26 protein-coding genes, 1 tRNA gene, 1 pseudogene and 1 CRISPR repeat array are annotated in these 40931 nt (G+C 63.8%); of the genes and pseudogenes, 11 read left to right on the forward strand and 17 right to left on the reverse strand.

Annotated features, from left to right (window positions below; translation table 11 throughout):
* Positions 1-122: 122 nt before the first annotated feature.
* Both MUU56_RS31115 and MUU56_RS32980 read right to left on the reverse strand, forming a co-directional pair.
* Entirely contained in the window at positions 123-722 is a 600-nt protein-coding gene (locus tag MUU56_RS31115; protein ID WP_245082617.1) for a DeoR/GlpR family DNA-binding transcription regulator, read from the reverse strand.
* 21 nt (positions 723-743) lie between these two features.
* Positions 744-911, reverse strand: a pseudogene (locus MUU56_RS32980) (DeoR family transcriptional regulator); the annotation flags it as partial.
* A 162-nt stretch (positions 912-1073) separates the two neighbouring features.
* Here MUU56_RS32980 and MUU56_RS31120 point away from each other — a divergent pair.
* The 4 genes from MUU56_RS31120 to MUU56_RS31135 all read left to right on the forward strand — a co-directional run bounded on the left by MUU56_RS31120 (position 1074) and on the right by MUU56_RS31135 (position 5720).
* Complete coding sequence (locus MUU56_RS31120) at positions 1074-1883, forward strand: inositol monophosphatase family protein (RefSeq protein WP_245082620.1); 810 nt, start codon at positions 1074-1076, stop codon at positions 1881-1883.
* Positions 1884-1909: 26 nt separating this feature from the next.
* A complete protein-coding gene (locus tag MUU56_RS31125) occupies positions 1910-2977 on the forward strand; it encodes an ABC transporter ATP-binding protein (RefSeq protein ID WP_245082623.1) in 1068 nt (355 codons plus the stop codon).
* Positions 2974-4617: an ABC transporter permease gene (locus MUU56_RS31130; RefSeq protein WP_245082626.1), complete on the forward strand. Its 1644-nt coding sequence runs from the start codon at positions 2974-2976 to the stop codon at positions 4615-4617. Before MUU56_RS31125 ends, MUU56_RS31130 begins: the two co-directional genes overlap by 4 nt.
* Before the next feature lie 101 nt (positions 4618-4718).
* Positions 4719-5720 carry an ABC transporter substrate-binding protein gene (locus MUU56_RS31135; protein WP_245082630.1) on the forward strand — a complete coding sequence of 334 codons (1002 nt, stop codon included), beginning with the start codon at positions 4719-4721 and terminating at the stop codon, positions 5718-5720.
* A 127-nt stretch (positions 5721-5847) separates the two neighbouring features.
* Here the strand turns inward: MUU56_RS31135 and MUU56_RS31140 are convergent, their stop codons facing one another.
* The 5 genes from MUU56_RS31140 to MUU56_RS31160 form a co-directional block, all read right to left on the reverse strand.
* The gene (locus tag MUU56_RS31140; RefSeq protein ID WP_245082633.1) at positions 5848-6855 is read right to left on the reverse strand and encodes a GlxA family transcriptional regulator; all 1008 of its coding nucleotides are present in this window, start codon (positions 6853-6855) and stop codon (positions 5848-5850) included.
* 27 nt (positions 6856-6882) lie between these two features.
* Positions 6883-8229, reverse strand: coding sequence for an NAD(P)/FAD-dependent oxidoreductase (locus MUU56_RS31145; RefSeq protein ID WP_245082636.1), 1347 nt, complete (start codon positions 8227-8229; stop codon positions 6883-6885).
* Complete coding sequence (locus tag MUU56_RS31150) at positions 8226-9725, reverse strand: aldehyde dehydrogenase (RefSeq protein WP_245082639.1); 1500 nt, start codon at positions 9723-9725, stop codon at positions 8226-8228. The genes MUU56_RS31145 and MUU56_RS31150 overlap by 4 nt, the downstream gene beginning before the upstream one ends.
* Before the next feature lie 2 nt (positions 9726-9727).
* Positions 9728-10633: a dihydrodipicolinate synthase family protein gene (locus MUU56_RS31155; protein WP_245082642.1), complete on the reverse strand. Its 906-nt coding sequence runs from the start codon at positions 10631-10633 to the stop codon at positions 9728-9730.
* Between the two features lie 198 nt (positions 10634-10831).
* Positions 10832-11857, reverse strand: a complete 1026-nt coding sequence (locus MUU56_RS31160) for a GlxA family transcriptional regulator (protein ID WP_245082647.1) — start codon at positions 11855-11857, stop codon at positions 10832-10834.
* 171 nt (positions 11858-12028) lie between these two features.
* Here MUU56_RS31160 and MUU56_RS31165 point away from each other — a divergent pair, with 171 nt between their 5' ends.
* Positions 12029-13024, forward strand: coding sequence for an ABC transporter substrate-binding protein (locus MUU56_RS31165; RefSeq protein ID WP_245082649.1), 996 nt, complete (start codon positions 12029-12031; stop codon positions 13022-13024).
* Between the two features lie 70 nt (positions 13025-13094).
* A complete protein-coding gene (locus MUU56_RS31170; protein ID WP_245082651.1) occupies positions 13095-15119 on the forward strand; it encodes an oxidoreductase in 2025 nt (674 codons plus the stop codon).
* Positions 15120-15165: 46 nt separating this feature from the next.
* On the opposite strand, the gene MUU56_RS31175 is transcribed toward MUU56_RS31170, so the two are convergent.
* The 5 genes from MUU56_RS31175 to MUU56_RS31195 form a co-directional block, all read right to left on the reverse strand.
* Positions 15166-16203, reverse strand: coding sequence for a quaternary amine ABC transporter ATP-binding protein (locus MUU56_RS31175; RefSeq protein WP_245082654.1), 1038 nt, complete (start codon positions 16201-16203; stop codon positions 15166-15168).
* Positions 16196-17083: an ABC transporter permease gene (locus MUU56_RS31180; protein ID WP_245082656.1), complete on the reverse strand. Its 888-nt coding sequence runs from the start codon at positions 17081-17083 to the stop codon at positions 16196-16198. The genes MUU56_RS31175 and MUU56_RS31180 overlap by 8 nt, the downstream gene beginning before the upstream one ends.
* Before the next feature lie 132 nt (positions 17084-17215).
* Complete coding sequence (locus MUU56_RS31185) at positions 17216-18217, reverse strand: ABC transporter substrate-binding protein (RefSeq protein ID WP_245082659.1); 1002 nt, start codon at positions 18215-18217, stop codon at positions 17216-17218.
* A gap of 110 nt (positions 18218-18327) precedes the next feature.
* Entirely contained in the window at positions 18328-19677 is a 1350-nt protein-coding gene (locus MUU56_RS31190; RefSeq protein ID WP_245082662.1) for an NAD(P)/FAD-dependent oxidoreductase, read from the reverse strand.
* Between the two features lie 3 nt (positions 19678-19680).
* On the reverse strand, positions 19681-20565 hold the full coding sequence (locus tag MUU56_RS31195; protein WP_245082667.1) for a dihydrodipicolinate synthase family protein: 885 nt from the start codon (positions 20563-20565) through the stop codon (positions 19681-19683).
* Positions 20566-20835: 270 nt separating this feature from the next.
* Here MUU56_RS31195 and MUU56_RS31200 point away from each other — a divergent pair, with 270 nt between their 5' ends.
* A complete protein-coding gene (locus MUU56_RS31200; protein WP_245082670.1) occupies positions 20836-21549 on the forward strand; it encodes a GntR family transcriptional regulator in 714 nt (237 codons plus the stop codon).
* Positions 21550-21781: 232 nt separating this feature from the next.
* On the opposite strand, the gene MUU56_RS31205 is transcribed toward MUU56_RS31200, so the two are convergent.
* Positions 21782-27772, reverse strand: coding sequence for a DUF3320 domain-containing protein (locus MUU56_RS31205; protein ID WP_245082673.1), 5991 nt, complete (start codon positions 27770-27772; stop codon positions 21782-21784).
* A gap of 315 nt (positions 27773-28087) precedes the next feature.
* Here MUU56_RS31205 and cas9 point away from each other — a divergent pair, with 315 nt between their 5' ends.
* From cas9 to cas2, 3 genes are read left to right on the forward strand one after another with little or no spacing between them, the layout of a single operon-like run.
* Positions 28088-31405, forward strand: a complete 3318-nt coding sequence (cas9, locus tag MUU56_RS31210) for a type II CRISPR RNA-guided endonuclease Cas9 (RefSeq protein WP_245082678.1) — start codon at positions 28088-28090, stop codon at positions 31403-31405.
* A 53-nt stretch (positions 31406-31458) separates the two neighbouring features.
* The gene (gene cas1, locus MUU56_RS31215) at positions 31459-32385 is read left to right on the forward strand and encodes a type II CRISPR-associated endonuclease Cas1 (protein WP_245082681.1); all 927 of its coding nucleotides are present in this window, start codon (positions 31459-31461) and stop codon (positions 32383-32385) included.
* Positions 32382-32756 carry a CRISPR-associated endonuclease Cas2 gene (gene cas2 / locus MUU56_RS31220; protein ID WP_245082684.1) on the forward strand — a complete coding sequence of 125 codons (375 nt, stop codon included), beginning with the start codon at positions 32382-32384 and terminating at the stop codon, positions 32754-32756. Before cas1 ends, cas2 begins: the two co-directional genes overlap by 4 nt.
* A 72-nt stretch (positions 32757-32828) precedes the next feature.
* Positions 32829-34843: a CRISPR direct-repeat array (repeat unit 36 nt; unit sequence AGCCTAGCAGTTCAGAAATCGCAGGCCAACCGCAAC).
* A 749-nt stretch (positions 34844-35592) separates the two neighbouring features.
* Here the strand turns inward: cas2 and MUU56_RS31225 are convergent.
* The 4 genes from MUU56_RS31225 to xylF all read right to left on the reverse strand — a co-directional run bounded on the left by MUU56_RS31225 (position 35593) and on the right by xylF (position 39207).
* Positions 35593-35669: transfer RNA gene (locus MUU56_RS31225), tRNA-Arg, on the reverse strand.
* 167 nt (positions 35670-35836) lie between these two features.
* Positions 35837-36622, reverse strand: a complete 786-nt coding sequence (locus MUU56_RS31230; RefSeq protein WP_245082686.1) for an ATP-binding cassette domain-containing protein — start codon at positions 36620-36622, stop codon at positions 35837-35839.
* Between the two features lie 14 nt (positions 36623-36636).
* Positions 36637-37950: a sugar ABC transporter permease gene (locus tag MUU56_RS31235; RefSeq protein WP_245082688.1), complete on the reverse strand. Its 1314-nt coding sequence runs from the start codon at positions 37948-37950 to the stop codon at positions 36637-36639.
* A gap of 216 nt (positions 37951-38166) precedes the next feature.
* Complete coding sequence (gene xylF, locus MUU56_RS31240) at positions 38167-39207, reverse strand: D-xylose ABC transporter substrate-binding protein (RefSeq protein WP_245082689.1); 1041 nt, start codon at positions 39205-39207, stop codon at positions 38167-38169.
* Positions 39208-39450: 243 nt separating this feature from the next.
* Here xylF and MUU56_RS31245 point away from each other — a divergent pair, with 243 nt between their 5' ends.
* Positions 39451-40671 (forward strand): ROK family transcriptional regulator, encoded by a 1221-nt coding sequence (locus MUU56_RS31245; RefSeq protein ID WP_245082690.1) that lies wholly within the window; start codon positions 39451-39453, stop codon positions 40669-40671.
* Positions 40672-40931: the final 260 nt, after the last annotated feature.

A 40931-nucleotide genomic window follows, 5' to 3' on the forward strand; every position in this document is an offset into this window, starting at 1 on the left:
CACCGTCTTCCTAACGCCAGACGAAACGCGAATCCATCGCTTCGACCAAAACGGGAACGCCAGCCGATGAAACGGCTGCGCGGCTTGCTCGCTCAGAGGCCGAGGGCGTGGCGCTGCCGTGATCAGCCCTCGGCAACGACGAGTTCGGCGACGGTGCTCTCGAGCGCGGCGAAGCCGGGACGTTCGCGCGCCTTGGAATCGACGACCACGTAGTCGATCTCGCCCGTCGGGCAGACGCATTTCCGGCTGGTCACGCCGATTTTCGCATGATCGGCAAGGATGGTGATCTTGGCCGCCTGGCGCGCCATCGCCTCCGCGATCTCGGCTCCGTGAAGCTGATAGTAGGTCGCGCCGGAGGCGGCGTCGATGCCGAGCGGCGAGAGCAGGGCCATGTCCGCATGATAGCTGTAGATATCGGCAACCGTGGCGCCGCCCCAGGTTTCCAGCGGATCGCGCTTGACCGGTCCGCGCAGGAGCTGCACGCGGATGCCGTTCTCCTGGCTGTTCGGCACCTGTGCAAGTCGCGTGGCCGCCTCAAGGGAGTTGGTGACGACCGTGAGATCCGTGAGGCCGGTCGGGCCCGCCAGGACCTCCGCCATGATCGTCGTCGTCGAGCCGGCGTCCAGGAAGATGGTCTGGTGGCTTTTCAATAGCCGGAGCGCGGCGACGCAGAGCGCGCGCTTTTCATGCAGCCGCTGCGTGATGCGGACGCTGAATTCCATATCCTCGGTATCGACCGGAACCGCGCCGCCGCGGATGCGGCGCAATATTCCAGATTGTTCCATATCGATCAGGTCACGCCGTACAGTTTGACGCGAAACGCCAAAACTCTCCACGATTCGATCGATCGAAACCTGGCCGAACGATGTCAGCATAGCCCGGATCTTCTGGTGTCGTTCCTCTTGCCACATGGTTTTTTCCCGTTGCTGTGCAGACCTGTCGTTTTGTCCATTATCCTCCTTCGCTCATCGCACGCAAATTACAGATTGACGCATTTGCTACATTATGCAACATTCCCCGCTAGAAGAGCGAATGAACGTTCGCGGTTTGGAAAATCGGGAGAAGGAGCCAGGATGTCGACGGGCGGGAATACATTGAACGATGCGGTGCTCGATCGCTTGGCAGCCTTTGCCGGGGTTCTCGCCGACGAAAGCCGGCGGATGCTTCTCGACGTGATGGGGCAGCAGCGCGCCATCGAGATGAAGCCAGACCGCAGCTTCGTGACCGATATGGACCTGGCGATCGAGCGGCGGCTGCGCGAGCTGATCACCGAGGCCTATCCCGACCATGGCGTAATCGGCGAGGAGCAGGGCGGCGCATCGGTCGATTCCGAGTTCGTCTGGGTGCTCGATCCGATCGACGGCACGGCGCCGTTCATCGCCGGCATGCCGGTCTTCGGCACGCTGATCGCGCTGATGCACAATGGCCGTCCCGTCATCGGCATCATCGACCAACCGTCGGGCGGCAATCGCTGGGTCGGCGTCGAAGGGCGGCAGACGCTTTTGAACGGCGCGCCGTGCAGGACGCGCGGCTGCCCCGACCTCGGCAGCGCGATGCTCTCCGTCTGCAACCCGGATTTCTTCCATCTTTCCGAGCACCCGGCGCTCAACGCGCTGCGCGAGGCGACGGCCTGGCGCATCTATGGCGGCGCGTGCCTCAGCTTCGGCCTGCTCGCCTCCGGCCGGACCGACGTGCACATCGACACCCAGTTCAAGATCCACGACCTTGCGCCCTATACGCCGATCATCGCGGGTGCGGGCGGTGTCGTCACCGATTGGGACGGAAAGCCGATCACGCTTGAAAGTGGCCCTCGTATCCTGGCCGCCGGCGATCCGGCCCGCCACCGCGATGCGCTGGCGCTCGTTCAGGCCGCGATGGGCTGACGGACGGAAAAGGGGAGGAGGACGAGATGGGAATCAAGATTGAGAACCTCGGCGTGACCTACGGAAATCACCGGGTCATCGAGGGGCTGTCGCTGGCGATCGAGCCCGGCTCGTTCTTCACGCTGCTCGGCCCGTCCGGCTGCGGCAAGACCACGCTCCTGCGCACCATAGCCGGCTTCATCGACGCTTCCACCGGGAGGATACTGTTCGGCGGGTCGGATGTGACGCGGCTTCCCGCCCATCGTCGCAACATCGGCATGGTCTTCCAGGATTACGCGCTGTTTCCCGACAAGACCGTCAACGACAACGTCGCCTATGGCCTGCGCGCCCGCGGCGAGGAGGGCGCCACGATGCGGCGCAAGATCGGCGAGGCGCTGGAGCGGGTCGGCCTCGGCCATCTTGGCGAGCGCCATCCGGCCGCCCTTTCCGGCGGCCAGCGCCAGCGCGTGGCGCTTGCCCGGGCGCTGGTCATCCAGCCGCAGGTGCTGCTGATGGACGAGCCGCTGTCGAACCTCGATGCCAAGCTGCGCCTGCAGGTGCGCGGCACGATCACCGAACTGCAGCGCGAGGCCGGCATCACCACCGTCTTCGTCACCCACGACCAGGAGGAGGCGCTCGCCATGTCCGACCGGATCGGCGTGATGAAGAGCGGGAAGCTGGAGCAGGTCGGCACGCCGTCGCAGATCTACCGCGAATCCGTCAGTGCCTATGTTGCCGATTTCGTCGGCGCGGCGAACACGATCGAGATCGACGCGCCGGCCGGAACCGCGGGTCAAGGCACCGCCAGCATCCGCCTTGCCGGTCATGCCATGGCGGCGCGCGTTCCCGCACCGCTCACCGGGCCGAAGGCGATGTTCGTCGCGCGGCCGGAGGATATTTCGCTCGCCCCGCGCGGCGAGGGCGGCGGCAACCGCGTGGCGGGCACCGTCACCGGCCGGCAATATCTCGGCGGCAAGACCAGCTATGTGGTCGAGATCGGCGAGGGCATCACTCTTGCCGTCGAGACCCACGGCGACGGCCACGACCGCCACGTGCCGGGCGCGGCCGTCGACCTCGGCTTCGATCCGCAAAAGACCCTGGTGCTGGCATCATGAGCGGCGCGTCCGGAACCCGCGCGGTCTGGTGGTGGCTGTCGCTTGCCATGCTCGTCGTCATGGCCGTCTTCCTGCTCTATCCGCTGCTCAACATCCTGACCGGCAGCTTCGGCAGCGGCGGGCGCAACGGCTGGGCGCAGCTCCTTGCCGACACGACCTATCTGGAGGCGATCGGCAATACGCTCATCCTCGCCACCGCGGTGACGCTGCTGTCGGTCCTCATCGGCGTGCCGCTCGCCTATCTCGCCTCGCGCTACAGCTTTCCGGGCAAATCGGCGCTTGCCCTGCTGCCGCTGATCACGCTGGTCATCCCGGAGGTCATCACGGCGCAGACCTGGCTGATGCTGCTCGGCAACAACGGGGTAATCACCCGCGCGCTGCGCGCCTATGACATCGCGCTGCCGAGCTTCTACGGCTGGAACGGGCTGATCGTCTCGCTGACCTTCACCTACTACGCCTATGTCTATATCAGCACGCTCGCCGCCGTGCGCGGCTTCGACGTGCAGCTCGAGGAGGCCGCGCAAAGCCTCGGCACCTCGCCGGTCAAGTCGCGCCTCAAGGTTCTGGTGCCGGTCATCCTGCCCTCGGTCATGGCCGGCGCGCTCCTGGTCTTCACCATGGTCATGGGCAATTTCGGCACGTCGTCGATCCTCGGCGGGCCGGTCAAGCTGCTCTCGGTCATGACTTACCAGGCGGCCGTCGCCGAAGGCGGCAGCGACCCGGTCATGCAGAGCACGCTGGCGAGCGTCGCCGTCGGCCTCATCGTCATCGTGCTGTTCTGCCAGCGCTGGATCCTGTCACGCGGCCGCTATCAGGTGGTACAGGGCCGCAGCGCCCGGCCGGTTCCGCTCGCCGGCGGGCAGGCCCTGCTGCTCGGCGGGGCGGCGGGGGCGGTGGTCGTCATCTCGCTGATGCCGCTCGTCATGCTGGTCGCCGGCGCCTTCACCCGGGCCCGCGGCCCGGTCATGGCCTGGGGCGAATGGACCTTCGCCAATTTCGAGCGCCTGCTTCTCACCAATCCCGCGCCGATCCTCAACACGCTTCTCTATGCCGGCACGGCAACGGTCATCGGCATGATGGCAAGCACCATCATCAGCTACATGATCGTCAAGAAGCGCAACACCTTCACGCCGCTGCTCGACTATCTCGGCACCTTGCCGCTGGCCCTTTCGGGCACCGCGATCGGCATCGGCCTTGCCATGTCCTTCAACGGCGGCTGGCTGCCGCTGACGGGGACCGGCGCGATCATCGTGCTCGCCTATGTCATCCGCCGCCTGCCGTTCGCCATGCGCAACGCCTCCTCGACGCTCTACAACATCCCCGATTCCATCGAGGAGGCGTCGATCAGCCTCGGCGTGCCGCCGGTGCCGAGCTTCTTCAAGGTGGTGCTGCCGCTGATGCTGCCGGCCATCGCCTCGGCCATGGTGCTGACCTGGGCCGTCACGGTCTCCGAACTCTCGACGTCGATCATCGTCTATTCCGGCGGCCGCGAGACCATGCCGATCCAGATCTACAAGCTGATCGACAGCAACCTGATGGCCTCGGCCTCGGCGATGGGCGTGCTGCTTCTGGCGGTGATCCTGATCCCGATCGTCATCGCGACGAAGGTGTTCAAGGTGGAGCTGTTCTCGTCCGGCTGAGCCGCGGCCCCGCGCCCGCATACCCGAATTCATGCGCCCGTGGATGACTGCCCCGCGGCCGGAACCAAACCTAAAGGCAGCCAGAAAGAGGATGGAACGACATGACCTTCACGATTTCCCGACGCGGCGTGCTTGCCGGCCTTGCAGCGGCGATGCTGCCGAAAATCGCCTTCTCCCAGTCGGCCTCCGGCACGGTCGTCGTCTATACGCCCAATCCGGCGCAGGTGGTGGACGCCGTCACCGAGGGCCTGCGCCAGATCGAGCCGGGCATCTCGCTCAGCACCATCACCGGCGGCAGCGGGCAGCTTCTGCGGCGTATCGAGGCCGAGGCGGCCAGCCCGCAGGCCGACGTGTTCTGGAGCTCGAGCGAGAACACGCTCGGTGCCTTCCGCCAGCTGTTCGAGCCCTACCGCTCGAAGGAACTGTCGGCGATCCCCGAGACGCTGCACCAGAAGGAGGACCTGTGGAGCGCGACGATCACCCATGTCGTGGTCGCCATGGTCAACGGCAATCTCCTCGGCGATATCCCGGCGCCGAAGCGCTGGGAGGATTTCCTCGATCCGAAGTGGAAGGGCAAGGTGGCGATCGCCGATCCGAACAACAGCTCGACCGCCTACACGATCCTCTGGGGCATCGAGCAGCTGATGGGCAAGGAATTCCTGGAGAAACTCGCCGGCAACGTGCTGGTCAACAGCTCCGCCTCGTCGATCCTGCGTGGCGTGGCACAGGGCGAGTTCGTCGCCGGGCTTACCTTCGAGGCGAACGCCTATGCCTATGTCGCCGGCGGCCAGGCCGAGATCGCGCTGGTCTATCCGGAGGAAGGCACCTTCACCTCGCCGGAATTCATGGCCCTCATCAAGGGCGCGCCGAATGCCGATCTCGGCCGCCGCACCATGGACGCCCTGCTTTCCAAGGACATGCAGATCGCGCTGCTCGAAAACACCTTCCGCCGCCCGAGCCGCAACGACATCGTGGTGAGCGACCATGTGGACCTGCCGGCCCTCGACAAGATCAAGATCTTCGCCACCAACGAGGCCGAAGCCGCCGCCGGGCGCAGCGATTTCCTGGCCCGCTGGCAGGGATATGTGCAGGGCGCGAAGTAAAAAGCGAACTGAATTGATCAGAATGTCCGCGTACTAGCCCTACCCGGACGGCCGGGCGAGGTCGGCCTTGGACCGCCTCGCCCGGCTTTTTTGGTGTTTTGGCCGGGGCGGGCGCAAAAGCACAGGCTCAGCCGGCCTGACCCGCCTTCCGCATGCCGTCGAGGCGCCGCGCCTCCGTCGGGCTGATGCCGAAGAGGGCGCGGAAGCGGATGGAGAAGTGCGACGGCCCGGAAAAGCCGGTGGCGAGCGCGATGTCGATCAGCGGTCGCTTCGGGTCCTCGGCCATCATGCGGCGGGCGCTCTCCAGGCGCAGGCGCAGGTAGATGGCGCTGGGCGACGTGCCGAGGCATTCGAGAAAAAGCCGTTCCAGCTGGCGCCGCGAAAGGCCGATGAGCGTCGCAAGCGCGCTGACCGGCAGAATGTCCTCCAGATGCTGCTCCATCAGGCGGAGCACCTGGTGCACGCGGCGGTCGCCGATCTCGATGCCGAGCGGTTTTCGCGCCTGGGCCTCGGTCGCTTCGCGCCGGTGGGAGATCTGCAGGATTTCCGTGGCGTTCCGTTCGGCGCTCTCGCCGACATGGCGCCGCACGAGCGCGGCGGCGAGGTCGGCCGAGGCGCTTCCCCCCGCGCATGTCGCAATCCTGCCGTCCAGATTGAAGATCTGCTCGCTCGTCGCGTTCAAATGCGGGAAGCGCTGCGTGAACGCCTTGTGGTGCAGCCAGCTGACACAGCTGGTGTGGTTCTTCAAGAGCCCGGCTTCGGCCAGGAGGAAGCTCCCCGTGCACAGGCCGACAAGGCCGACGCCGGCCTGTCCGGCCTTGCGGAGATAGGCGATCGCCGCGGCATCAAGCGGCTCCTCGACCTCGAGCAGGCCGCCGACAACGACGATATGGGTGTATTTGCGCGGATCGATCAGCTCGGTGGTAGACGCGACCTGCACCCCGCAGCTCGATGTTGCGAATCCGCGGGCATGCGAGAGCACGTCCCAGCTGCAACGGATCTTGCGCGAGCCGTCCTCGTCGTCGGCCGCCAGGCGCAAGGTATCGACGAAGAGCGCCATGGCCGACAGGGTGAAGCGCCTCGCAAGGATGAAGCCTATCCGCAAGGCCGGCGGGTTCTGGGCGGCTTTGGTCATCGTTGCGTTTCCTTCGCGGCGGCGGTGCTATTCCCGGCGCGCCTGCCATTCCCGCCATTTGAGATAGAGGTTTGCGCCGATCCCGGCGAAGGGCGGGGGGGCGAGCCTGGCCGGCTCTTCTTCGGCAAGGAAATGGGCCGAGATGTCCGAAGGCCTGCCGGCAACGAGGTCGGCCACGGCGATGCCCATCAGCGTGCTGCGGACCGTTCCAAGGCCGTTGCAGCCGCAGGCCGCATAGAGGCCCGGCTCGTGTTCGCCCATCACGGAGACGCCGTTCCACGTCAGGCACAGATGCCCGGCCCAGCTGTATTCCATCGGCACGCCGGCAAGGGCGGGGAACCGGTCGGCGAACTTCTTGCGGTGGACGCGGGCCGTGCGGGCGAGGGCGGCTTCGGACGGGACCATGCCGGGCAGGAATGTGGCGCAGGTGCGCGTGACGATGCGGTTGCCGCCCTGCGCGGTATCGATGCGGCGCGTGGTCGTGCCCATCGGGTCGGAGGGCGTGATGCCCCAGCGCGGCTGGCCGCCGAGCCTGGCCAGCGTGCTGCGGTCGAGATCCGCGGTCATCGAGGCGTAGAGGAAGATATGCATCAGCCGGCCGCGCTTGAAGCCGAAGCTTTCGAGATGGCCGTTGTTGGCAAGGATGACCCTGGCGGCGGAGACCGTGCCGCGGGGCGTCGTCAGCGCCCAGCCTTGCCCGCTTCGGGCGATGCGCGCCACCGGGGACCCCTCGAAAACGCCGACGCCGGCCTTGCGCAGGCCGGCGCCGACGGCGCGGATGTAGCCGGCCGGCTGGATCATGACGGTGCCCGGCGTATAGAGGCCGGAGCGATAGTGCCGGCTGCCGGTCACCTCCAGCATGGCCGTCTCGTCGAGCATCTCGCTCGCTTCGCCGAGGTGCCTGAGATGGGTGGCGTAGCTGGCGTTCAGCGCATGGGCCTTGCTGCTCGCCGCGCCGTTGATCTTGCCGGCCGGATCGAAGAATGCCGGGTCGATGCCGTATTCCTCGACGGCCGAGCGGGCAAAGGCGATGGCCCTGCGGTTGAGCGCGATGGTCTTCTGGTCGGAGCTCATCTCCTTGCCCGAATAGTCCTCCGAGGAGACGTCGTGCGGCAGGTCGATCATGAAGCCGGAATTGCGGCCCGAGGCGCCTTCCGCAAGCCGTCCCGCATCGAGGACGGCGATCCGGATTTTCGGATCGATCTGGCGCAGCCGCCGTGCGGCGGAGAGGCCGGCAAAGCCGCTGCCGACGATGGCGACGTCGACGGCAAGGTCACCCTCGAGCCTTTCCGGTGGCGGCCGGTCGGGAAGGATCGCGCTCCAGGCTGCCGGCCCGCGATGGACCGGCAGCCTTTCGGCCGTAAGGTTGATCAAGACACGGCCTCGTCGACGTCGTCGGTGAGGTCGATCCAGATCGTCTTGATGCGCGTGTACTGGTCATGTGCATGGATGCCGTTGTCGCGGCCGCCGAAGCCGGACGACTTGAAGCCGCCGAACGGCGTCGTGATGTCGCCTTCGCCGAAGCAGTTGACGGTCACCGTGCCGGCGCGGATGGCGCGTGCCCCGCGGATCGCCCGCTTGGCATTGGCGGTGTAGATCGAGGCGGCGAGGCCGTACTCGGTGTCGTTGGCAAGCGCGATCGCCTCGTCATAGCTCTCGACGGTCAGCACCGTCAGGATAGGCCCGAAGATCTCCTCGCGCACAGCCTTCGCCTCGCGGTCGGCGACGTCGATGATCGTCGGCTCGACGAAACCGTCCCTGGCCTTGCCGCCGAGCACAATCTTCTGGCCCTTTTCGAGATAGGAGGCGACCTTCTCGAAATGTGCCTTGGAGACGAGCGCGCCGACGCGGTTTTCCGGGGCGAGCGGATCGCCCATCGGCCATTCCCGGGCGTGCGCCACCATGCGCTTCAGCAGTTCGTCCTTGATGCCGCGCTGGACGATCAGGCGCGAGGAGGCCGAGCAGTTCTCGCCCATGTTCCAGAAGGCGCCGTTGACGAGATGGGCGGCGACACGGTCGAGGTTCTCCGCATCGTCGAGCACCACGGCCGGGTTCTTGCCGCCCATTTCGAGGGTGACTTCCTTGAGGTTGGACTCGGCCGAATAGCGGGGGAAGCGGCGGCCGGTCTCGGTGGAGCCGGTGAAGGACACCATGTCGACGTCCATGTGCCTGCCGAGCGGTTCGCCGACATCGGCGCCGCCGCCGGGCAGCACGTTGAACACGCCGGCGGGGATGCCGGCCTCCATGGCGAGCTCCGCCACCCGCAGCGCCGTCAGCGTCGTTTCCTTGGCCGGCTTGACGATGACGGAGTTGCCCGCCGCCAGCGCCGGGCCGATCTTCCAGGCGAGCATGAGGAGCGGGAAGTTCCAGGGCAGCACGAGGCCGACCACGCCGACCGGCTCGCGCACCACCATGGCGATATGGTTGTCGGAGGCGGGCGAGACCTGGTCGTAGATCTTGTCGATGAGTTCGGCATGCCAGGTCAGGCAATGGATGGTTTCCGGAACGTCGACATTCTCGCAATCATAGATCGTCTTGCCGCTGTCGAGGCTTTCCAGCACCGCAAGCTCGCGGGCATTGCGCTTCAGGAGCCTGGTGAAACGGAGGAGGATTTCCTTGCGCGCCGTCGGATGTAGGCGCGACCAGCGGCCGTCCTCGAAGGCGTCGCGCGCCTTGGCGACGGCGAAGTCGACATCCTCCGGGCCGCAGGACGCGACCCTGGCCAGCACCGCGCCCGTCGCCGGATTGGTCGTTTCGAAGGTCTTTCCCGAGATCGCCGGCCGGAAGCTGCCGTCGATGAAGGCCTGCGTCGGGAAGTCGAGGCCGGCGGCAATCGCCTTGTATTCGTCGTGTGTCAGAAGATCGCCCATGTTCATGCCTCCGCTTCGATCTGTGCAATCGTGCGCTTTACGACGCGCACCACCTGTTCCAGTTGCCGCATGTCATCCTTGTTCAGCGGTTTCAGCGGCGGGCGCGGCGGGCCGGCGGTAAAGCCGTTCATCTCGCAGCCGTATTTGATGCACTGGATGAACTTGCCGCCCTGTTCGAGCACGCGCATCAGCGGCATCAGCGCCGACATGATGCGCCGCCCCTTGGTGAAGTTTCCTTCGACGACGCAGGCCCTGTAGAGCGCGATATGTTCCGCCGGCAGGAAGTTGGAACCGCCGCAGACCCAGCTCCTCGCGCCCCAGGCGAAGAATTCCAGTGCCTGGTCGTCCATGCCGCAGGACATCTGGATATGCGGGTAGTCGCGGGCGATGAGGTGCACGCGATTGATGTCGCCGGAGCTTTCCTTGATGGCACGGAAATTCCGGCTGCGGCCGACGCGGTCGAGGAATTCCTCGCCCATGTCGATGCCCATGCGTCCGGGATAGTTGTAGAGCATGATCGGAAGATCCGCTGCGCGGTCGATGGCGAGCGCGTTCAACGCGTTTTCCCGCTCGGTCGGCACGGAGTAGGGCGGCGAGCCGACGAGGATGGCGGCCGCGCCGATCTTCGCCGCGGTCTCGGCCATCGTTATGGAATCCTCCAGTCGGATGGCGACGGTGCCCACCACGAGCGGCACGCGATCGCCGATCACCTCTTTGGCGAACCTGGCCATCTCCACGCGCTCGTCCATCGACTGGGCGTAATACTCGCCCGTCGAGCCGCCATTGATGAGGCCGTGCACGCCGGATGCGATCAGGTGCTCGATCATGCGGGCAAACGCGTCCCGGTCGATCGACCCATCGTCGCGATGCGGCGTGATCACCGGCGTGTAGATGCCGTCGAAATTCATGAAGTCCTCCTGGGATTGTCGGTTCGATAGCCGAGCCGGAAGTTTCCGTTTTCATCGGCCCCATCGAAGTAGACATACTGTAGCTCAATAGAAGACATAATGTCTACAATAAAAATACTCAGCTTGAGCGCATGCTTCCGGAACCCGCGCGGACGCGTGCGTTCCGGCGCCAAGGCTTTGGATTTTCGGGAAAACCGGTCAGCGCAGGCCGAGTTCGCGATGCGAGCGGCGCAGCTTCGCCGGCGTGATGTGGTAGGTGCGCCGGAACCAGTTCACGAGGTGGGCGCAGTCCGTGAAGCCGCATTCATAGGCGATCTGGGCAATGGAGCGATCGCTGTTCAGCACCATCCATTTCGCCGCCTTCAGCCGCATCTGGCGCCAGTACTGGCTGGGCGCGACCTGCAGATGTTTCCGGAACAGGCGGGACAGTTCGCGCTCCGACGTGCCGACGCTTGCGGCGATCTCGGCGACGGAACAGAGTTCGTACATTTTCTGGCGCATCAGGCCGATGGCGTTGGCCACGCGACGATCCTCGCATTTGAGGCCGATATCCTGCTCCTCGACCGCCGCGTCCTTCTCGAAGCCCTGATCGCCGAGAAGATAATGAAAGGCCTTGTGGGCGCGGGATTCGCCGCAGGCATTGGCGACGAGATACATGGCGAGTCTGATCGAGGCCAGGCCGCCGGGGCAGGTGATGACGCCGCCGTCGACCACGACCGGCCGGTCCGTGACGGGAATGACATCCGGAAAGGTCTGGCGCAGCACGCCCGCCAGCGCGAAATGCACCGCACACCGTTTGCCGGAGAGAAGGCCTGCCTCCGCCAGCACGAAGCTTCCCGAGCAGTTGCCGGCAACGGGAACGCCCGTTCGTGCGGCGGAAAGCACGAAGTCGTAGAGTTCCGGCGGGATCCGGTGGTCGCCATGAAGGATGCCGCCATGCACGACGATGACGTCATAGTCGCGCGGGTCGCCATAGGTCCGGCCGGGCGTCAAGGCCAGTCCGCAGCTCGCGCGCACGGGATCGAGCGTGTGCGACAACAGATGCCAGTCGCAATAGATCCGTCGGCTGTAGTCGCTTTCGTCCCCGGCCAGCCGCAGGAAATCGGTGAAGCAGCCGAGCGGCATCAGCGTGAAGTTCGGGGTGGCGACGATGCCGATCCGGAGCGGCGCCGTGATGTCCGGTGGCGGCTTGCTCGGTCCCAGAGGGGCGTAATCACGCTGCAAGACGGGTCTCCGCGCCATCGAAATTGTCCTAAACGTACAATACGGCGCCGATGAAGGCAAATAGCATTGATTTGCGTTGGTAAGGGAAGGGGAGGTCCAGTGCCGAAGCACCGGAATGGCCGTTCCCGCCCTGCCAAGCAGATCCATCAAAAATGCGAACAGGGGAACAGGATGAACAAGCTTCTCGCACTTTCGACGGTCGTTCTGGCCGTTGGTTTCGCCCACGGCGCCCATGCCGACTGCGGCACGGTCACGGTGGCGAACATGAACTGGCAAAGCGGTGAACTTCTCGCACATGTCGACAAATTCATCCTGGAGCAGGGCTTCGGCTGTCAGGTCGAATTCGTGCCCGGCGACACCGTGCCGACGATCACCTCCATGGTCGAAAAAGGCCAGCCCGACATTGCCGGCGAGTCCTGGGTGGACCTCGTTCCGGAAATCGTCAAGCGTGGCGTCGACGAGCGCAGGATTGTAAATATCGGACCAGCACTTTCGGATGGCGGCATCCAGGGCTGGTACATTCCGAAGTTCATCGTCGATGCCCATCCCGACATCAGGACGGTCGACGACGCCTTCGCCCGCCCCGAGCTTTTCCCGGCGCCGGAGAATGCCGCGCGGGGCGCGGTGTTCAACGGCCCGCAGGGCTCCGGCGGCTCGGTCGTCAGCGCGCAGCTTTTCAAGGCCTATGGCGGCGAGGCGAAGGGCTTCGACCTCGTCGATCCCGGCACGCAGGCCGGTCTCGACGGTGCCATGGCCAAGGCCTACGAGCGCAAGGAGGGCTGGATGGGCTATTACTGGTCGCCGACGGCATTGCTCGGGAAATACGAGATGGTGCGCCTCGATGCCGGCGTGGCCCACGATGCGGCCGAATGGAAGCGCTGCAACACCGTCGCTGATTGTCCCGATCCGAAGAAGAACGAATGGCCGAAGGACAATGTCGTGACACTCGTCTCGCAGCGTCTCGTCGATAGTGGAAATGCCGGCGTGATCGATTATCTTCGCAAGAGGTCGTGGGACAACCAGACTGTCAGCGCGGTGATGTCATGGATGACCGATACGCAGGCGAGCGGCGAGGATGGCGCGGCGCATTTCTTCAAGGAGCACCCGGACCTCTGGAAATCCTGGCTGGGCGCCGACGTCGCGGACAAGATTGCCGCCGCCCTCTGAACTTCCGGCGCGGGTCTTTCGAGGCCCGCGCCACTGCATTGTGCCTCGCAGCAGCTTTCCAGGATCCAAGATGACGCCCTCCTTTCCCAAGACCTTTTCCGAGATCAAGCTCGCCGGCCATACGCTGCGCAACAGGATCGTCTTCGGCGCGCACACGGCCAACATGTCCGTCAACGGACTGCCGAGCGAACAGACGATCGCCTACTATGTCGAGCGGGCGATCGGCGGCGCGGCGATGATCGTCGTCGAGCCGATGCCTGTGCATCCGGCGACCGTGCTGACGCGCGGCAATTTCCGCACCTGCGACGATTCCGTCATACCCGCCTTCAGCAGGCTGACGGAAAGCGTGAAGCGGCATGGCGCGGTCGTGCTCCAGCAGCTCTATCACGTCGGCAGCCATGGTGATTCCGACCTGTCCTTCCATGCGCACTGGTCGCCCTCCGGCGGGCCGAGCTACCACGACAGCGACGGCTCCCATGCGATGACGGAGGCCGAGATCGAAGAGACCATCGAGGCCTTCGTCAGTGCGGCGCGGCGCTGCCAGGCGGCGGGCTTCGACGGCGTGGAGGTCTGGGCGGCCTATGGCGGCCTGCTCGACCAGTTCTGGACGCCGTTCTACAACAGGCGCGAGGACAGATGGGGCGGCAGCCTGGAAAACCGGACGCGGTTCTCGCGCGAGATCCTGAGCCGCATCCGGCGGCTCTGCGGCCCGGATTTCATCGTCGGCCTGACCGTCAGCGACGAGCCGGGCTGTCCCACGGCGCTTACCCGCGACCAGATCACGGAGATCGTCGCCGGTCTGGATGCGGACAGGCTGATTGATTACGTCACCTGCGGGTCCGGCGGCTATTTCGACTATGGCAGCCTGATGCCGACCTTCCTCTATCCCGAACGGCTCGGGATCGAGCTTTCGGCACGCCTGAAGAAGGTCGTCAGCCATGCCCTGGTCACGGCCGAGAGCCATATCCGCACGCCTGACAATGCGGAGATCACGCTGGGCGAGGGATCGGCGGACCTCGTTTCCATCGTGCGCGGCCAGATCGCCGATCCGCATCTCGCCAACAAGGCGCGCAGCGGCACGCCGGAAGATATCCGCGGCTGTCTTTCCTGCAACCAGATGTGCTGGGGGCGGCGGTCGCGGGACTACTGGATCAGCTGTCTCATCAACCCCTCGGTCGGCCGGGAGGCCGAATGGGGCGGCGATCGCTTCGAGCGCGTGGCGGACCCGCAATCCGTGCTGGTCGTCGGCGGCGGGCCGGCGGGGCTGGAGGCCGCGCGGGCCGCGGCGGAAAGGGGCCATCGCGTCGTGCTGGCGGAAGCCGCCGACAGGCTCGGCGGCGCCTTCCGCCTCGCCGGCGAACAGCCGCGGCGCGCGCAGATCCTCGACCTCATCGGCTGGTACGAGACCCGGTTCGCAAAGCTCGGCGTCGAAGTCCGGCTGAACAGCTATCTGGAAGGCGGAGACGTCTCGGCGATCGGCGCCGATGTCGTCATCCTCGCCACCGGCTCCCTGCCGCTTGAGAGCGGCTTCCAGAAAGCCCGGCCGGACCATCCGTCGCTCGCGGGTATCGAGCGCGGCAACGTGTTCTCCGCCGAAAGCGTCATGGCCCGCCAGGCTCGGCTCGGCCGCCGCGTCGTGGTCCTGGACGAGACCGGTGGCTGGAAGGGCTGCGGTACGGCCTGGAAGCTTGCCGAGCAGGGCCACGCGGTGACGTTCGTGACGCCCGATGCGCTGGTCGGCAAGGAACTCCAGCGCACCGCCGCCGACGTTCCCCTGCGGCGCACGCTGAGCCGGCTCGGCGTTCAGTTCCGCACGGAGACGAGCATCGAGAGCTGGCAGGGCAACGCCGCGACACTCGTCTCGCACCTCACCGGAAGGAACGAGACGATCGAGGCCGACAGCCTCGTCTTCTCCACGACGAATGTCGCGGCGAACTGGCTGGCGCTGGAACTGGCGGAACTGGGCATTCCCTTCATCGAGATCGGCGACGGCGTCGCGCCGCGCCAGGCGCCCTACGCCTTCTACGAGGGCCGGCGCGCCGGCATGGCGATCCCCTCTGCCGCATCGGGCGGGCAGGAGGTTCGCGTGGCCTGATCGAACGTATGATGACCGCCCGGCGGGCGGTCATCTCCTTTGCGGTTCAGCGCGCCGCATTCACCATGGCGCCGGCGAGCTGCCGGACGGTCACCACGCCGAGCGTTTCGCCGCTCGAGGAGACGACGACGCCCTCGTCGGCAACCTCGCGGGAGAGGACCCGAAGGGTATCTTCGACCGTCGTTCCGGTCATGACCGTCGGCTTGCCCGATGCCTGTACCGCACCCGGCGTCATCACCGCTTCGACATGCACCACCCGTCCGCGGTTCACTTCCTTGACGAAGTTGGCGACGTAGTCGTCGGCGGGGCGCAGCACGATATCCTGGCTGGTGCCCTGCTGGATGACCTCGCCGTCGCGCAGGATGGCGATCTGGTCGCCGAGGCGCAGCGCCTCGTCGAGGTCGTGCGTGATGAACACGATGGTCTTCCTGATCTCCTTCTGCAGGTCGAGCAACACGGTCTGCATGTCCGTCCGGATCAGCGGATCGAGCGCCGAATAGGCCTCGTCCATCAAAAGGACCGGCGCATCGTTGGCGAGCGCCCGGGCAAGGCCCACGCGCTGCTGCATGCCGCCGGAGAGCTGGTTGGGGTATTTTTCCTCGAACCCCCTGAGGCCGACGCGTTCAAGCCAGCGCATGGCTGTGTCGAGGCTCTTCTGGCGCGGCATGCCCTGGATCTCCAGCCCGAAGATCGTGTTGTCGAGCACGGTGCGGTGGGGCAGCAGCGCGAATTTCTGGAACACCATCGCCGTCTGGTGGCGGCGGAACTCCCTGAGCTCGGCCTCCTGCATCGTCACCACGTCCACGCCGTCGACCAGGACCTCGCCGGCCGTCGGATCGATCAGCCGGTTGATGTGGCGGATCAGCGTCGACTTGCCGGAGCCGGAGAGGCCCATGATGACCTGGATCGAGCCCGAGGGCATTTCGATGTTGATGTCGCTGAGGCCGAGCACATGGCCGTATCTGGCGTTGAGTTCCGCCTTGGTGAGGCCGTTCTTGACGGCCTCGATATGGGCGCCCGCATTGGGGCCGAAGATCTTGTAGAGATTGCGGATCTTGATGCCGCCGAAGGCGTGTTCAGCCATGGACGATCTCCCGGTGCTTCTGCAGGCGCTTGCCATAGGCCTGGCTGACGCGATCGAACATGATGGCGATGCCGACGATGGCGAGGCCGTTGAAGATGCCGAGCGTGAAGTACTGGTTGGCGATGGCCTTCAGCACCGGCTGGCCGAGGCCCTGCACGCCGATCATGGAAGCGATGACCACCATGGCGAGCGCCATCATGATCGTCTGGTTGATGCCGGCCATGATGGTGGGAAGGGCCAATGGCAGTTGCACCTTGAAGAGCTTCTGGCGGTTGTCCGCGCCGAAGGCGTCGGCGGCTTCGAGAACATCCTTGTCGACGAGGCGGATGCCGAGGTCGGTGAGGCGGATCATCGGCGGGATGGCGTAGATGACGACGGCGATCAGCCCCGGCACCTTGCCGATGCCGAGCAGCATGACGACGGGGATGAGATAGACGAAGCTCGGCATGGTCTGCATGACGTCGAGGACCGGGTTGACGACGCGCTGCATCCTGTCGGAGCGTGCCATGAGGATGCCGATCGGGATGCCGATGGCGATCGAAAGAACCGTGCAGACGAAGATCATGGAGATCGTCCGCATCGTATCGTCCCACATGTCGAAATAGCCGATGATCATGAGGGTCGCGAGACAACCGGCGGTGATGCGCAGGCTGCGCGTCGCGGCATAGGCGATGGCGAGGATCAGCAGCGTGATGATAGGCCAGGGCGTCTTCAGCATGAAGCGCTCCGAGGCGATGAGGAAATGCTGAAGGGGCGAGAAGAAGCCCTCAATGATATCGCCATAGCTGCGGGTGAAGCCGCGAAAGCCATCGTCGATGGCCTTTTTCAGGTCCCGCAGCGAATTGTCGTCCATGTGCGGGAATTTGAAAAACCAGTCCATTCCGTTCCCCTTTTCCAAAGAGCCGACCTCGTGTGTTCTTCTTGTTCTGCCGGCAGGATTGGTGCGACGCGCAGGCCCGCATCGCACCGATTTTCGCGGGGGGCGGCTGTTGCTCGCCCCCAAAGGCATGGCCTAGAGCGCAGCCTCGATCTTTTCGGCGGCTTCCGGGGAGACCCAGGCCTTCCACATGTCCTTGTTCTCTTCGAGGAAGTGCTTTGCGCCGTCTTCGCCGCTCGCCTGGTTGTCGGTCATCCAGGCCATCAGCTTGTTGACCGTGTCGTTCGACCAGGAGCGCTTCGCCAGATAGTCCATGACCTCGGGACCGGCCGTTTCGGAGAAGGATTTTGCCACGAGCGTCACGACCTTGTCGGCCGGCCAGTCGTTGGTCTTCGGATCCGGGCAATCGGCGACGGTGTTGCAACGCTTCCACTCGGCCGCGTCATAGGGCACGCCATGGCCGAGCTTCACCATCTCGTATTTGCCAAGGAGGGCGGTCGGCTCCCAGTAATAGCCGGCCCAGCCTTCCTTGCGCTCATAGGCCTTGGCGATCGAGCCGTCGAGGCCGGCGGCCGAGCCGGTGTCGACCAGCGTGAAGTTCGCCGCCTCCGCGTCATAGGCCTTGAAAAGCTGTGCGGTGACGACCGTGCCGCCCCAGCCCTGCGGACCGTTGTAGATCGCGCCCTTGCTGGAATCTTCCGGGTCCGGGAAGAGTTCGGGATGCTTCAGCACATCCTGGATCGTCTTGATGTCGGGATGGGCGTCGGCGAGATATTTCGGAATGAACCAGCCCTGGACGCCGCCGTCGGGAAGCGGCGAGCCGACCTGCACGATGCGGCCTTCATCCGTGCCCTTCTTGACCACGTCGGGCAAGAGGTCGATCCAGGCTTCCGGCGCGATATCCGGCTCGCCTTTCTCTGCCATGGAGGTGATGGTCGGGACCGTGTCGCCGATGGTGATCTCGGCATTGCAGCCGTAGCCTTCGTTGAGGATGATCTTGTCGAGGTTGGAGAGCACTTCGGCGCTCTGCCAGTTCATGCTGGCGATGGTGATGTCGCCGCATTCGGCGGCGCTGGCCAGCGACGCGCCGGCGACGGTGCCCAGGAGCAATGCGGTTGATGCAAGCAGAATTTTCATTTGCGTTCCCTTTGTGTTAGCGGCGAAGCTATGAACCGGAGCGCCGCGACATCCGGCCTGATGGTGAACTTTTTCGACGGATCGCGCCGCGCCCGGCAGGCGCTTCAGGATCACTCCGCGCCGGCCCTCCATTCCTTGAAGGCTAGGTTCGCCTTCGCGCCGATGGTCCTGAACGGCTGCATCGGGAGCGGCCTGGGCGCCTCGAAGCGTGCGAAGATTTCCGTGAGCCGCGATTTCCGGCCGAGCATCAGGTCGGCCGCGGCGATGCCGTTGGCGGTCGCCTTCGTCGCGCCCACGCCGTTGCAGCCGCATGCCGCGAAGATGCCGCGCTCGATCTCGCCGAAGGCGGGCACGGCGTTCCATGTGAGCGCCATCGCCCCGCCCCAGCGATATTCCATCGGGACGTCTGCAAGCGTGGGAAAGCGTGCGTTGTACTTCTGGTCGTGCTTCGCGCCGGCACGTCGAAGCGTCCCGTTTCCGGCCTCGATGCCCGCGTGATAGCTGTAGCGGGAGCGCACGAGGATGCGGTCGCCGCGCTCTCCCGCGATACGGCGGACCGTCGTTCCCATCGGCAGCGCCGGCGTGGCCGCCCAGTTCCTCTGTCCGCGAAGGTGGCCGGGATCGAACGCGCGCGTCATCGATGCCCACGTGAACACGTGGAGAAGGCGGCTTTCGAAGAAGCCGAAGCTTTCCGCATGGCCGTTGTTTGCCAGGATGATCCTGCCCGTGCTGACGGCGCCGTGCGGCGTCGTCACGGTCCATTCGCCGCCGCCGTCGCCTTCGATCCGCACCGCGGGCGAATTCTCATAGACCGTGACCGGATCACGCAGGCTGTCGGCCAGTCCGCGAATATAGGCAGCGGGCTGGACCATCACCGTTCCCGGCATGAAGAGGCCGGACGTATAGGTCTCGACACCCGTTATATCGGCGATCCCGCGCGCATCGAGCAGCTGATGCCTTTCTCCGAGCGCCGCCAGGCCTTCCGCGTATTTGACCAGGTGCCGATCGCCCTCGTCGCTGATGGCGACGCTGTAGCGTCCGCATGGATCGAAGATCGTGCGTCCCCAGCGCTGTTCCTCGGCGACGGCACTTGCCAGCGCAATCGCGGTGCGACTGATCTCGATGGCCTCGCGGTTCTTGGCGATCGTGTCGCCACCATAGTCCTCGGAAGAGACGTCGTGCGGCAGGTCGATGATGAAGCCGGAGTTGCGACCGGCGGCCGCGTCCCCGATGACGCCGGCCTCGAGCACCGCGACCCGCAGGGCCCGATCGATATCCCCTATCCTGCGCGCGGCGGAGAGGCCGGCGAAGCCGCCGCCGATGATCACCACATCGGCGGTGGAGCGGCCCGCGAGCCGGGGCTTCGCCTGGCGGGGAGGGAGCATCGCCACCCATCCGGAGACGCCCGTGTTCGTCGGGAGCCTCGATGCGGCAAAGACCTTTTTCGCGGGACGGTTCACGGCTCAGGCTTCGCGTTCGACGAGGGTGCCGAGCGCCGTGCGGAGAATGTCGATCCGCTCGGGCGACAGGGCCCTGAGCGGCTTGCGCGGCGCGCCCGCGCCATAGCCGGTGAGTTCGGCGGCGGCGTAGACGGACTGCACGTAGTCGCCTTCCCAGATCAGGGACATGGCAGGCTCGAGGACCGTCCAGATCGCGCGTGCCTTCGACCAGTCGCCGGCCATTGCGGCTGTGACGAGGGCAAGTGCGGTGCGCGGCGCGAAGTTCGCACCACCCCAGATCAGGCCGCTCGCGCCGGACCAGAGCGCGAAGGGCACGAGATTGTCGGCGCCGTTCATGACGGGCAGGCCGGTGCGGATGAGGGATGCCTGCCTGCCGAGGTCGCCGCTGCTGTCCTTGACGGCGCAGAAGTTCGGGATCGCGCACAAGTCCGCAAGCAGCGACGGCGTGACCGTGACGCCCACAGCATGGGGAACGTTGTAGCCGATGACCGGCAGTCCGGCGGCTGCGACCTCCGTGTAGAAATCGATAATGCCCTGGTCGTCGGTCGGCCCTTCGAAGAAGGGCGGAAGCACCATGACGCCGTCAGCGCCGCAATCGGCCGCATGCTTCGTCCGGGCGACGACGTCGTCCGTCAGAAGGGCGGAGGTCTGGACGATGAGCTTTGCACGTCCGTTGATGATCTTCGATCCGCGCCGCACGAGTTCGTCCGACTCTTCCCGCGAAAGATAGACATGCATGCCGGTGCCGGAGCTGAGGACGAAGCCAGGCACGCCCAGCGCCAGGTAGCGTTCGAGGTTCTGTTCCAGCCGCGCATGGTCGATGCGGCCCCCGGCGTCGAAGGGCGTGGCAATGGCAAGGTTCAGGCCCGCAAAGGGGAAGTCGGTCATGGCAGCAGGTCCGCGGTTCGACGGGATCGGATGAGGCCATCGGTGCATTACGCACCGATGGCTCCGGGTGTCATGCAGGGCTATCTTTGAAAGACAATAAGTAGACAATTGATAGACTGTCAATAGGCATGATGCTAGCATGCCCGCGCAATTCGCTTCGAATGGCTTGTGGAGGAGGCCGTAGCGCCGGCTTGCGCCCGGCGAAAACCGCGGTGCCCGCATTGACCCGCCTATCGATTGTAGACAGATTGCCGCTCAAAGGAGTTCGACATGGCCACAGAGCAAATCCCGACCGAGGCAGGCGCCGGGGTCGACCGCAAGACCGCCCTCAGTTCGAGCCTGCGCCACCGCATCCTGACGATGCAGATCGCGCCGGGCTCGGTTCTGGACGAGATCGCGCTCAGCGAGGAATTCGGCCTTTCACGGCCGCCGGTTCGCGAAGCCATGCGGCAGCTTGCCGGCGAGGGCTTCATCGAGCTTGAGGCCAATCGTCCCGCGCGCGTGACCTCCATGAGCTATCAGTCGCTGCGCGACTTCTTCCTGGTGGCGCCGCTCATCTATGCCGCGACCACGCGGCTTGCCGCGGAAACCGCGACGAAAGCGGATATTGCGGGTCTTCGGGAAATCCAGGCCAGTTTCCGCCAGTCCGTCGAAGGTGACGATATCGATGGCCGCGTCTTCTACAACGACCAGTTCCATCTGCGCATCGGCGAGGTCGCGAACAATCCCTACCTGCTGCCGAGCCTGCGCCGGCTGCTGATCGATCACGCGCGGATCGGAAAGATCTTCTACCGTCCCGCCAATGCGCAGATGCAGGACAATCTGGAAGAGGCCTGCCGCCAGCACGACGACATTATCGACGCCATCGCCCATCACGATGCCGACCGCGCCGAGGCGCTGGTGCGCGCGCATCTCGATCTGTCGCGCAAGAACATGGCGATGTATGCCGCCCCGGAAGGCATGCAAGTCGCCATCGGCGTCTAGACAACCGAGCGTCCTTCGCCGTGTCTGTGCATCAGGCAGAGATGGCGCACCCGGCATGGCGAAGATGAAAACTAGAGCATTGGCACCACTTCGTGAGTGCGGCAGGCTCAAATTGTAATGCGCAAGCTGCACAGACAGAAAAGTTATGAAAACAACTGCGTGGTGGAGATGCCGTATATTGGCAGGCGCCTGCCGGCGCGAAGGTGAGTGCTTCGGTTTCACGGAACATGGCTTATCCGGACAGTTGAATGTTCACGATATGCTTGCGGGCCCGTGCGATCGCTTCGTCGAGACGGGCGCGAGACACGGCTGCGAGGCGTTCGACGCCCAGGAGACGTGCCAGGTCGCGCGCGGGGTCGGGCTCGTCCAGCAGGTCGGGATTATCGAGCACGACGGCAGTGAGCTCGGCGAGCGGGATGTCTCCGATCGGCCTGCGCGCCTCCTCGCTTGCAGGCTGCCGATACGGAAGGATATCCGACACGGCCCCCTTCTTCCAGATGAACTCGCCGCTCGATTCCACGGTCCTGTCCAGATCGCGCAAGTGAAGGCCTATCCTTTCACGGATTCGTCCCCCTGTCCGCAGCCAGCCGTGGGCGCGGGCCAGCCGCTGGGCAAGGATGTCGGTGCGCAAGGGACTTTCGGTCTCGATGATGGCTTCGATCATCCTCCGCAAGATATCCCGATAGCCGAATTCGAAGAACTGTTCGGGATCGGCCGGAAAACCGGAAAGATCGGTGACATGATATCGTTGCTTCCCAGCGACCTCGGCCAGGGTTGCCGACGCAGCCGCCTGCATTGCTGCTCCTTCGATAGCGCGAGAAACCATTGGTGCGTCCGCCGAGACGAGTTCCGCCTCAATGGTCGCTGACGGCGGCGCGGGTTCCTCGGCGGGAGCAGCCCCGTCGTCGCGAATCTCCTCGACCGCCTCCACCTCATGTCCCATATCCCAATGAGTGGCAACGTCCTCGTTTTCGGCGGCCCTGCGCGCCCTGCTTTCCTCCAGCAGACTTTCCAGCCCGGCGTGGAGCCTCTCGACGCAGCCTGCGGCATCGAACCACCAGTCCGTCGACCAGACACGGAGGATGTTCCAGCCCAGCCCCTTCAGGACCTGCTCGCGAACCTTGTCGCGATCCCGTGCGGTGGCCGACCTGTGATAGGTGGCGCCGTCGCATTCCACACCTGCGAGATACGCGCCGGCAAGATCGGGGTGGCGGATGCCGAGGTCGATCCGGAAGCCGGAAATCCCGACCTGTGGCAGGACCGTCCAGCCGCGCCGCTCCAGTTGCAGGGCGACGGCCTCATCGAAGGGGGAGTCGAAGCCACCGACCGATCCGATGTCCTGGGCGGGCAACGCGACCGCGCCGCGCTCGGCATAGTCGAGAAACGTCTTCAGGTGCTGCACCGCCAGCGCCTTCGTCCGCGCCGGATCGATCTGATCGGCCGTGAAGCCGGAGAAAACGACCAGTTCCTGGCGCGCGCGGGTCACAGCGACGTTGAGGCGCCGCTCTCCGCCGTCGCGGTTTAGCGCACCGAAATCCATCGTCAGCTTGCCGGCGGCGTCCTTCCAGAACGTGATCGAGAAAAAGATGACGTCACGTTCATCACCCTGCACGTTCTCCAGATTCTTGACGATCGTCTGTTCGACCCGTTCTTCAGCGAAGAACCATTCAAGCTCGGGGTCGTTCCGGCGCGCCGCGTCGAGCAGATCCAGGATCAGCGACTGCTGCTGGGCGTTGAAGGTGATGACGCCGAGCGTCGGGCGATCCTTTTCCGGCAGCTTCAGCCAGCCCTTCATGCGGCAAACCGCTTCGCGCGTGACGGCTTCCGCTTCGATCCTGTTCGTCCGGCTCTTGCCGCGATCGTAAACACCGTCGGGCACTTTATGGAGGCGCACCGCGCGGTCTTCGACCAGAGGCGACGGGAACGTCACCAGACGATTCTGGTAGTAGTGGTGATTGGAGAAGGCGATCAGCGACTCGCTTCGGCTGCGATAGTGCCACCTCAGATCCCGTACCGGAATGCCGGCCGCTTTCGCCTCGTCCAGAATGCTCTCCAGATCCTTCTCGTGATCGGCGATCTCATCCTCATCCTCGTTGCGGCCGAAGAAGTTCGTCGGCGGCAATTGTTTCGGGTCGCCGACGATGACGGTCTGGCGTGCCCGTGCGATGGCGCCGACAGCATCCCAGGTGGTGATCTGGGACGCCTCGTCGAAAATCACGACATCGAATAGCGCCTGATCCGGCGGGAGGTACTGGGCGATGGAGAGCGGCGACATCAGCATGCAGGGCGCTAGCTTGGGAAAGCTCTGCGGCATCTTGCCGATCATGTCGCGTATCGACTGGCTCGGCCGCTGCAGTTCCATCTGGTGGCGCAGCAGCCCGAGCTCCGAATTGCGCGAAACGCTCTGCACGGCGGGCAGTCCATGCGCAATTGCGCTGATCACGCGGCGAGTGGCGTGCGAGCGCACCAGATCGTCGATCTCACGAAATTCCTTGATAGCGTTTTCGTGCTGGAATCGCCGGAAATCCCGCAGAACAGGATCGCTGTCGAGAACCTTCGGAAGCCACCATCTGGCGTATCCCAGTCGAAACGCCGATCGCGCGTCTTCGGGACGGACCATCCCCTTCTCGATCTGCTCGACAAGAGGGGCAAGGCTGGAGGCTATCGCCCGGCGTCTGATGCGGCACCAGGCCGACCAGTCGCGAAGAAGATGCCGCCCATTCACGAGAGCACCGAGATTCTCGCTCAGTGTCGCGAGGTCGGGTCCGTCCGGTTCTGATGAAATCTCTCGCCCGGAAACCTCGCGGAAGTGCTTACGTACAGCCTGAAAACCTTCGATCGCGGTGAGAAGCCTGTCTCCCGACTGCCGGACCCCGTCATTCTCGGACGTCCCGCGCAGGCATGGGGCAACGAAGCGGAGCATCGATCGTGTCTCTTCCTGGCTGCGCCCCGGAATTGGAACGGTGGCGCGAAACTCCCACGCGAGTTCGAGGATTTCCGCGACGGCGACGACGTCGGTCGCCAGACCCTCGATCGGCAGAGGTTTGCCCGCCAATTGATTCCGATCGATCGCCGACAGGCATTCCTTCATGTGGCGCAACAGCGGGATATCCCGCCCCGGATCTGCTGTTCCTCCATCAGCGTAGCTTTGCAGCAACTTCTGGACCTTGCGCTTGCCGAGCGCAGACGTGGGCCAGAACGACGCGTTCGCCTCCCGCCACTTACGGTCCAGCGCATCGGGATCGAGGTCGCGCACTGCGGTCACGGCATAGGCGGCGGAAAGTCCGCGCTCTGCCTCGCGGTAGCTCTTGATGGAATTCGCGAGCGTCTCCAGTGCGCCGGCGCATTGCGGAAGCTCTCGATCGAAGACGATGGTGATATCGCGGCCCCGGCATTTCCGCATCACCCTCGCGAGGTTGGCCAGCCCTTGGATTTCGGCTTGTGAAGATCGGCCTTGCGACCCGAGGCCAAGGCTTGCGAGATAGGCCTCGACAGCGATCCTCACCGCCTCGATCGCATCTTTTAGGGATTGCGCCGCCGCAAGCAGGCTTTCCTGCCAGCCGGAGCTCCAGTCACCGACATCGACAAGATCCAGCGCCGGCTGCCGCTCGACGGAAGCGAAAACGAGGCCGAGCTGGCCGGCAAGCTCTTCCAGATCGTGGAGCGTTTGTGCGTCATGGGCATCCCGCTCCGGCCACGCAAGGCCTGGTGCCGGGCTGTCCGTAGCCTTGAGGGCGATTCCGAGCGCCAGATAGGGCGTCCATCCATTCGGGTAGCGCCTGTGCAAAGCCTCGACATAGGCATTCAGCTCGTCGCGACGCAGCCGTAGGCGCTCGTTGACCGCCACCCATTCGGATACATCGATCCCGCCGCCCTGTTCCCAGGCCGCCTTGAGCTGCCCTAGGAAATGGCGGCGGTCGGCCTTGTTCGAATGCAGCTCGATGCAGTGATTGCCGAGGCCGTGCTCGCGCAATCGGCGATAGACGACATCGAGCGCGGCCGTCTTCTCGGCGACGAACAGGACCGTCTTTCCCACAGCCAGGCAGCTTGCGATCATGTTGGCGATGGTTTGGCTCTTGCCGGTGCCTGGTGGGCCGACGATGACGAAGTCCCGCCCTTCGGCGGCGGCAAGGCTCGCCGCCATCTGCGATGAATCCGATGGAAGAAGGCAGATGAGGTCGGACGGCGCATAGGCGCGATCGAGCTCGCGTTCCTCGCGAAACGGTGGCTGCCCGTCGCCCGCCTGGAACGCTTGCTCAGGCGTGTCGATCAGGTGGCGGACAACCTTGTTCGCGCGGAGCGCCTCTGTACGCTCCACCAGATCCTTCCACATGAGAAACTTTGCGAAGGAAAAGGTCGACAATGCGGTTTCATCGACGACCTCCATCCCCGGAACGTCGCGGATCGCCTGGCGCATCATGGCAAGAAGGCGTGGAACGTCGATGCCGTTGTCGTCGAGCGGAAGGTCTCCCGAAAATTGCGGAAGCTTCAGATCGAAATCGCGCTCCAGGAACTGCAGGAGCGTGGCGTTGAAGCGCGGCTCGTCCTCGTGGAAACGGACCGTGAAACGCGAGCTGGCGCTGCGGCGCTCAAGCTTCACGGGGACCAGCAGAAGGGGAGCCCGGTAGCTGCGATCATCCTCCGGCTTCTTCTTCCAGCGCAGAAACCCGACGGCGAGGAACAGGGTGTTCGCGCCGCCCTCGGCAAAGTCGTTTCGGACCTGCCGGTGAAGGTCGATCAGCCGTGCCTCAAGCTCGGATGCACCGAGCGTCGAGGAGAGTTCATCCCTGAGCAGCGCTTCGGCCGCGAAGCCGCGTTGCAGGTCTCTGCCGTGAACGTCGCGATATAGCGCGGCATCGCGCTCGCCGAGCGGATTTTGCTCGGGAAGAGATATGATCCGGATTGCACCACCGCCCGCCAGCCGATCCTCGAGGTAGGCGACGTCCGTGCAGAGAAACGGGATGGTCTTCCTCGAATCCGGAAAATTGAGGAGCCGGTTGCGAAGGGTGAGGTCGAGCAGTTTCTTCTGCCACCGGTCGATGCGGCCGGCAGCGGTGGTCGGCTTCACTTCGATGGTTTCGGCCGGCAATTCGCCGAAGGATGGCGCCACGGGCAGAGGCAGGTCCGCAACGGGCGTAACCTCTTCATCGAGAACGGTGCGGCGAATCGGCTCGTGCGAGGCAAGCGGCATGATCCCGCCGCTCCGTGACCGCCGGACATCGATTGCCGCCACGAAGGCATGGGCTTCGGTCTCGCCGAGACGATGATCGAGAACCTGTTGTGCGCTCTCCATCGTCATGGCGGGGCGATGCGTTACGCCGGTCGTTTCGAAGACGATCAACTCGCGGGATGCGAGCGCCTTGCGGACCTCCATCTGGTCCGTCTCGATCGCGTTGGCGAAGGTTCTCTTGGCCAGCCATGCACCGGCTGCCGCATGCCCTTGGAACATCAGAAGGACAGGATACAATCCGGCAGCTTCCAGGGCCGCGGCGAAAAGAAGTGTGGTGTCGAGGCAAGTCGCCAGCCGCTCCTCGGAAATCGTGCTCGGGCGCCTGATCTTCTGGCCGCGGCTTTCGAAACTGGCGGGCGGTTCCGCGTAATGCAGCGCCATGCCGGCAATCGCCGAGTAGATGGCGGCGGCGAGCAGGTAGGCCCGCTGCGGGCTCCCGGACTGGTAGCCGTCCAGGCCGCTTTGATGTCCATGTGCGGCCAGCCGCTCTGCCGCATTGCGCAGAATGGATGCCACGCTCGGATCGTTCGGCATGACGAAGGCCGGAAGCAGTTGCGCCATGTCGGCGACGCCGCCCCATTCGTCCCGGGCGAGCAGCCTTACGGGAAGGCGCCGTTCGTCAAGGACGTCTCCCGCCGATGACAGACGAAGCGTGATCTCGCCGCGCTCCGCCTCGTTGAGGCCGGCGAGATAGCCGGCGTCGAGCTCCACTTTCCTGTCGTTCAGCGCAAGTCTGTCGCCCGGCACGAGCCGGTCGACCGTCCATGTTTTCGGCCTCAGGAACGAGGGGGAAGAGGTCAATTCCAGCTTGCAGTTGGCAAAGTGCCTGTCGCTGCTGTTCTCGATCAGAATGGAGCGAATAACCGGTATGGCATTCTGATAGGATGCGTAAGTGAAGCTCGCGGCGATATCGGCAACGATCACCGGTCCTTCGTGGGTGTTACTGATATCCGGATCGAATTCTTCCGAATTACTTTCGCTTTCAGTCTGCATCGGTGTGCCTCCCCCACTGGGAGACTAGCGTTGTTTTTTACCGTGAAGAAGGCCTTTCACTCGTGAGAGTTGATTTTTCGACGGGAATTCGCTCTCACTGAGCATGGCAGCGCGTGCCACGTCTACTGGCCGGGTGAGGGTCCAACCATGAAGGGAGTTTTTATCCGGGAAAATGAAAAAGCGTCCGCCGGAGCGGACGCCTTATCTGGTGCATATCTCAGCTTGTTAACGGCTGGACTGCGATTTCTGAACGATATGCATATTGCCTAGCTCGCCCCGATTGTCAATGCTGCAAGCATTCGCGGAGAGGTGGCTATGGCTGGATATATCAAGACGCTTGGACTCGATCTCGGCACTAACTCGCTCGGCTGGGCGATCATCGAAACGCGCGGTGAACCGGGCGAAAATGACGAGGGACGCATCGTCGCCAGCGGCGTGCGCATCTTCTCTCAATCCGAAATGGCGGGACGTGATCCGCAATCGAAGGCTTCCTTGGCCGTGGCGCGGCGTCAGGCGCGTGGGTCAAGGCGCCAGCGGGATCGCTATCTGAAGCGGCGGGAGCGCCTGGTCGACCTTCTGGTCGATCTCGGGCTGATGCCCGCCGACAAGGCTGCTCGCGCGGAACTGGTGAAGAACCATGGCGATGGAAAGACGGGCGACCTCTCGTCATCCGTCTATGCATTGCGCGCGCGGGCGCTGGACGAGGCGCTGTCGCCCTATGAGATCGGCCGCGCGATTTTCCACCTCAACCAGCGCCGCGGCTTCAAGAGCAATCGCAAGGCCGACAGCAACGACCCCGAACAGGGCGTGATCTCCGAGGGGATGCGCTCGCTCGATGAGAAGATGGCGGAGGCGGGCGCGCGGACCATCGGCGAATGGCTGCACATGCGCCGGCTGCAAGGCCTGCCGGTCCGTGCCCGTATCGCGCCTGACGGGGAAGGCTATGCCTTCTATCCCTCGCGTGACGCGCTTGAGCGCGAATTCGACCGGATCATGGCCCGCCAGACGCTTTTCCATCCCGACCTGCTCACCGATGCGGTCATCCGGGAACTGCGCGAAGTGATCTTCCACCAGCGTCCGCTGAGACCGGTGAAGCCGGGGAAATGCTCCTACAATCCGCTGGAGGAGCGATTGGCGAAGGCGCATCCGCTGTTCCAGAAATTCCGGCTGCTCAAGGAACTCAACGAACTGGAAATCGTCGGGGAGGACCAGAAGCACATCAAGCTGACGCCGGAGCAGCGCGATGCTTTGGCGCTGCAGCTGCGGACGAGCCTTACCAAACAGGGAAAGGTGCCTTTCTCGAAGTTGCGGGGCACGCTGAAGCTCGGACGGGAGGTGCGCTTCAACAAGGAGACCGACAACCGCAGCGATCTCGAAGGCGACGTGGTCTATTTTCGCATGTCGCGCCCGGAATGCTTCGGCAACCGCTGGGCGGACCTGCCGGTCGAGAGGCAGGCAGCAATCACCGAGAGACTGAGGACCGAGCCTGACTACAACACCCTCATGAACTGGCTGAAAGCGGAGGCGGGGCTGGACGAGGCGCATGCCCGGGCGGTGGCCGACACACCGGTGCCGGACGGTTTCGGCAGGTTGGGCCGATCCGCGCTGACCGCGCTCATCGACGCGCTGGAGAACGAAGTGGGCGAGGGCGGCTTCGTCATCACCGAGGCCGAGGCGGCGAAGCGGGTTTACGGCCGCACCAATTCCGAAGCCGATCCGAACCGTAAGGGCGTGGACCAACTGCCGAAATATCAGGAGGTTCTGGCGCGCCACATTCCTCCGGGAACGGGCGAGCCCGACGATCCCTATGACGATTTCATGGGGCGCATCACCAACCCGACGGTTCATATCGCGCTCAATCAGTTACGCCGCGTGGTCAATGCGCTGATCCGGACATACGGCAAACCGGACCGGATCGCCATCGAGGTCGGCCGCGAACTGAAAATGAACGACCGGGAGCGCGACGAGATCAATCGCCGGATCGCGCGGAACACGAAAGCGGCGATCGAACGAGGCGTCAAGCTGACCGAGACCTTCCGGCAGTTGGACACCGGTTACAACCGCCTTCGATTGGAATTGTGGGAAGACCTGAACCAGAAGCCGGAAAACCGCGTCTGCATCTATTGCGGCAAGGCCATCGCCGGCCACATGCTCTTCAACGGCGAGACGGATATCGATCACATCCTGCCCTATTCGAAGACATTGGATGACAGCAAGGCAAACCGGATCCTGTGCTGCACGTCCTGCAATCGCGAGAAAAAGAACCGGCCTCCGTCGAGCGTGCCGCAGTGGCGCAGTCGCTATGGCGAGATCCTGGCGCGCGTCACGACACTGCCGAAACCCAAGCAATGGCGCTTTGGCGAAGACGCGATGACACGCTTCGGCGAGGAGGAGGGCTTTCTCGCCCGGCAATTGACCGACATGCAGTATATTTCCCGGCTGGCACTGACCTATCTCGCCCATCTCTACGACTACGAGGAAGTGGATCTTGACGGTATCTACAAGCGCCACGCCCGCGTGCGTGCCTTGCCCGGGCGGATGACCGAGATGCTGCGCCGCCAGTGGGGTCTCAACGAATTGCTGCATGACCATAATCTCATCGGAGGCGACGTGGCCAAGCCGAAGAACCGGCTGGATCATCGCCACCACGCGATCGATGCCATTGTCATCGCCTGCACATCGCGTGCGCTCATCCAGCGGCTGGCGACGGCTTCCGCGGCGGCCGAGGAGCGCGGGGCCGAGCGCGTCGTCGAGCGGATCGATCCGCCCTGGTCCAGCTTCCGCGAGGATGTCCGTGCGGCGGTGGGCGCCATCGTCGTCAGCCACAAGCCGGACCACGGAACGGTGAGCCGGGAAGGCTATGCAAGGGGTCGCGGGCAGACGGCGGGCAAGCTGCATAACGATACCGCCTACGGGTACACCGGCGAAAAGGACGCCAGCGGCAACGATATCGTCGTGCGCCGCATTGCCATCACCGATATCAGGAACCCCGCCGATATCATGAAGATCAGGACCAATGCGCATGGCCATTCGGAGCTCAGGGACCGGCTTTACGAGGCGACACGCGGGCTGGAGGGCAAGGCGTTCGAACAGGCGGTGCTGGATTTCGTCAAGGGCGATGTGAAATTCAGGGGCATCCGCCACGTCCGCATCACCGAGGTGGCGAATCCCGTCTGGATCACGCATGGGGGCGGGCGGTACAGGAAGGGCTATCTGCCCGGCGGCAACGATCGCTTCGACGTTTGGGAGCTGGCAGACGGCAAATGGGATGCCGAGGTGGTGACGACCTTCGATGCGCACCGGCCCGGCTTCGTGCCCCGAATGCGGCTCGAAAACCACAATGCCCGCAAGATCATGAGTTTGAAGAAGGGGGATATGGTCGCCTATGACGACCCCGATAGCGGGAAACGTATCATCGCCATCGTCCGCAAGTTCGACCAGCGCAACAAGCAGCTTTATCTCGATCCGCACAACGAGGCGGGCAATCTCGACAGGCGGGAAAAGGAGAAGACCTACAAGCCGCTTCGCCCGATGCCCAACCCATTGAAAAAATACAGGCCGAGGCAGGTTCGTATCGATGAGATCGGTCAGGTGTTCGATCCCGGCCCGTGGTGGGAAAAGCAGGACGGTTAACCAAAGATTAAGATTTGCCGGACGAAGAGGCATGATTGAGTTAGTCTCCCGTCATGCAGCGTGTGGTTGATCTTTCCTCTGATGGCCTGCATGTGGCCGTTCATCGTGGCTTCCTTACCGTGTCGAAGGATCGGGAGGAGATGGGCCGCGTAGCGCTCGATGACATCGGCGGCGTTATCGCCCATGCGCACGGGCTGACATGGTCGAATACGGTCTTCGTTCGCCTTTCGGAGCGGGCGGTGCCGGTTGTGCTGTGCGCGGCGAACCATGCGCCGGTGGCGTGTGTCTGGCCGCTGCAGGGCAATCATCTGCAGGGCAGGCGGCTGAACGCCCAGGTGGACGCCTCGCGGCCCTTGGCCAAGCGCATCTGGCGCGACATCGTGGTCGCGAAGATCCGGATGCAGGGCGCGGTGCTGGCATCGGTCGGGGCGGAGGCCGGTGCATTCGACACGCTCGCCCGCAAGGTCCGCTCCGGCGATCCGGACAATGTGGAAGCGCAGGCGGCGCGGCGCTACTGGCAAGCGTTCATGGGGCCGGATTTCCGGCGCGATCAGGACGGCGAAGGCGTCAATGCGCTCTTGAATTACGGCTACACGGTGCTGCGCGCGATCATCAGCCGCGCCATTTGTGCAGCCGGTCTGCATCCCTCGATCGGGCTTCATCACTCTAACCGCGCCAATGCCTTTGCCCTGGCGGATGACCTGATGGAACCTTATCGACCGATCGTTGACAGGGCCGTCTACAATCTCGTGCAGGATGGCTTGCGAGAGGTTTCGCCCAAAGCGAAAACTGCACTGGTGACATTAACGGCGCTGGATCTGCCGGCACCGCAGGGCATGAGCCCGCTGCATGTACATGCAACGCGACTTGCACAGCAATTGGCGGCGCTTTTTGATAAGGAGGACGTGGGCCTGGATCTGCCTTCGCCACTTGACCCGCTGACGTTATCTGGCCTTGCACGGCAGGGCGAGACGCAATGACAACGCTTCATACGGAAAAACGGGGAGAGCGGACCAAACCATCCTATATGTCCGCTTATCGGATGATGTGGATGCTCGTCACGTTCGATCTGCCGGTGGATACGAAAAGACACCGCGCCGACGCCACGAAATTTCGCCAGTTCCTGCTTGATCAGGGCTTTGAGATGAGCCAGCTTTCGAATTATCTTCGATTGGTGAACGGGCAGGAACAGTTTGAAACCTACACGCGACGAATTGGATCCAACCTCCCGGAGCGGGGCGATGTTTTCATCTTTCAATTTACAGATCGACAGTATGAAAATATCGTCCGATTCAGCGATCAAAGCCGCCGTGCCCGAAAGAAAAATCCCGAACAGATTGCTCTTTTCTAGCGCCCATGGACGCTTTCATAGCGTGATAAAGCCCCAAAACCCCTGTCGAAACAGGGGCTTGGGGCAGTATCGAGCCTAGCAGTTCAGAAATCGCAGGCCAACCGCAACGACAACACTGCGCCAGGCTTCTGCGCGACGAGCCTAGCAGTTCAGAAATCGCAGGCCAACCGCAACAATAGCATGCGTCTGATAAGACTCATCTTCAGCCTAGCAGTTCAGAAATCGCAGGCCAACCGCAACTCGCACAAACGGCTTCAGCGTATCCCCCATAGCCTAGCAGTTCAGAAATCGCAGGCCAACCGCAACACCATCGACGGCGTCGCCCGCACGATCCAAGCCTAGCAGTTCAGAAATCGCAGGCCAACCGCAACGCGTCACGAAAGGCATCTCCAGCACCGCCGAGCCTAGCAGTTCAGAAATCGCAGGCCAACCGCAACGGCCCAAACGGTCTTGAAGTTGCGGAGATGAGCCTAGCAGTTCAGAAATCGCAGGCCAACCGCAACCAGCCTTATAGCGCGGTTAACCTGGGGATAAGCCTAGCAGTTCAGAAATCGCAGGCCAACCGCAACAGAGTGCGTCAGGTGCCCTGCTCCAGCTGGAGCCTAGCAGTTCAGAAATCGCAGGCCAACCGCAACTGCGACTGGTCGTACTACCTGATCAAGGAAGCCTAGCAGTTCAGAAATCGCAGGCCAACCGCAACCTTCGCTGCCTTGGAGAGTGCCTTGTAGACAGCCTAGCAGTTCAGAAATCGCAGGCCAACCGCAACCAAAGCTGCCCGCCCACGCTCATTTCGCCGAGCCTAGCAGTTCAGAAATCGCAGGCCAACCGCAACCATGATCAGCGCCGCATTGCGCGTCCAGGGAGCCTAGCAGTTCAGAAATCGCAGGCCAACCGCAACGCGATCCGGCGGGCATGGTTATGGTGCTGGAGCCTAGCAGTTCAGAAATCGCAGGCCAACCGCAACCTGCGCACGGAAACGGACAGCGTGGAGACGACAGCCTAGCAGTTCAGAAATCGCAGGCCAACCGCAACCGCCGCGCGCGACCATCAGGACGAGCAGCAAGCCTAGCAGTTCAGAAATCGCAGGCCAACCGCAACTTTCTTCTATGTCAAGCACCGCGACTTGGAAGCCTAGCAGTTCAGAAATCGCAGGCCAACCGCAACTCCTCTGTGGTGGTGGTTAGATCGCCCAGAGCCTAGCAGTTCAGAAATCGCAGGCCAACCGCAACTGGGGCAAGAACGGGTCCGTCGCGGTCGACAGCCTAGCAGTTCAGAAATCGCAGGCCAACCGCAACAGGCCGCGACGATGGCTGAGAACTCCGCAAAGCCTAGCAGTTCAGAAATCGCAGGCCAACCGCAACTGGAAACCCGCATGGGACGTGCGGTATGGGAGCCTAGCAGTTCAGAAATCGCAGGCCAACCGCAACACTATGACGCCGACAACGTCATGGCGCGCAAGCCTAGCAGTTCAGAAATCGCAGGCCAACCGCAACCGGCCCTTCCGTACATCACCGACTTTGTCGAGCCTAGCAGTTCAGAAATCGCAGGCCAACCGCAACGGCGCAGATCGCCTTGAGGCTTTTCCCATTAGCCTAGCAGTTCAGAAATCGCAGGCCAACCGCAACGTCGGCGCCTTCCACCCGACGAGAATGCGGAGCCTAGCAGTTCAGAAATCGCAGGCCAACCGCAACAGAGGAAGTGTGTGCCGTTGCTGTTGACGTAGCCTAGCAGTTCAGAAATCGCAGGCCAACCGCAACGGCTCGCCCCTCCCGACCGGCCGCGGGCGAAGCCTAGCAGTTCAGAAATCGCAGGCCAACCGCAACGGCGAAGAGGTCGATGCCGTTGCGCCGCATAGCCTAGCAGTTCAGAAATCGCAGGCCAACCGCAACTACGAAGGGTGCGATGCCGCGGCCGCAGACAGCCTAGCAGTTCAGAAATCGCAGGCCAACCGCAACTTGTCGAGATCAAGCATCATCTCCGAGAAGAACCTAGCAGTTCAGAAATCGCAGGCCAACCGCAACTTTGCCGGGTTGCTGTAGACGTGCTTGCATAGCCTAGCAGTTCAGAAATCGCAGGCCACCGCAACCAGTTCTTGGGGGGGCCTGCTAAGTGTACCGAAAGGCTAGTGTGTGGTCTCGGAATGAGGTAGTATAGGTTGATTTTGAAGACTTATGGGTCCTTTTTCCAAGTATCGCAGATTGCCTGATAGAGCGTTCGCTTTCGTAATTCCTTGAGTTGTTTGGCGAATCTGTAAGTAATGGCGAAGTTTAGGAGGGGGCTTTGAGGCTTCCAGGTTGTCGTAGTGGCAGACTTTGACAGTGGCGTCCTGTGCGGATTTGCCCAATCTCTCGTTGAGCGACTCGCGAATCCTGTCGGCCTAACCTCGAGTCCTTCTCGCAGACCCATCTGGCGATCATGCTTCGTAAGACCAGAATTGTATTAATTTTATAGTTATATGTATTAATTCAATGTAAGTTTTCAAAAAATACTTAAAGTTTTCACCGCGATCCCTTTCTAATTGAGCGGCCGAAAAGGCCGAAAATCTGTAATTCTGCAACACAAGTTACTTAGATATCGATCCGACAAATCGCCTCGAATCCTTCCGCGGTACGGCCGCCACTAGGCGTTCCACGCGGCAGGCTTTGACGCGGGTGAGATGACGAGAAGATAGGAAGCCAATACTGAGATCGCTTCTGCGGCGTAAAATCGCAATAACGCTATACAAGGCCTTCTGGCTTCTACAAATGCTTTGAAAGCCGCCAAGAACCCGCTCTTGTGAGCGCTAGCGTTCGATTAAACGGAACAAAGCCGCTCATATATGTCGCTCTAAAAAGATTGGCGCACCCGACAGGATTCGAACCTGTGACCTTTGGAATCGGAATCCAACACTCTATCCAGCTGAGCTACGGGTGCTTGCCTAGGCGATGACTCGCCTGTCCGATGAGAGGGTTCTTAGCCTAGCTGGGGGCGGGCTTCAATCGGGAAAATGCAGAAAGGGCAATCTGTTCCGGCGGGCTGTGTGCTTTGGGCTGCCTGGGATAGGAAGCCGCCGGGTGGCCGGCGGCTTTCGGTCGTCCTTGTCAGGCGGTCTGCATGGCGCCGGGGCCGGGGATGGCCTTTTCCGGGACCTTGCCGAGGATGATCATGCCGAGCACCTCGTCCTTCGTCACGTCCTCGGTGCGGGCGTGGCCGACGACCTGGCCGTTCTTCATCACCGAGACGCGGTCGGCGAGGTCGAAGACGTCGTGGATGTCGTGGCTGATCAGGAAGATGCCTATGCCTTCCTTCTTCAACTGCTTGATCAGTTCGCCGACCTGCGCCGTCTCCTGGGGGCCTAGGGCGGCGGTGGGTTCGTCCATGATCAGGATGCGGGCGTTGAAGAGGATCGCTCTTGCGATGGCCACCGACTGGCGCTGGCCGCCGGAAAGCGCCTTCACCGGCTCCTTGAAGCGCTGGAAATTGGGATTGAGGCGGCCCATCACCTCGCGGGTCTTCGCCTCCATCGCCACGTCGTCGAGCGTGCCCCAGGGGGTCCTGAGCTCGCGGCCGAGATAGAGGTTGGCGGCGGCGTCGACATTGTCGGCGACGGCGAGCGTCTGGTAGATCGTCTCGATGCCGTATTTCTTGGCGTCGCGCGGATTGTTGATGTCGGCGGGCTCGCCGTTGATCAGGATCTCGCCGCCATCGCGCTTGTAGGCGCCGGAGAGGATTTTGATCAGCGTCGACTTGCCGGCGCCGTTGTGGCCGAGCAGGGCGACGACCTCGCCGGGATAGAGATCGACCGAGGCATTGTCGACGGCGTGGATGCCGCCGAAGGAGATGGAGATGTTCTTCATCTCCACGAGGGGCGTACGGGTGTCCGTCATTTTATGGGCTCCTCTTACTTGGCGCGGGCGCGGTAGACCGTGTCGAGCCAGACGGCGACGACAAGGACCATGCCGACCACGATGCGCTGGAACGGGGTGTCGATGCCGACCAGCACCATGCCCGATTGCAGCGATTGCATGACGAGGGCGCCGAGCATGGCGCCTGCGATTGTGCCCATGCCGCCGGCAAGCGAGGTGCCGCCGATGACGGCCGCGGCGATGGTGTAGAGTTCGTCGAGCTCGCCCTGCGCGTTGGTCGCGGCGTTGAGGCGGGCGGTGGAGATCGCCGCGGCAATGGCGCAGAGCATGCCCATCAGCGCGAAGATCTTGACCGTCACCCAGCGGGTCTTGATGCCGGCGAGTTCCGCCGCCTCCGGGTTGCCGCCGAGCGCGAAGACGTAGCGGCCAAAGCGCAGGCGCGTCGAGATGAAGGTCATGACGATGCCGACCACGATGGCGATCAGCACGGGAATGGCGATGCCATGCGGGATGAAAAGGCCGCCTTCCGGCCAGGCGATGCCGTTGGCGTCGGCATATCTGCGGGCGATGGCGACGGGCCAGGGATAGCTGTTGACGACCGCGATGGCGCCGAGCACGAGGGCGCAGCCGACGGTGGTCAGGAAATATTCGGCCCACATGGGGCGCAGCGGAAAGCCGAAGCGCTTGCGCTGCTTGCGGGAGTTGGCGATCGTCGCGACGATGGCGATGCAGGCGATGACGCCGACGATCCAGCTGGCGGTGGCGCCGATCGAGCCTTCCGTGCCGCCGCCCATCAGGCGGAAGGTCGCGTCCATCGGGGCGACCGTGCGGCCGCTCGTCACGAACCAGGTGGCGCCGCGCCAGACGAGCAGGCCGCCGAGCGTGACGATGAAGGAGGGCACGCTGAGGAAGGCGATGATCGCGCCGTGCAGGGCGCCGATGCCCGCGCCGAGCAGGAGGCCGGCGAGGAGGGTGATCATCCAGGTGGCGGGGTGGTTGAAGCCGAGAAGCTGCGGCAGCAGCTCGGCCTGCAGCACGCCCATGATCATGCCGACGAAGCCGAGGATCGAGCCGACGGAGAGGTCGATGTTGCGCGTGACGATGACGAGCACCATGCCGGTCGCCATCACGGCGACGGAGGCGGTCTGGACCGAGAGGTTCCACAGGTTGCGCGGCGTCAGGAACAGGCCGCCCGACAGGATGTTGAAGCCGATCCAGATGATCAGCATGGCGCCGACCATGCCGAGCAGGCGCGTGTCGATCTCGGTGGCGCGGAAGAAGCGCTTCACCGGATTCTCGCTCGCCGATCGCGCGCGATTGGCATGCGTGGTATTCGTGATGTCGGCCATGGCTTTGCCGTCCCCCCACTTTTGTTGAGCGTGTCGTTCGGGCGTGGTTTGAGGTTCCAGCGGGATGGAACGGAAAACCGTTTCCCACCGCTCCTCATTCCGCTTCGAGGATTTTCGCCGCCTCATCCTCCGCCCGCTGTCCATCTTGCGCAAGCGCCGCAACGGAAGCCGTTGCGGCGCCTGGTGATGGTCAGGTCAGTACCGGATCATTGCCCGTCAGTTGCAGGCCGCGACCGAGCCGGCGGCAACGCCCTGGCAGGCCGTTTCCTTCGGGATCCAGCCGGCCTCGATGACGACGTTCAGGTTGTCCTTGGTGATCGGCACCGGCGCGAGGAAGACCGACTTCATCTCGACGCCCTTCGGGCCGCCGTTGAAGGTGGTGACGCCCTCGATCTCGTCCATGGTCTTGCCGGAGGCGAGTTCAGCCGCGATTTCCGCGGCGCGCTTGCCGAGGTCGCGCGAGTCCTTCCAGACCGAGACGGTCTGCGTGCCGAGCGCGACGCGGTTGAGCGCGGCGTGGTCGGCGTCCTGGCCGGAGACCGGGACGGAGCCGGCAAGGCCCTGCGCGGCGAGCGCGGCGATCGCGCCGCCCGCCGTGCCGTCGTTCGAGGCGACGACCGCATCGACCTTGTTGTCGTTCGCCGTCAGGAACTGCTCCATGTTCTTCTGGGCATTTTCCGGCTTCCAGCCGTCGGTATAGGCTTCGCCGACATTCTTGATCTTGCCGGCGTCGACGGCTTCCTTCAGCACTTCCTGCTGGCCTGCGAAGAGGAAGTCAGCGTTCGGGTCGGATGAGGAGCCCTTGATGAACACATAGTTGCCTTCCGGCTTCACCTTGAACACTTCGCGGGCTTGCATGCGGCCGACTTCCTTGTTGTCGAAGGTGATGTAGAAGGCGGACGGGTTCTCGATCAGGCGGTCGTAGCCGACGACCGGGATGCCTTCCGCCGCGGCCTTTTCGATGGCCGGGCCGATGGCTTCCGAATCCTGGGCGAGGACGATGATGGCGTTGGCGCCCTGGGCGATCAGCGATTCGACGTCGGTCAGCTGCTTGGCGGCGGACGACTGGGCGTCAGCCGAAATGTACTTGTCGCCGGAGGCTTCGAGTGCTGCCTTAATGGCGGCTTCGTCGGTTTTCCAGCGCTCTTCCTGGAAGTTCGACCAGGAAACGCCGACCACGAGGTCCTTGGCGTGCGCAACGGAATGCAGGGAAACGATGACGGCAGCCCCTGCCATCAGCTTCAGAACGAACTTCATAATATCCTCCCAAGTGAACACCGGCCGCCTGGACGAACCTCCCGTCCAATCAACGACCGGCCACGATCTACTGTCTCGATGTCCCTCCCGACGGTGCCGGGACTTTTTTCTCGACAGTCGAGAAAATAAATGTCAGAAGTTTCGAAGGCTGTCAACACGGCTTGAAAGGCCTTGAACGACGGCGTGACAGATGCTTTGGGAGGGGCATGTGTTGCATCCTGTGAAAGCGAGCGGAAACCGACGATGCTGACCAAGTCGAGCACGGAGCTTGTGCGTCAGCAGAACAGCGCGCTGGTGCTCGCCTCGCTGCGCCGGCACGGGCCGCTCGCCCATACCGACATCTCCCATCACACGGGGCTCGCCTCGGCGACCGTCTCGGTGATCACGGCGGAGCTGGAGAAGGCCGAGGTGCTCGAGCGGCGCGAACAGCAGGCGTCGGCCTCGCGCGGGCGTCCGCGCGTCATCTTCGGCCAGCGGCGCGATGCCGGCTATCTCGCCACCGTGCGCATCTCCTCCGACATGGTGCAATATTCGCTCGCCGATTACGGCGGCACGCTGCTCGATCGCTTCGAGGAGCCGCGCAACCATGCCGATACCGCGACGCGGCCCTTCACGGAAGCCTTCGTCGCCGCGCTCGACAGGCTGGCGGACCGGTCCCGGATCGACCGCGGGCAGGTGCTGGTCGTGTCGATCAGCAGCAAGGGCCTTGTCGATCCCCTGACGGCACGGCTCGTCTGGTCGCCGGTTTTTGGCGCGCAGCAGGTGGATTTCGCCGCGCTGCTCCAGCCGCCCTGGCGGGCGAAGATCCTCATCAGCAACGAGACGCTGCTCGTCGCCCATGCCATGGCGCTGCGCATGGAGAAGGCGGGGGTGCGTGACCTGCAGGCTGTGGCCGCGCTGTCGCTCGGCCACAGCATCGGTCTTGGCATCGCACGGTTCGACCGGTCGGGGGAACTCTCGGTCACGGCGCCGAATTTCGGGCACATGCTGAACTCCTCGGACGGCAAGCTGTGTCGCTGCGGCGCGCAGGGCTGCATCGAGGCCTCCGCCGGCTTCTACGGCATCCTGCGCACGGCCTTCGAGGTGCCGCCGGACACGATCCCGGCGAAGTTCGTGCCGCTGGCGGAGATGGATAAGATCGCGCTGCGCGCCCGCCAGGGCCACCGCATGTCGGAATATGCCTTCCGTCAGGCCGGGCTGGCGCTGGGGCAGGGGCTTTCGCGCGTGGTGAGCCTCTACGAGAACATGCCGATCGCCATCACCGGCCCCGGCACGCGCTATTTCGACCTCATCCAGCGGGGCCTGGAGGAGGGGCTGGCGCAATCCCAGCATGTCCGCCTCTTCGGCGCGCCGCCGATCTCCGTCGTGCCGGAGGAGGCGACGCTGGTGCTGGAGGGCCATCTCGACCGGGCGCTGGCAGAGATGGACCACGATGTCATCGCTGCGAGGGCGGTGGGAGAGTGAGGGTGCAGGGACCGCTGCGTTTCGGCTCCAATGCTCGGCACCCACCTTTCCTCCGTCATCCTCGGGCTCGACCCGAGGATCCACGTATCACCGCTAATCTGGAGTTTGTGGCCTGGCAACTGTGTTCAAGCGAAGTTAGTTTTGTCGCGCTGCATTGCATTGAGGATTGTGATGAGCTTTCGCGCGACGGCGATGATGCCGGCCTTTGCGGAGCCTGTTCTGGCTGAGACGGCCTGATGAAAGGCGCGCAGGCGCGCTGA

This window comes from Shinella yambaruensis, from assembly GCF_022899355.1.
GTDB lineage: Bacteria > Pseudomonadota > Alphaproteobacteria > Rhizobiales > Rhizobiaceae > Shinella > Shinella yambaruensis.

Coding starts and splice junctions, on each gene's coding strand:
- MUU56_RS31165 (WP_245082649.1), top strand. CDS start 12,029: ATGAACAAGCTTCTCGCACTTTCGACGGTCGTTCTGGCCGTTGGTTTC.
- cas1 (WP_245082681.1), top strand. CDS start 31,459: ATGCAGCGTGTGGTTGATCTTTCCTCTGATGGCCTGCATGTGGCCGTT.
- MUU56_RS31120 (WP_245082620.1), top strand. CDS start 1,074: ATGTCGACGGGCGGGAATACATTGAACGATGCGGTGCTCGATCGCTTG.
- MUU56_RS31155 (WP_245082642.1), bottom strand. CDS start 10,633: ATGAATTTCGACGGCATCTACACGCCGGTGATCACGCCGCATCGCGAC.
- MUU56_RS31125 (WP_245082623.1), top strand. CDS start 1,910: ATGGGAATCAAGATTGAGAACCTCGGCGTGACCTACGGAAATCACCGG.
- xylF (WP_245082689.1), bottom strand. CDS start 39,207: ATGAAGTTCGTTCTGAAGCTGATGGCAGGGGCTGCCGTCATCGTTTCC.
- MUU56_RS31235 (WP_245082688.1), bottom strand. CDS start 37,950: ATGGCCGACATCACGAATACCACGCATGCCAATCGCGCGCGATCGGCG.
- cas9 (WP_245082678.1), top strand. CDS start 28,088: ATGGCTGGATATATCAAGACGCTTGGACTCGATCTCGGCACTAACTCG.
- MUU56_RS31180 (WP_245082656.1), bottom strand. CDS start 17,083: ATGGACTGGTTTTTCAAATTCCCGCACATGGACGACAATTCGCTGCGG.
- MUU56_RS31140 (WP_245082633.1), bottom strand. CDS start 6,855: ATGACCAAAGCCGCCCAGAACCCGCCGGCCTTGCGGATAGGCTTCATC.
- MUU56_RS31245 (WP_245082690.1), top strand. CDS start 39,451: ATGCTGACCAAGTCGAGCACGGAGCTTGTGCGTCAGCAGAACAGCGCG.
- MUU56_RS31150 (WP_245082639.1), bottom strand. CDS start 9,725: ATGGGCGATCTTCTGACACACGACGAATACAAGGCGATTGCCGCCGGC.
- MUU56_RS31135 (WP_245082630.1), top strand. CDS start 4,719: ATGACCTTCACGATTTCCCGACGCGGCGTGCTTGCCGGCCTTGCAGCG.
- MUU56_RS31170 (WP_245082651.1), top strand. CDS start 13,095: ATGACGCCCTCCTTTCCCAAGACCTTTTCCGAGATCAAGCTCGCCGGC.
- MUU56_RS31130 (WP_245082626.1), top strand. CDS start 2,974: ATGAGCGGCGCGTCCGGAACCCGCGCGGTCTGGTGGTGGCTGTCGCTT.
- MUU56_RS31205 (WP_245082673.1), bottom strand. CDS start 27,772: ATGCAGACTGAAAGCGAAAGTAATTCGGAAGAATTCGATCCGGATATC.
- MUU56_RS31175 (WP_245082654.1), bottom strand. CDS start 16,203: ATGGCTGAACACGCCTTCGGCGGCATCAAGATCCGCAATCTCTACAAG.
- MUU56_RS31195 (WP_245082667.1), bottom strand. CDS start 20,565: ATGACCGACTTCCCCTTTGCGGGCCTGAACCTTGCCATTGCCACGCCC.
- cas2 (WP_245082684.1), top strand. CDS start 32,382: ATGACAACGCTTCATACGGAAAAACGGGGAGAGCGGACCAAACCATCC.
- MUU56_RS31230 (WP_245082686.1), bottom strand. CDS start 36,622: ATGACGGACACCCGTACGCCCCTCGTGGAGATGAAGAACATCTCCATC.
- MUU56_RS31185 (WP_245082659.1), bottom strand. CDS start 18,217: ATGAAAATTCTGCTTGCATCAACCGCATTGCTCCTGGGCACCGTCGCC.
- MUU56_RS31115 (WP_245082617.1), bottom strand. CDS start 722: ATGGAATTCAGCGTCCGCATCACGCAGCGGCTGCATGAAAAGCGCGCG.
- MUU56_RS31200 (WP_245082670.1), top strand. CDS start 20,836: ATGGCCACAGAGCAAATCCCGACCGAGGCAGGCGCCGGGGTCGACCGC.